Origin of the sequence: Variovorax sp. M-6, assembly GCF_052114385.1 — a bacterium.
Taxonomy (GTDB): domain Bacteria; phylum Pseudomonadota; class Gammaproteobacteria; order Burkholderiales; family Burkholderiaceae_C; genus Variovorax.
Genome location: NZ_JBFREQ010000040.1, coordinates 1 through 53,977 on the forward strand (window position 1 = coordinate 1; position 53,977 = coordinate 53,977).

Below are 53,977 nucleotides of genomic sequence, written 5' to 3' on the forward strand. Positions count from 1 at the left end.
AAGCGGGTGGCCAACGAGCTGCGTTCCACCGGCTTCGCCGAGGGCGAGAAGATCCGCGCCGACGCCGACCGCCAGCGCGAGGTGATCGTTGCCAATGCCTACCGCGACGCCCAGAAGATCAAGGGCGAGGGYGACGGCCGCGCCGCCGGGATCTATGCCGAGGCCTTCGGCCGCGATCCGCAGTTCGCGCTGTTCTACCGCAGCCTGGACGCCTACAAGCAGAGCTTCAACAAGAAGAGCGACGTGATGGTGCTGGACCCCTCGTCGGAGTTCTTCCGGGCCATGCAGGGCTCCGGCTCGACCAGCAACGCGCCGCGTCGCTGAGCACGGCTGCAGGCGCGGGCGGCGGTTCGCGGCGCCTGCCGCCTCACCGCCGCGGAGCCGTCGCGGTGCGCGATGACGGACGGCGGCCCGATGCCTTGGGCGGTCGGGATCGGCTCTTGATCCGCGCCTTCACAAGTGCGGCGAGATCGACCGAGGCGGCCGGGGGATGTTCGGCGATTCGCAGCCGCGTCTCGATCAGCGACAGGTGCACGGTGCCCATCTGCGCAGCCAGCGGCCCGTTGCGCTGCCGCAGCGCGTTGACGATGTCCCGGTGCTCGCTCAGGCCGCAGGTCGGCGCGGCGTCCTCGAACAGGGCGACCAGCATCGAAGTGCGACTCACCATCTCCTGCACGTAGCGGACCATGAACGGGTTGCCCGACATCTCGGCCAGCTTGAGATGGAAGTCACCCGAGAGCTGCACCGCGCGCGCGCGGTCGCCCTGGTGGGACGCTTCGTGTTCCTGCGCCAGGTGGGCCTCGAGCTCGTCGATCTGGGCGCTGCTCAGGGTGTTGGCCAGCATGAGCAGAAGGCCGCTTTCCAGCATGCGCCGCGCATCGTAGATCTCCCGTGCGGTCGACAGCGTCGGGTTCGCGACGAAGGCGCCCCGGTTGGGGACCAGCTCGATGAGCCGCTCGGTGCCCAGCCGTTGCAACACCTTGCGGATGCGCTCTCTCGACACGCCGAAGGCCCCGGCCAGTTCCATCTCCCCGAGCCGCAGACCCGGCGGCAGCGCGCTCGACAGCAGCATCTCGCTCAGGACATCGTGGATTTCGGCTTCCGGGGAAAGGGCGGTCATGAGTTGGGTTTCACGCGTCGACGGGGAGTGCCCATGATAGTGGGCGCTGCCGACCGGACGCGCGGCCCGCCGGCCGTCTCACCCGCCGGCAAGCCGCTGCGCCAGCGCGGGATCGAGACCCTGGCTTGGCACCGGGAGCGCCGCCGCGTCGCCCGATGCGGGCTGCAGTTCCCGCCGCTCCACGGCTTCCAGCGTCGACTGCAGGCAGTCCAGCAGGCGCGCCGGCGTCCTGTACTCGCCCGACGCCCCGGCCAGCGCCGCGCCGCCGAGCACGATGGTGCCCGCGCCCTGCGCGTGTGCCGTGTCGATGGCGGCCTGGAGCAGGCCGCGGAAGCGGGCCGGGTCGGCGCTCGCGCCGAGGCCGGTGGCGTCGATCGCGCAGGTGCCGCGGTAGTTGGCGTTGAAACCCCATGCCGCGACAAGCTCGTCGAGCATCGGTTCCCAGCGCCGCCCGGCCGTCACCACCGCGAAGCCGGTCGGGTCCGCGTTCGCGGCCCGGAGGGTGGATTCGGCGAGTCCGTACACGGGCACGCCGGCGAGCTCGCGCAGCGCCGCGACCCCGGGGTCGCCGAAGCAGGCGACCACGATGGCGTCCACCGGCCCACGCCGCCATGCGGCCCAGGTCTCCAGCACGCTCTGGGCGGCCACGGCGTACGAGGCGCGGGAGGCGACCACGCCGACCCCGCGCGCGGCCGTCAGCGCCTCGAAGGCCATGGCATGGCCAAAGCCCGCGCGCGCGGCCGACAGCACGCGGTCGGTCATTGCGGCCGTGGTGTTCGGATTGATCAGCAGGACTTTCATCGGGCTGTGGTTCGGGCCTGGACTTTGCATTCTTCTCTAGGTAAAAACACTCGCCTCAAATTGTGCACTATGAATGATACTTTGTGCACAAAACGGGTCGGCCGTTCCAAACTCTTCCTTTCAATCCCTAGCGAGAAAGTTCATGAGCCATCACGTCGCGACTCCTCACCGAGCGACCAGCAGTCCCGCCAAGGTCGCCGGTGCGAGCTTGATCGGCACCAGCCTCGAGTTCTACGACCACTTCATCTACGGAACCGCGGCCGCGCTCGTGTTTCCGAAGCTGTTCTTTTCCCAGGAGGATCCGCGCATCGCGCTGCTGCTGTCGCTGATGTCCTACGGCCTTGCGTTCGCGGCGCGACCGATCGGCGCGGCGCTGTTCGGCCACTTCGGCGACCGCGTCGGCCGCAAGCGCATTCTGTTCATCACCTTGCTCATGATGGGCTTGTCGACCTTCCTGATCGGCATGCTGCCGACCTATGCCTCGGTCGGCATCCTCGCGCCGGCGCTGCTGGCCGTGCTGCGCCTCACGCAGGGCCTGGCATTGGGCGGCGAATGGGGCGGCGCCGCGTTGATGGTCAACGAGTCGGGGGGCAAGGCCAAGGGTTTCCTCGGCAGTCTCGTCCAGGTCGCGAGCCCCATCGGCTTTCTGCTGGCGAACCTGGCGTTTGCAGGGGTCACCGCCGCGGTCTCGGAAGAGGCCTTCATGTCCTGGGGCTGGCGCCTGCCCTTCTTCGCGAGCGCCGCGCTGGTCGTCACCGGGCTGTACATCCGCATGTCGCTGACCGAATCGCCGGAGTTCGAGAAGATGCAGGCATCCCACGGCGCGCCACGCCAGGCGCCGATCGTGGAGGTGTTCTCGCGGCACTACGGCAAGCTGGCCATCGCCGTCGGCGCGCGCGCCGGCAGCGACATCGCCTGGTACGTGTTCTCGCTGTTCCTGCAGGTCTATCTCGTTCGCATCGGCGTATCGAGGAGCGTGGCGCTCCAGGCCGGCATGCTGGCGGCAGTGACGCAGGTGTTCGCGATCCCGTTCTTCGGCTACCTGGCCGACCGCTGGGGCAGCCGCACCGTGCTGGCGCTGGGCGCCGTCGCGGGCATGGGCTGGGCGTTCGTCTTCTTCCGGATGGTCGATACCGGAATACCCGCGCAGATCATCGCCGCCTGCATGGTGGGCATGTTCATCCAGGCCGCACTCTGGGCTCCCCTCGCCTCCTTCCTCCCCGAGATGTTCCCGACACACGTGCGCTTCACCGGCGCCGGGCTGGGCTTCCAGCTCGCGGGCATCGCGGGGGGCGCCTTCGCGCCGCTGATCGCGATCGCGCTGCTCAACCAGTACGAAAGCAGCCTGCCGATCGCCGTCTACGTGGCCGGCTCGCTGGTCTTCGTCCTGGTGGCGATCGCATGCGCCGGCCGTCCCTCTGTTCGGCCGGAACTCGCGCTGTCCCGTTAACCACCCATTTTCCTGATCCATGACAGAAAGCAATGCATCGAATTCCCGCGACTTCCTGGGCTACGGCGAGCGGTTGCCGACCATCGCCTGGCCCGACGGCCAGCGCCTGGCGGTGTCCTTCGTCGTCAACTTCGAGGAGGGAGCGGAGTTCTCGGTCGGCGCGGGCGACGCGTTCAACGAAGCGGTCTACGAAGTCATCGACCGCCAGGAGGTGCGCGATCCCTGCATCGAATCGCACTTCGAATACGGCACGCGCGTCGGCTGGCGGCGCATCGCGGCGCTGTTCGACCGCTTCGAAGGCAAATTCACCCTGAGCGCCTGCGGCCGCGCGGTGGAGGTTTCGCCATGGCTCGCGCGCGACGCCCTGGCGCGTGGCCACGAGGTCTCGGCCCACGGCTACCGTTGGGAGTCGCACGCGGGCATGTCGCAGGACATGGAGCGTTCGCGCATTCGGCAGGCCCTCGATGCGATCGAGCAGGCCACGGGTCGGCGTCCGGTCGGCTGGCACACGCGCTCGGTGCGCACCGCCGACACCCGCCGTTTGCTGGTCGAGGAAGGCATGCTCTACGACAGCGATGCCTACAACGACGACACGCCGTACTTCGTGGGGGTGGGCGGCCGGCGCCACCTGGTGTTGCCCTATGCCTTCGATACCAACGACATGCAGTTCCAGCACACGCAGCGCTTCGATACCGCCGGCAGCTTTGCCGAGTACGTGTGCGACGCCTTCGACTGGCTTTGGAGCGAAGGCGAAGATGTGCCGCGAATGCTGTCCATCGGATTGCATCTGCGCATGATCGGCCGCCCCGGACGCATCGTGGCCCTGCAGCGCATCCTCGAACACATGCGCAGACACGGCGGTGCGTGGATCACTTCGCGCGAGGCCATCGCCAGGCACTGGATCGCAGCATCCGGGTCGGCCTGACATACATCTCAATGCGCTTTCAGTGTCTTGCTGAAAAAGCCAACGACCGCCGCATCGAAGCTCGCATGAAATGCCGCCCGGTCGAAGCCGGGGGCACTGGTGCAAATGACGGGCACCATGGTTGCCAGCGCGCTGCTGCACGGCACCAGAAAGTCGAAATGTCCGGCGTTTGGAACGACGTGGTAGTCCGGTGCCTCCGGCAGCGCGAGCCGCACGGCTTCTGCATAGCGCGGGTGCGGAACGAGCACGTCGTTCTCGGCGCGCCAGAGCTGAACGGGCACCTTGACGTCCTTGAGCCCATCCGGCGCGAAGGTGAATCCGAGCGCCGGTGCAGCCACCACTGCGGCCTTGATGCGGGGGTCGGCCACGTCGGCAGTTGCGGACGTGGCGGGGACGGCCGCACTGCCGCCGCTCTTCGCGACGAGCTGGCACGCAAAGTCGTCCGGGTACTGCCTGCACATCGGTCCGATTCTTGAAAAATCAGGAACGCCGCCGATGCTCGCCAGCGTGGTGAAGCCGCCGGCGGAGAAACCGAACATGCCGATGCGCGCCGGGTTGATTGCGGCGTAGCCGTCCCAAGTCGACAGCATGTGGTCGATCACGCGACTGATCTGCCGCGGCCGGTCCATGATGTCGACGCTGCGGCTCCGATCTGCATGGTTGTCGCCCGTATGGGTGACGGCCGCGACGACGAAGCCGGCGTCGGCCAGCGCAATGGCGGTGTCGAAATGGCCGAGGAACGAACCGCCGGTACCGTGCGACATCACGATCAGGGGCAGGGCCTTGCCTTGCACCGGACCGTTGACCGCGACGCTCATCGTCGTCGGTCCCATCGCCACAGGCTGGGCCGTGGCCTGGCTCGGGTACCAGATGCCGATCTCCAGTGGCTTGCCACCCGGATCGGCGGCAAAACCGTGTTGAAAGCCCGCGGCATGAGCACAGGTGCCGGCAAGGGCGATTACCAGGGTGGCGAGAACGGTGAACGATTTCAATGTGAGCGTTTTCATGGCTTCGGGCTTCCGTGCAGACGACAGTCGGCGATTGTCTGAAGGGCCCCGCGGATGGTCTCGTACCTTGCGACGAAGTGCAGATTCGCTTCGCCAAGCGCTTGTGGCGGGCGCGAAAAAATGCGCCCGATGCTTGATCTCGTGTTTTATTTCGACTATTCTCGAATCATGGAATCAAAGGAAGTCGTTCAAGCGCTGGCAGCGCTCGCCCACCCGTTGCGCCTCGAGGTCTTCCGCGCGCTGGTGGTCGCCGGACAAAGCGGCCTCACGCCCGGCGTCATGCAGGAGGCACTGAACGTGCCGCCTGCCACCTTGTCGTTTCACCTGAAGGAGTTGGCGAACGCCAGCCTGGTCACCCAGGAGCGCGCCAGCCGCAACCTCATCTATCGGGCCGCGTACGACAACATGAATGCGCTGCTGGGCTACCTCACCGACAACTGCTGCCAGGGTGCCGCCTGCGCGGTGGACGCCGCGGGCGATGCCTGCAAGTGCTGAGGCGACGAGCCGAGCCATGACCATCCACGTTCTCATTCTCTGCACGCACAACTCGGCGCGCAGCGTGCTCGCCGAAGGCATGCTCAATCACTGGGCGAAGGCGCTCGGCAAGGACGTGCACGCGTACAGCGCCGGCAGCGCGCCCAGCGGGCGCGTCAACCCTCGCGCGCTGGAAGCGCTGCAGGGCGCCGGTGTCGACATCCAGGGCTTGCGCAGCAAGAGCTGGGACGCGTTCACGGGCGACGCCGCGCCCGCGATGCACATCGTCATCACGGTGTGCGACAGCGCGGCCGCCGAGCAGTGCCCCTACTGGCCGGGCAGCCCGGTCAAGGTCCATTGGGGATACCCGGACCCTTCGAATGCGCCCGAGGCCGGGAAGGCCACCGCGTTCGAACTCACGCGCCAGGCCATCGGCTATCGCATGTTGCAGCTCCTGGCCCTCCCGCTGCACGAGCTCGGCCAGGCCGAACTGCAGGCCGCTCTCTCACGCATCTCCCGGAACTAGTCGCCCGATGACCGCTTCCTCACTGGCCTCCGCCCCTGCTGCCCCACCTGCCATCGGCTTTTTCGAGCGCTACCTGACGGTCTGGGTGGCCTTGTGCATCGTTGCGGGCGTCACGCTGGGGCAACTGATGCCGGGCGTCTTCCGCGGCATCGCCAGCCTCGAGGTCGCGAAGGTGAATGTCCCGGTCGGCGTGCTGATCTGGGTGATGATCATCCCGATGCTGCTGAAGATCGACTTCGGCGCGCTCGGCCAGGTGGCTTCGCACTGGCGCGGCATCGGCGTCACGCTCTTCGTCAACTGGGCGGTGAAGCCCTTCTCGATGGCGCTGCTCGGCTGGATCTTCATCCGGCACGTGTTCGCGCCCTACCTTCCCGCCGAACAGCTCGACAGCTACGTGGCCGGGCTCATCCTGCTCGCAGCCGCGCCCTGCACGGCGATGGTTTTCGTGTGGAGCCAGCTCTGCAAGGGCGACCCCTACTTCACGCTGTCCCAGGTGGCCTTGAACGACGCCATCATGGTGGTGGCCTTCGCGCCGGTCGTCGCCTTGCTGCTGGGCCTCTCCTCCATCGCGGTTCCCTGGGACACCCTCCTGGTCTCGGTCGGCCTCTACATCGTGGTGCCGGTCGTCATCGCGCAGCTGTGGCGCAAGGCGCTGCTGCGGCGCGGTGCCGGCCACTTCCAGGCGGTGGCTGCCAGGCTGGGTCCGCTGTCCATCGCCGCGCTGCTGCTGACCCTGGTCCTGCTGTTCGCGTTCCAGGGCGAGGCCATTCTCGACCAACCGCTGGTCATCGCACTCCTCGCGGTGCCCATCCTGGTCCAGGTCATCCTGAATTCCGGCCTGGCCTACCTGCTCAACCGCAAGCTCGGCGTGAAGCACTGTGTCGCCGGCCCCTCGGCCCTGATCGGCGCGAGCAACTTCTTCGAGCTGGCGGTTGCCACGGCCATCAGCCTTTTCGGCTTCCAGTCCGGCGCGGCGCTCGCCACCGTCGTCGGCGTGCTGGTCGAGGTGCCGGTGATGCTTGCGGTCGTGGCCGTCGTCAACCGCACGCAGGGCTGGTACGAAGCCGGCCCGTCTGCCACCTGAATCACCCCCCCATGAGCGAAATCAGTTCCGTCCGAGATCCAAGCTTGTTCCCGGCGCTCGACGCCGACCTTTTCGACGTGCCGACGACCGCCCGCCTTGCCGTCGGCGCGTCATCCCGCCACAGGCCGCGCTTCCTGATGCTCTGCGGCTCGTTGCGCGAGCGCTCCTACAGCCGGCTCTTGAGCTTCGAGGCCGCCCGGCTCCTGGAGGCCATGGGCGGCGAGGTCAGGGTCTTCGACCCCACCGGCCTGCCGCTGCCGGACAGCACGCCGGACACCGACCCCAAGGTCCAGGAACTGCGCGAACTCGCCCGCTGGTCCGAGGGCATGGTCTGGACCTCGCCGGAGCGCCACGGCGCGATGACCGGCATCATGAAGGCGCAGATCGACTGGATTCCGCTTGCCTTGGGCGCGGTGCGACCGACCCAGGGAAAGACCCTGGCCGTGATGCAGGTCTCGGGCGGCTCGCAGTCCTTCAATGCCGTGAACCAGATGCGCGTGCTCGGGCGCTGGATGCGGATGCTGACCATCCCCAACCAGTCGTCGGTCGCGAAGGCCTTCCAGGAGTTCGACGAGGCCGGCCGCATGAGGCCCTCGAGCTACTACGACCGCGTGGTCGACGTGATGGAAGAGCTCTTCAAGTTCACGCTGCTGACCCGCGATGTCAGCGCCTATCTGGTCGACCGCTACAGCGAACGCAAGGAGAGTGCGGCGGCGCTTTCCCTGCGAGTCGATCTCCTTCAGTCCGGATCCCTGGCCGCCAACTCGCCTTGATCGAGGACGCAGCACCGCCCTACCGCAGCGCAGCGCTCGCGGCCGCGCCCCTGAACGCCCGCTCGAGCTGATCGCGGCACTGCGTCATCGCCGTCGAGAAGAATCCCTTGCGGCGCCAGAACAAGCCCAGCTGGATCTCCCAGGTCCGCGCGGGCGGCGGCAAGGACGCGAGACCGGCGCCCATCGACGAATGCAGCATCGCATTGGTCATGACCGTGAGCAGGTCGGTGCTGCGGACCAGCGCGGCGAAGATGGCCGGTGACGCGTCGGCCTGCACGGCCACCTCCGGCGGCACCAGGCCGTTGTCGACGAACATGGCCGTGACCCATTGCCGCAGCAGGATGTCCGACGGCGGCAGCAGCCACTTCTGCCGCGCCAGCTCCGAGAGCGTGAAGCTGCGTCCCAGCATGGCGTGGCCTTCGCGTGCGACCACCGAGCTGCGCAGCGCGGCCAGCGGCGTCACGCTGAGGTCGGCCGGCAGTTCCGGCGGTATCGTCGCCACGGCCAGGTCGAGCTGTCCCGCCTGCAGGCTGCGCAGCAAGCCGCCGCTGAGCCGCACCTGGATGTCGAAGCGCAAGGCGCCGTCGCCATCGACGAAGCGCGTGAGCATCGGCGCCACCACCGGTTCCACGACCGCGGGCACGGCACCGATGCGCACCAGGCCGCTGCCGCCGGTCTTGATGTCGGCCACTTCGGTGCGGATGTCGCCGACCAGCAGCTCCAGCGCCCGGCTGCGTTCGTAGAGCACCTTGCCGATCGGTGTCAGCGCCACCCCGCGCGCGGTGCGCTCGAAGAGCCTGACCTCCAGCGCCGTCTCCAGGCGCCGAATCGACTTGGTCAACGCCGGCTGGGTGATGCCGATGACGGCTGCGGCGGCATGCAGGTTGCCGGCCTCGGCGGCCTTCACGAAAGCGCTGACATCCTTGATCTGCATGGGTCTCCTTCAATGACGCCGGCGGCGTCCGATTCCAGATCGTTATCAATGTAGCCTGGAAACGGCGATGCGCGGGCCGCCGTCCCGCCCCATCATCCGGTGCGGCTGTTCGCCGCGCCCCGCCGCCTCGATGCCGCGCGGGGCTTCCATCACGAGGAGACAAAAACATGTTCTTGCGCAGGCATTGGCGCCGATTCGGCGCGCTGGCGGTGGCGATCGCCTCCGCGCTGGCCGCACCCGCCGCCCCGGCACAGGCGAGCTACCCGGAGCGCCCGGTCCGGATCGTGGTGCCCTACCCCGCGGGCGGCAACACGGACGTCATCACGCGCGCGGTCATGAAGGAAGTCTCGGCCCGGATGGGCCAACCCTTCGTCATCGACAACAAGCCCGGCGGCAACAGCATCCTGGGCACCGACATCGTGGCCAAGGCGGCGCCGGACGGCTACACGCTGCTGGTGGTGATCGGCGCCTACGCCAACAACCAGTGGCTCTACAAGTCTCTGCCCTACGGCCCGAACGACCTGGTGCCGATCACGCAGATCTCGCGCACCTCGCTCGTGCTGGTGTCCACGCCGCAGCTGGCGGTGAGCAGCATGGCCGAGTTCCTCGCCGCCGTGCGACCGACCGGGCAGGCGACCTTTGCCAGCAGCGGCATCGGGTCGGCCGCCCACCTGCTGGGCGAACGCTTCGCAAAGGCCGCCGGCTTCAAGGCGACGCACATTCCCTACAAGGGCACGGCCGACGCGATGAACGACCTGGTCGGCGGCCGGGTCGGCTTCATGTTCGACGCCGTCTCGGCCGTGGGTCCGCAGATCCGCGCCGGCAAGCTCAACGCGCTGGCCGTCACCGGCTCGACGCGATCGGCGCAACTGCCCGGCGTGCCCACCATGACCGAACTGGGCTTTCCGCAACTGGTGTCCTACGCCTGGGGCGGCCTGATGGCACCCGCCCGGACGCCCGACGCGATCCGGCAAAGGCTCGCTTCCGAAATCGCGGCGGCCCTGCAAACGCCCGAGCTCAAGGAGCGGCTGGCCGCCATCAGCACGGACGCCGTCGGCAGCACGCCGGCCGAGTTCGCCCGTTTCCTGGCCGAGGAGAACCGCATCGGCGCGGAGGTGATCAAGAACTCCGGCATCAGCCTGGACTGAGCAGTGGCAATGGCTTCCAACGCTCCCGCGCTGCTCGGCGGCGCCTGCGCCTTCATCGGCGACAGCGTGCTCGGCCCGCGCCAGCTCGTGCAAGTGCCGGGCATGCAATACCTGGTGTTCGACTATCTGTCGGAGATGACGCTGTCGAGCATGGCGCGCGCCAAGACGCGCGATCCTTCGCAGGGCTATGCCAACGATTTCGTCGACGTCACGCTGGCCGAGATTCTTCCGGCCTGCGCCGCGCGCGGCATCCGGCTGATCGCCAATGCGGGCGGGCTCAATCCGCGCGCCTGCGCCGCCGCCATCGATGCCCTGCAACTCAAGCTCGGCACGGCGCTCAAGGTGGCGTTCGTCGAGGGCGACGACTGCCTGGACCTGATGCCATCCCTTCGCGCCGAGGGCGTGGCCGATTTCTACACCGGCGTGCCGATGCCCGAGGGACTGGACAGCGCCAACGCCTACCTCGGCGCATGGCCCATCGCGCGAGCGCTCGATCTGGGCGCCGACATTGTCGTCACCGGCCGGATCGTCGACAGCGCCACGACACTGGGTGCGTTGATCCACCACTTCGGCTGGAGCGCCTCGGACTTCGACCTGCTCGCCGCCGGCTCGCTCGCGGGCCACCTGCTCGAGTGCGGCGCCCAGGCGACCGGCGGCATCCATACCGACTGGGAGGACGTACCCGATTGGGAGAACATCGGCTACCCGGTGATCGCATTCGACCGCGACGGCGCCTTCAGCCTGACCAAGCCGGATGGCACCGGCGGCATCGTGCGTGTCTCCACCGTGGCGGAGCAGGTGCTCTATGAAGTCGGCGACCCCGCTGCCTACATGCTCCCCGACGTCATCTGCGACTTCAGCGAAGTCCGCGTGGCGCAGGAGGGACCGAACCGCGTGCGCGTGACCGGCGCGCGCGGCCGCATGCCCAGCGACAGCTACAAGGTCTCCGCGACCTACCAGGACGGCTTTCGCTGCGTGGCGCAGGTGTCGGTGTTCGGCATCGATGCGGTGCGCAAGGCGCGGCGCACGGGCGAGGCGCTGCTCAATCGCACGCGCACGCTACTGCAGCAATCCGGCCACCGCGACTTCGACAAGGCCGCCGTCACCGTGATCGGCGCGGAGGACAGCTATGGCCCCCATGCCGGCGAACACGCCGAGCTGCGCGAAGCGGTGGCGCGGGTGGCCGTGGTGCATGCGAGCGATGCGGCACTGGACATGTTCTCCCGCGAATCGCGCGCCGCCGGCGTCTCGTGGGCGCCCGGCAGCACCGCGGGCAGCGCGCTGACGCTGAACGGCAAACCCGCCGTGGAACCACGCTACCGGCTCTTCACCTGCCTGCTCGCCAAGACGCGGCTGGCCGCTCCCTGCATCGTGGTGGCCGGCCGCCGCGAGCGCGTCGTGATCCCTGCCGGCTCGGCGCCAGGGCCGGTATCGCCCGTGCACGCGGCGGCCCCTGCCGACCCCATCCCCCGCGACTGGATCGAAGTCCCTCTGATCCGCATCGCCCATGCCCGCTCCGGCGACAAGGGGGACCACTCGAATGTCGCCATTTTCGCGCGCCGGGCCGAACTGCTGCCGTACATCGAGAGGTCCATCGACGAACGAACGCTGGGCGCCTATCTCGCGCATCTGGTGAAGGGCGAGGTCCGCAAGTACGGCGTGCCGGGGCTGCAGGCGTTGAACTTCGTTCTGCAGCACGCACTGGATGGCGGCGGGCCCACGTCGCTGCGCACCGACCCGCTGGGAAAGGGCATGGCGCAGATGGTGCTGGGGATGCCGGTTCGCATTCCGTCGACGCTGGTCGAGCCGGCGGCGTTAATCTCAAGTACGTTCAGATTGCCTTCATGATTGCAATCTAGAGTTACAGCCGGGCCGGTCGCGCGGCCCTTTGAAGCCGGCGGGCTGCTTCCTTGCCGATCTTCGACGCGCGGGTTCGCCTGGAGCTGAGGAGTACGACGAATGCGTCTGTCTTCTGGAACTCGACATCACGCAGGCCATTGGGTGGTGGCAGCCGCCGTTCTCGCAACGGGTGGCCATGTTTGGGCGCAGTGCCTGCCATCGATCTCGCCATCCTGCGCATCCGTGCCGCCCATCCCCGTGGGTGCGCGGCCCGAAACCGGCGCCTACTTCGGCAACCAGCATCAGTCGGGCGTTCTGTTCGTTCACAGCCTGGAGGACCGCCAGGGCGGCTGGGGCTGGCAACCCCGGACGGGCATCGTGGAGCAGCAGCGCGGGGTCTTCGACCTGCGAGTGGGCGGCGGCGGGGATCGAATTCGCGGCGACAACGGCGGTTTTGACATCGACAGCAAGGCCGCATTGGCGCAGGGCACGGCGACCCTTGGCCGCTGGTCGCCATTCGGAGGCTCCGACAGCATGTACTTCGGCGCCATGTTCGGCTATGGGGCCACGCGAAGCGATTCGCAGGCCGTCCCGGCCTCCTTCCAATCGCAAGGCAACACCAGCGGCTACAGCGTCGGCGCCTTCGGCACCTGGTATCAGGATGACCTCACCCGCGCGGGTTGGTACGGCGACCTCTGGGGCCAGTACGCGGGGTTCTCCGACCGCGTCCAGACCGTGTTTCGGGAACAGGTCGACTACAACTCGCACGCCGGCATCCTGTCGGCCGAAGGCGGCTACGTCGTCCGCCTGCAAGACAGCAGCTGGTCGCTCGTGCCGCAGGGCCAGTTCGTCTACGTCCACAACCACACCTACAACGTGACGCAGCTGGATGGACTGCGGGTCGACGGTGCGCATCGAGGCGGCTGGCTGTCCAGGGTTGGCGTGCGCGCGGAACGCGAGCCCTTCAGATGGGCAGGCGCCGCCGTTCGCCCGTTCGTGACACTGAACTGGTGGCACGACGCGCTGGGCGACGAGGTGGTGGTCAACAACCTGTCGACGCGCTACCTCTACCCCTCCGATCGCTTCGAGTTCAAGGCCGGCGTCGACGCCAGGTTCCAGGGGGGCTGGATGGCCTGGGGCAACGTGGGCCTGCAAACGGGCAGCCAGGCGTACCAGGCCTGGACCGTCCAGGCCGGAACAAGATTCGTCTGGCAATGATGACGCGGGGACGGCCCTCCTCGTGCGCTCAAGAGGCCGCGCCGGCGCGACATTTCGCCAGCGCATCGAGCGGCGCCGCGTAGGTCGGCGACACCACGTCCATCACACCCAGAACGGTGTGGTACAGATTGTCGTGCGTGAGCGGTGCGTCCAGACCCGCCTCCATGCAGTCCAGCGAAAGCTTCCGGCGCGAGCGCATTCCGTCGCCGAACCAGGTGACCATCGGCACGTGCTTCTGGACCTCGGGTGCGAAGCTGTAAGGCACGCCATGCAGGAACAATCCGTACTCGCCCAGCGACTCGCCGTGATCGCTGACGTACAGCAGCGCCGGGTCGAAGTTCTTCGCTTCGCCCTCGAGCCAGGTGATGAGCTGCCCGAGAAACCTGTCCGTGTAGACGATCGAGTTGTCGTAGGCGTTCACCAGTTCGCCATGGCTGCACTCCGCCAGCGCATTGGTCGTGCATTCGGGCAAGAAGGTCTTCGCGTCGGCCGAAGAGCGCTTGTAGTAGGCCGGCCCATGGCTTCCCATCTGGTGCATCACCAGCACCACGCCGTTGCTGCGCCGCTCGGTCGGGAGAGCGGCAATTCGCGCGTCCAGGTTCGCCAGCATGAGGTCGTCGAGGCACTCGTCGCCGTCGCACAGCGCGCTTCTCACGGCCGGGTCGGAGGACTCGAACACCGAGGCATGCGGCACCCGATCGCAGACGCCCTTGCAGCCGCCTGGCTGATTGTCGAGCCAGAGGACCGCGAGGCCGGCGGCGTGGAGGACGTCCATCAGGTTCTCGAAATCGTCCTTGCGGGATTCGAACGCCTGCTTCCCCAACGGAGAGAACATGCAAGGCACCGAGGCCAGGGTATTGGTGCCGCACGAATGGACATTTCGATAGCTGAGCACGCCGTGCGCCGCGAGTTTGGGGGTGGTGTCCCGGGCGTATCCGTTCAGGCCGAAGTGGTCGGAGCGCGCGGTTTCCCCCACCACCAGCACCAGCAAGGGCGGGCGCGACTGCCCCGCGTAGCTGGCACCCAGGGCCGTCCCGGCGGTCACCGGAATCAGCTTTCGGTTGCGCTGGAGCAGAGGTCGCACGATGGCGGTCGACCCCGAGTACAGGCTGGCCAGGGGGTTGATCATGTAGCGCAGATGGACGTTGTTGCGCATGAGGGGTGCCAGCTGGCGGCTCATCGCCAACGCGCCGGCTGCGGCGATCGCCACCGCGGCGAAGAGCAGCAGCGCATTGCGCCAGACCTGCGATGCCAGTCGCATGGGAAGGACCTGCACCCGCCACAGCACCCACGCAGGCACGGCGCAGACCAGCAGCACGTTCATCAACAGGCGAAGGCTCAGCAGGTCGCGCACCTCGTGGGTGTCGGTCTGCAGCGCGTTGGCCAGCATGCTGGGATCCATCACCACGCGGTAGGCCAGCATGTAGTGCTGGGCCACGGCGGCGATCACGACCACGGCGAACCAGAGCGGCTTCATCCAGCGCGACCAGGCCATGAACGACAGCAGGGCGATCGAGCCGCAGATGGTCAGGAGCGCCATCAGGAGCACGGTGGGAACGTAGACGCTCGGAGCGCCCCCGAGGCGCGCCAACTCGATCCACAACGGCCAGTTGGCCGCGATGGCCAGGTACACGCTCAGTGCGATGACGATGCCGCGCGCGGAACGCGGCCGCGGCTGCCACCACCGCGAAGGCCGGGACTCCGGGGCCGAATCGCCCGTTGCGTTGGAAGGTGCCGACGGAAGCCCGTGCTCGGAGTGCATCCTGCGAGGATAGGCACTGGCAGTGAAACGCCCCTGAACTGCAGAGTCAGGATCCGTTCAGATTGCGAGCGACGACGCGGCGTCCATCGGGCCTCGCGCCGCGATGCGGTTCAGCTTGCCTTCAGAACCGCGGCCTAGAGTTGACCGCCATGCTCAACCGGCTGCGTCATCTCATTGCAAGGCAGTGCCTCTGGTGGTGCCTGGCCGGCGTGCTGCTGATCGTCCTGCAGCCCTTCCTCTGTGCGGACTCCCGCCAAGGCCGCATGGACGACGAGGGCGAGCTCAACGTCCGCAGTGCCGCCGCGTCCTGGGCCATCGAGGCCGACGATCGAAGCGGTCCCGATTCGGGCGTGGAGACCACGCTCTTCGTCCCCGCGACCGCGGGCATCGACACGCCGCATGCACTCAAGCACGGCATCGACTGCCTGCTGGCGCTGATCTTCCTGCTCGTGCCTCTGACGGTGGCTTCGCGACGCCTCGCCGGGGCCTACGACGACATGGCGCCTCCACCCGTTCCTCCCCGCAGCGGGGCACCTCCTCCCCCAACCGCATGCCGCTGGCACCGATTGCCGCCGAAAACGGCTCCTCCCCTCAGCTGCTAGGAACCGGCGCGCCTCGCGCGTCGAGCCCCGTGGTGCGCCGCACCTCGGGATCCGGCAAACAGATTCGGAGGTTCGACATGAACAGATTGATCCGGTGCCCGCGCGGCGCCCACGATGCTTCGGCATGCAGCGCTCGGGGGCTTCGATGAAGGAACTCGACCTGACCCTTTTCACCTGGATGGCCGCAGGCCACCAGCCCAACGCATGGGTCCTGCCGGCCGCGGCCCTGATCGCGGTCTGGGGTCCGTGGATCGGCGCGGTGCTTGTGGCCTGGGTGTTCGCGCGCAAGCCCGCTCAGCGCGGCTACATGCTGGCCACCTTGTGCGCGCTGGCGGTGGCCGCACTGCTGGCGCATTGGATCGCGTCCGCGCTCGGTTTCCCACGGCCGTTCATGGCGGGTCTCAGCCCCGCCTATGTTCCCCACGGGGCGCGAGGGTCGCTGCCAAGTGCGCACGCTTCGGTGATGTTCACGCTCGCGCTCGCGCTGCTCGTGCGCCCCGGTCTCCGGCGCATCGGACTGCTGGCGACCGTTGCGGCATGCGCCACTTGCTGGGCCCGCATCTACGTGGGCATCCACTTTCCGCTGGACATCGCCGCAGGCGTCCTGCTGGCGATGGCGATCGTGTCGATCATGAGCGTCTTCTTCGTCGTCGGGCGCTACCTGGCCACGGTCGTCGCCCGGCACGAGATTCCCGCACTTGCACCGAAGGCGGCCGACAAGTCGGCCGGATGAAGGAGGCCTCCCATGACATACGCACTTCATTCCACTGACGACGAGATCCTCATGAGGGATCTCATCGAGAGCGCCACGGCCGCCTCGGTCGTGGCGGCACCACCGGTCGTTGCGAGCAACCGAAGCATTTCCTGCGTCATCCCGTGCTTCAACGAAGCGCGGAATCTGACCGCGCTGCTTTCGCAGCTGGAGGAAATCCTCTGGGAAACGAAACTGGCCTGGGAGATCATCGTGGTCGACGATGGCAGCACCGACGACACGGTCACCGTGGTCGCGGAGTGGTGCAGGCTGTCGGGCTTCCGATGCGTCTCGCTGTCCCGCAACTTCGGCAAGGAGGCAGCGATCACGGCGGGCCTGAGCGCTGCGCACGGCGACGCGGTCATCGTTCTCGATGGCGATCTCCAGCACTCGCCGACGCTCATTCGCACCATGGTCGGCCATTGGCTCGGGGGCGCCGAGGTGGTCTATGCGGTCCGCCAGGAGCGCGACGACGAAAGCGCCCTGAAACGCGCCGGCACGCGCCTTTTCTACAAGCTCGTGAACGCGTCCGATCGCTTCGCCCTTCCGGAGGATGCCGGCGACTTCAGGCTGATGGATCGCAAGGTCGTCAATGCATTGCTGAGCCTGCCGGAGCGCAGTCGATTCATGAAAGGCCTCTATGCCTGGGTCGGTTTCAAGGCGGTCGCAATGCCCTACACCCCCGCCCCGCGGCTGCAGGGCAAGAGCAAGTTCAACGGCATGCGCCTCTTCAATCTCGCCATCGAAGGCCTGACCTCGTTCACCACCTGGCCGCTGCGAATGGTCACGGTCGCGGGGCTGCTGCTGTCGGTGCCGGCCTTTGGCTATGGCGCCTACCTCATCGTCGAGCACCTCTTCGTCGGCAACGACGTCTCTGGGTGGACGACGATCGTCGTCAGCCTGATGTTCTTCATCGGCATTCAGATGATCTCCACCGGCATCCTGGGCGAGTACGTCGCCCGCATCTTCGAGGAGGTCAAGGGGCGGCCTCTCTATGTGGTGAAGCAGGAGCTCGGCCACGACATGAGTCAGCCGCAACCATGAGGCACGCCGACATCCGGGGTCCGTCGGGATGGCGGACCGCGTGGGTCTTTGTGGGGATCTTCGTCTGGCTCGCCGCGGTCGCATGGTTCAGGCCCTTCATGGCCCCCGACGAAGGCCGCTATGTCGGCGTCGCCTACGAGATGCTGCACAGCGGCGACTGGCTGGTTCCGAGACTCGACAGCCTGCCCTTCTTCCACAAGCCTCCCTTGTTCTACTGGCTCAGTGCGGCGTTCATGTCGGTGTTCGGCATCTCCGAATGGGCCGCGCGGCTGCCGTCGGTCCTCGGTGCGTCCGTGGCGGCGGGCGCACTGTTTCTGTTCCTGCGGCGCTGGGTCGACGTCCGCCACGCAACCGCTTCGACCGTGGTGCTGGCCACCATGCCGTTCTTCTACGCCGGCGCGCAGTTTGCCAACCTGGACATGCTGGTCGCGGGCTGCATCTCGGCCACCGTGCTGCTGGCGATCCACGCCACCCTCGCGAGAGAGCAGCAGGAGCCCTGGCGCGCAGCCCTGGCGGGCGCCTTCGCGTTTGCGGCGCTCGGTATCCTGTCGAAGGGACTGATCGGCCTCCTGCTGCCGGGCGGGGTGTTCCTGCTGTGGTGCGCGGCGACACGCCGCCTGCGGGCCGTTGGCTGGTCGATCGCATGGCTGCCCGGCTGGTGCATCTTCGTTGCCATCGCGGCGCCCTGGATGGTCGCCATGCAGCTGCGCTACCCGGACTTCTTCGACTACTTCATCATCACCCAGCATTTCCGGCGCTTTTCCGGTTCCGGGTTCAACAACGAACAGCCGCTGTGGTTCTACCTCCCGATCGTCGCCGGGCTCGCGCTGCCATGGTCGGCCTGGTTCGTCGTGGCCTGGTACAAGGCGCGTCCGTTGCGCAAGCCCGTGCTGTCCGAGGTGGACTGGCTCATGCTGATCTGGTTCGCCTGCATCATCGGGTTCTTCTCCTTGCCCCGTTCCAAGCTGATCGGCTATGCGCTGCCCGCCCTGCCCCCGTTGGCCTACCTGATCGCGCGCGCCGCACTCGCCGTCACGAAGGCACAGGGGCCTTGGCCACGATCGCTGCGCGCCACCGCGGCACTGGCCGCCGCGATCTGCGTGGCGACCGTCGTCGCCGTGGGCCTCGGGGTGTCGCAGCCGAGCACTCGTCTGCGACTGCCCGCCAATCTTCAGGTGGCGCCGGCCGACCAGTTGCTGATGCTCGACGCCTACTACTACGAGCTGCCGATTCACTGGAAGCTTCGCAGGCCCGTGATGATCTCGGGCAACTGGACCGCGGACGCCATCAACCAACGCGACGATTGGCGCAAGGAGGTGTTCGACGGCGGGCGGTTCGAGCCGCAGCGCAGTTCGAAGCTGCTGGTCGACGGCTCGCGGCTCTCGGACGTGCTGTGTGTCCCCGCGACCACCTGGGTGATCGGCCCTTCGAACTCGCAGCTTCAGAATCCCTGGCTGGCGCATGTCGAATTGGTGGCGCTCGCCCAGACCGCGGCGGTCTGGCGCTTCCCCGGCAGCGCCACGCGGGATCCCCAGTGCCTCCAGGCCGCGGGGAGCGAGGCGCCGCCGGCGTCGGCCCGGCCATGACAGGTGTCGCACCGCTCCCGGATCGCTACCTGTGCGTGTGTGCCGACGACTTCGGCATCAGCGAGGGCGTGAATTCCGCGGTGCTCGCACTTTCCGAACGGCGAAGCATCTCGGCGACCGGCTGCATGGTCGAGCGCCCGGCATGGCGCCTCGGCGCCCTCGGGCTCCGCGCGCTCCGGCCCGGGCACCTGGAAGTGGGGCTTCACCTGGACCTGACCATGGTGCCGCAGGCCGCGTTTTCGGAGGCGAGCCTGGCCAGCCTCGTGCTCCGAAGCCACGTGGGACTGCTTCGACCCGCGCGCATTCGTGAGCAGATCCGCAACCAGCTGTCTCGTTTCGAGGACGACCTCGGCAGGCGCCCTTGCTTCATCGACGGCCACCGGCATGTGCACCAGTTGCCCGTGGTGAGGGATGCACTCGTCGAGGAGCTCGCGTTGCGCTACCAGGCGCCGCTGCCGTGGGTTCGCAGCACCGCCGCCTCGCGGCGACGCGCGGCGGGCGACACGTCCAAGGCCGAGGTGATCTTCGCCCTGGGTGGCGAGAAGCTGCTCGAGGCTGCGCGCCTGCGAGCGGTACCGACCAGTTCCGCCCTGCTCGGCGTCTACGACTTCGCGGGCGGCGCCGACGGCTATCGAAGCCGGCTGCTGCGCTGGCTCGAGGCCTGCCGTACGGGCGACGTGCTGATGTGCCACCCCTCTCGCGGCACGGCTTCGGACCCGCTCGACCTGGCAAGGCGTGCCGAGTACGAGGTGCTGCGAGAGATCGAGTTTCCGTTCGAGTCCACAAATGGCGTGGTGCGGCTTGCCTGCAAGTCGCTGACATGAGGCCTCAGGGAAGTGAGGGTTTGGCGAGCGATTCGAGGACGGACGGCATGGCATCGTCCGACACGTCGAGCACCTGTTCGACGCCGGCCGAGTACTGGACGTGAAGGCGATAGCTGAGACGATCCGCGCCGGGCGCAGGGCCGGCCGGCGCGCCGCGGACCCTCGCCGGCCCATGGGACGCAGCCGCCTCGATCACCTGCGCCAGCGCTTGCTGCTGGGCAGCGCTGAGCGCCACATAGTCGTGCGTGGCACTCACGGCCAACCCGGCCAGCCCGCCACGACGCTCGATGCGCACGCTGCGCACCGTGGGTCGAGATGGACCCGCAGGCTGCGTCATGGGTTCGGGAGGACGACTCCCACCTCGTTCCAGGCGCTCCTGCACTGGGCCTGAAGCGTCGCGCCGCCGAATTTCAGCGCCGAGGCGATGGTCAGCCCGGCGAACTCGCTGAACGTCGCATCGCTACGCAACGCACGGTTGATGCAGGTGTCGTACCAGACCTTGATGGCGTTTCCCCATGCCTGCCCGCCTGCCGCGCGCGCGAAGGTGGCAAACGCCTTGTTCGGCACTCCGCTGTTCTCGTGCACGTCTGCGGTCGGATCGAGTTGGCTGTAGAGCTCGGGCTGCGGCGACAGGCAATGCTTGGCGGAAGGCTGGACCATGTCGCGCAGGCAAGTGAAGCCCTTGGCCTGAGCAGGGGGCGCCATGATGCCCGCGCCGACCAGCCAGCCGCGCGGCTCGGTCACGGGCCAGTTGTTCAGCCATTGGTTGAACACGGTGCCGAAGACATCGCTGATGCTTTCATTCAGCGCGCCCGACTCGCCCTCGTAGCGCAGCGCGCTGAGGTTCTGCGTCACGCCGTGGGTGAGCTCATGTCCGATCACGTCGGGCGACAGGTACATCTCGCCGAACAACTTGCCGTCCCCGTCGCCATAGACCATCTGCGAGCCGCTCCAGAACGCGTTGTCGTAGCTTTTGGAGTAGTGCAGGCTGGACGCCAAGTCGAAGCCCTTGTTGTCGACCGAATTGCGGCCGAGCACCGTCTTGTAGAACTCCACCACCTTGGCGGTGGTGTCGAACACGGTCTTGAAGCCGCCGGCAGGCGCCGCCACCGCCTTTCCCGGCAGTCCCTTGCGATGCATGCAGTCGAACAGATGCTGCTGCGGGACGTGGACCGCCGCGCCGGCCAGGAAGCGCTCCGGGTCGCGCAGCGTGGCGATGCGGTGCGCTTCGCGCAGGCCGCGCAGGCGTTCGGTTTCCAGATAGGTGTCCTGCAGGGACTTGCGCGTTGCGGCGTCGACCCCCGGGTCGCGCGAGTATTTCTTCAGCACACCGGGCGGGACGATGAAGCAGCACATCGATCGAAAGTGCAGCGCCCGCTCATCGGAAAGATGGCCAGAAGTGTCGGGAAATGACATGGCGTTCTCCTTGCTAATCCCCGGACTCTCGGCATTCAAGGCTGGCGCCGGGCCGGAAGGCCATTGGGAACCTGAACACTGCAGTTTGCGACCTCCGCGCGAAGGAGCCACGGCGCGGGCAAGGTCAGTGTCGGGTCAGCCTATCTGTCGTCATCCTTTCTGTCGTCATCCCAAAGCGAATTCGGGTCAGCGTGTCCCGGCTGCAACGGTCGCTCAGCGTCTGTTCCGTGCGCTGCTTCGAAACGCAGCGTGCGGAGATTGGCATTTCAGCGCGCGTGTTCGACAATCACCCGCGCCCTTCATCGAGATGCCACGTGATCGCCGCTGTCACCACCACTGTCGCCACCGCCGAGCAGGCGAGCGCGCTCGCCACCGCCATGGTCGAGCGCCGCCTCGCCGCTTGCGCGCAGCTCACGCCGATCGACAGCGTCTATCCTTGGCAGGGAGAACTGCACCGCGAACTCGAAGTCCGCGTGCTGTTCAAGACCACGGTGCGGCTGCAGGCCGCGCTGATGGCGGCGATTGCAGAGTGCCATCCCTACGAGGTTCCGGATATTCACGCGGAAACGCTGGCAGCCGTGCATCCGCCCTTTGCGGACTGGGTGGCCGCGAACGTGGTGAGCGGGTAGCGCTTCATGCCTTCGATGACCCGATGAACCCGACCCTTGTCCGATGATCATTCGCCCCCGACCGCACTGGCTGCGCATGCTGTTTGTCTGGCGGGGTTCGGTCCTGCCCGACATTGCCCCCCAATTGCTGGCGACGACCGCTTTCGCCATCGTGGTCACCGCGCTCCATGGCCGCCTGTTCGCGTGGAAGATTCCGCTCAACTTCGTGCCGTTCTCGCTCATCGGCCTGACGCTGGCGATCTTCCTTGGATTTCGCAACAGCACGAGCTATGCGCGCTACTGGGAGGCGCGCACGCTCTGGGGTGCGCTGCTCAACGAGACGCGCGCGCTGGTGCGGCAGGCGCTGACGCTGGCCGATCCGCCCGCGGAGGTCCCTGCGCTGACAGCGCGCCTGATCGCGTTCATCCACGCCCTGCGCCATCAGTTGCGCATGACGGATCCGGCGTCCGATTTCGAGCGATTGCTTTCGGCCGAGGAGTGTTCTCGCTTGCAGGCCGCGCGCTACAAGCCGGCGATGCTGCTGCTCATGGCGGGCGAATGGCTGCGAGACCGCCGCCAGGCCGGACAGCTGTCACCGGCTCTCGTACAAGCCATGGAAGGGCCGCTCGGCCGCCTGACTGAAGCCCTGGGCGGTTGCGAACGCATCGCCGGCACGCCGATCCCCTTCACGTACGCCGTCATCATCCATCGCACGATCTACCTGTACTGCGTGTTGCTGCCCTTCGGGCTGGTCGACGCGATCGGGCCCATGACCCCGGTGATCGTCGCCTTCATTGCATACACCTTCTTCGCGCTCGAGGCGCTGGGCGCGGAGATCGAGGAGCCCTTCGGCACCGCGCCCAACGACCTCGCCCTCGATGCGATGTCGGCAATGATCGAGGCGACGCTATGCGAAATGATCGGCGCCGCGCAGCCGCCGCTGCGGGACGTCGGCCAGACGGGATTCATCCAAACCTGAGCCCGCCTCACAAGGGCACCGGGCTGCAAGCGGTGGCACGCGGGCCGTCTCCGGCTTCAGAGGGCACGCCATGCGTCGAGACAGTGAGCCGCCAGTGCGGTGACCCAGAAGGGTTCATCGGGATCGAAGGCAAGCCCGAACCTGGGCGTGATGAGAAATCCTGCCTTCTCAAATGCAGATGGATCTGCGGTTCGAACGAACGAAGCAAGCGCGTCGAATGGCACGGACAGATTCCCGATACTGACGACCGGCGCCTGCATGGTGATCTCTTCCAGCCTGCCGCCATCCTGAAAGCGGAAGACGACCGACTCGTAGTCGAGTTCATTGAGCCCGACGTCGTTTCGGCAGGTGCGCGCGGGATCGCCTCGCAGCTTCAAGATCTCTGCCCGCGAGGCCGAGAACGACACGTCATCGACGCGAACGAACGGGTCCAGCTTCATTGAATCCTCCGGAGCCCCTTCGGCCACGGCGGGACGCTCGCTAGTCGCCTGAATTCCGCCACACTTGTTACTCCCCATGTTCGCGTTGCCGGTGCCAAACTATCTCACGGCCAACGACGAGCGATAAGCAGCGAAATGGAATCCACGAGGCCGGGAACTCACTCTGCCAGGAGATTTCAGCCATGACCACGTCAACCGAGAACGGACGAAGAAGCGAACAGCCTGCCATGCACACACCTCCGGTCGTGTCGGCGCAAGCCTGGGAGGCGGCCCGCGAGCAGTTGCTCGTGAAGGAAAAGGCCCAGACGCGCGCCCGCGACGCACTGGCCGCCGAGCGCCGGCGAATGCCGTGGATGGCCGTGGAAGCGGCGTATGCCTTCGAGGGGCCTGCAGGCAAGGCCAGCCTGCTCGACCTGTTCGACGGCCGGCGCCAGTTGATCGTCTACCGCGCCTTCTTCGAGCCGGGCGTGTTCGGCTGGCCCGACCAGGCCTGCCGGGGCTGCTCCATGGTGGCCGACCAGGTCGCGCACCTCGCCCACCTGAACGCCCGCGACACCACCCTTGTCTTCGTCTCGCGTGCGCCCCAGCCGGACATCGCGCGGCTGAAGGCGCGGATGGGCTGGGAGATACCGTGGTTCACCCTCACCGACCGCTTCGACGCCGACTTCGGCGTGGACGAATGGCATGGCACGAACGTGTTCTACCGCGACGGCGACCGCGTGTTCCGCACCTACTTCATCAACAGCCGCGGTGACGAGCAGATGGGGAGCACCTGGAACTACCTCGACATCACGCCGCTGGGCCGGCAGGAGGTCTGGGAAGACTCGCCCGAAGGCTATCCTCAGACTCCGGCCTACAAGTGGTGGAACTGGCACGACAACTACCTCGCAGACGCAGCGCCCGACAAGAAGTGGGTCGAGGTGTCGGACGCCGGAGAAGCGGCGTTCCGCAATGAGCACCCGAACACGAAGCCATGAGGCCGGAGCGCCGCATCGACCGCCACCCGCGATCCATCAAAGAGCCTGCGGGGCACTTTTCGGGTTCACAAGCAACGACACGCGCGCCATCGCAAGTGCATTCACAATGGCACCATGCGCATGGAATGGAGCGACCTTCGGATCTTTCTCGCCATTGCGAAGGAAGGCTCGCTCGGCGCCGCTGCGCGCCATCTCGGACAGAGCCAGGCCACGGTGGGGCGAAGGCTCCGTGCGCTCGAGGAGGCCATTGGACACCCGCTCTTTCTCAGAACGGATGATGGATACACACTGACCGATGAAGGCGCCGCGGTCCTGCCCCGGGCCGAGCGAATCGAGGGAGAAACGCTCGCACTCCAGCGTGAACTGTCGGGCAGAGATCCAGAGCTCGAAGGCGTGATCCGCCTCTCGTCCTCTCACTGGTTCGGCGAGCACCTTCTCACGCCGGTGCTGGCCGAGCATGCGGCGCGTCGACCCGGCGTGGTGATCGAACTGATCACGAGCGCGCGGGCCTACAGCCTCCTGCGGCGGGAGGCGGACGTGGTGTTCCGGGTCTACCCTTTCGACGATGCGGAGATCGTGTCCCGTCGACTGATGAGCATCTCCTACGCGGCCTACATCAAGTCAGGCGCCAGACACCCGGCTGCAGGCGACGGCGCCGGGACGACCCTCGTCACGATGGACACGGTCTTTGGCGCCATGTCCGATGCGGTCTGGCTGAAAGGGATCCTTCCGAACGCCACGGTGATCGCACGCAGCAACAATCGCGACGTCCAGGCGAGGATGTGCGCACTGGGCGCGGGCCTGGCCGTGCTGCCTTGCCCGCTCGGCGACTCGATCGCCCAGCTGGAGCGGGTCGACCTCGGTGACGAGCCGCCACACCGCGACACCTGGTTGGGCTATCACCGCGACCTTCGGCGTCAGGCAAGACTGCAGGCGCTGCTCGATCTGCTGATCGCACGCCTGGCCAACTGAGCGTCGGATGCGCACTGGGTGCCGGCGCGGCATGAGGTTCGCTAGCGCGTGCGAGGCACGGCCTCCGTCAGCAGCGCAAGTGCCTTGTTGAGGCTGGCCACTCCGGATCGCTCTCCCTTGTCATGGCCCAGGCGCACGACCACCAGATCGTGCGATGGAACAACGAAGACGAACTGGCCGCCCGCGCCCAGCATGTAGTACGCGGTCTGCGGCACGGCATAGGTCGCCGCACCATTGATCCAGAAGAAGCCCCCGTAGATCATGCGCTTGTCCGCCGCCCAGGCAGGGGCGATGGTGCTCACGAAGTTCACGAACCCCTCCGGCAGGATCCGCTCGCCGTTCCATACGCCGTCCTGCAGGTAAAGATTGCCCAGGCGCGCCCAATCGCGCCCCGACATCGCCTCGTAGCCTTGGGTGAGAAAGTTGCCGTAGGGATCGGTCTCCATCACCATGCTGCGGATACCGATCTTGTCGAACAGATTGCGCTGCGGGAACGAAAGGTATTCCTCGCCGCGCTTTTCCACGGCGAGACGAATCAGATAGCTCGCAAGGACCGGATCGGTGTTGCGGTAGCGGCCCACCGTGTTGGGTGGCCACTGCTGAGGCCGGGTCGCCGCGTAGCTGAACGCGTTGTTCCGTCCGGTGTAGAAGTAGAGATGATCGGGGTAGGGGCCGTTGGGGTCGAAGTCCGGATCGTCCGGCGCCTTGATGCGCAGCCCGCTGGACATGTGAAGAATGTCCGAGATCCGGATCTTCTGCCGGCCGTCGCCGTCGCCTTGCCACTCGGGAATCGGCGCGGGCTGGTCGAGCTGATAGACGCCTTGCTGGATCAGAACGCCCATCATTGTCGCCACCACGCTCTTGCCCATTGACCAGGACTGGAGCGGCGTTGCAATCCCGATGCCGCTCGTGTAGCGCTCGCCAATGAGCCGCCCCTTGTGCGTGACAACGAATGCCTCGGTGTAGGCGTCGGGCGCAGCAAACGCGGCATCCACCGCCTGGGCGATCTTTGCCATGTTGACGCCGGCCGGTGGCGGGTCGGCCGGCAGCACATCCCCCATCGGCCAGGGTACTGCCGCCGGATCCGGCAACGCGCTCTTGATCTCCAGCGGCTTGAAGAAGACGTCGTCCTGGCCAGGCGAAAGGGTGACGCAACCCTGCGAGCCAAAATGGCGCGCGGTCAGGGTCGGACCGTTCGGGATCGTGATGCGGACTTCCTTCCGGGCACGGTCGATCACCGGCTTTTCTACCTTCTTGCGTTGTTCGTACGGTGCCGTGAAGTAGCCGACGCTTTCGGCCGCGAAGTCGGGATCCAGCCCGGTGATGAACACCGCCGAACACATCGTCTTGGCGAAGCCGGCGGTGTGGTGCTCCAGTGGATCGCCGGGCGGCGGCACGTAGGCCGTGTCCAGTTCCAGGGCTCGCGCTCGAGCGATGAGCGCTTCCTTGGCCGGCAGTTGGGCGGAAGTTTGTGCTGCGGCAGTCGTGGCGCCGCCGCCGCCGCCAACGACGACGCCACCGCCACCACCACCTCCTCCACCACAGGCGGCGAGCAACGCCGTCACTGCCAGCGTCAAACCGTTTGCGACAGGATGCTTGAAATAGCGAGTCAGGATTTTCATTTGCGATGGAAGTTGTGGTTGGTCTTGGACGATGGTGTCCGGACGGGTGGTCGGTGCGCGCGCGTCGGCACGCTGCGGTCGAACGACCGCTTCTCAATGGGCGTCGAAGTGCCTAGATGGACTCCTCTCGTCGCGAGGGTCGCGCCGGTCCTGCCGGCCGTTCCGGCCGGTCGGGCAGCGTCTCGAACAGCGCATTTCTCAATCGCTCCGTCTCCGACGTATCGGGCTCTCTGCCCGAGGTGCCAACGATCACGACGCGCCAGGCCTGGTCGCCGTTCTTCACCAAGGTGGTGTGAATGCGTCGAGACGCGTTGCCGACCATGACTCCGCGCATCTGGAGTCCGAAGCGACCCTTGACGTTCATCGGCGTGCCCCGCGCGTCCATGGCCATCTGAGGACGCACGGCGGCGACCCACATGCGCTGGTACTGGTCCAGGCTGATGGAATCGAGACCTTCCTCCATGGCGAAAAATGCGATGACACCCGACGCGTGCGAACTGAAGGTGAATATGGGGTCACCCGTCTCGTTGACCTGTTCGGTGTAGACCCACCCCCGGGGAATCGAAACGCTGCGATCCGAGATGGGATTGCGCCAATCGAAGCCGGCGAAGTAGCTGTTCTTCGCTTCGCGGTCGAGGTGCTGCAGGTAGCCGAAGCCTCCGAACAGGCCGATCATCGCCGCGGCCGCGACCGAACGGCGAAGCGCCCCCATGGGAACAGCATGCACCTGGAAGCGCGCGGCGTCGTAGCTGGCGGGCCGTCCCGCCTTCACCAAACCGTACTGGCGCCACATCGTGAAGAGCGAGATCAAGGGAATGCCGAGCGCAAGGCCGGACGCGTACAGGCGCGTCAGGCGACCGAGGTACGCCATGAAGGTAGGCCGGCCGCCCCCGAGCAGCGTGACCTCGACGCCGAGTATCAGTTTGCCCGGCGTGGTGCCAAACAGGCCGAAGATGACAGCCTGCACGACGAGTGCGAGCGGAACCAAGATGAAACCGAGACCGGCTTCCGAACCGGGACTCGACATCCACAGCGCGAACGCAGGCCAGGTCCTGCCCAAGACGTTGCCGAGCAGGAATCCGACAGGGACGCAAAGCGTCCAGATGTCGAACAACTGCGCGAAAAAGCGCCGCCACGGACCCGCCAACGGCAAGCGGAGGACGTGACGTGGCGCGCCGAGCGCCTGGTGATCGGGCCTCGCCCAACTGGGCCAGTCCGGGACGAATTCCGGCGAAGGGGGCGTCTTCGCTAGCTCCACAAGCTCGAAGCCAGGCTCGCGCGTCTCCCCGCCGACCGCCGGTGGCGGAAGCAGCACGGGCTCCTGCCTGTCTTCGGCCAGCTCTGCAACCTCCAGAAGAGGCTTCCACGCGAGGCGACCAGGCCTCCATACCAAGGTCCTCGGACCGAGGGTGCCGGCTTGGAACAGTTCCCGCACTTGCATCGTCGACAAGGGGCCGCGCCGGTCCTCGCCCTGCGCATACCACCAACCGTCTTCCATGGCCCCTCCGCCACTCGTTGTGGTGGTCGACTGTATCCAACCGTAATCAAAACGCAAAGCGCTGTATTCAGCTTTGGTCCCCCGCGGTTCTGGCCGGGGATTGGGGCTCCGGGCTCAACCGACCCGGATCCAAACCGCGTTGGCTATCCGAAAATCTTCGCCCATGCCGCCCGAATGCGTCGGGCGCGGTCTTCGAAGAGGTATGAGCCAGCCAGCGTCAGCAGACCCGAAACCACACCCGTCACGATGGCCTCGGCAAAGGGGATGCCGTAGTGATTCGCGTGCGAGTAGGCGTCGCCCAACATGGTCAGGACGCCAACGACCAGCGCATTGCCGAAACGGTTCGCGTAGAGCTTGGCCGCCGGGGTGAACGTCAGCAGCACGGCCAGGATGCCGGTGGCAAGCCCTGTCTGCAGTGCGACCGTCCAGTGGGCAAGGCTCAAGAGATTGCCCCAGCTGCCCGGCATGCAGGTCATGCACGCGCTGGTCGGCTGCCACAAGCGCTGGACAAACAGCCTGGCGCGGCGCTTCCAATCGCTTGACATCATTCGTTCCCCATCGGTGCTCTCGCAGAATACCGCACCTCCCGGCGCCGCGAAGGCCGGCTTCGGCAATGTCGGCGCTTGATGCACGACGGCCTGCGGGCGCCCCGGGAGGTGCAGTGCCCGCCCGGCGACTGAGGGAGCTTATTCGCGGAGTCCGTTGCCGAAGCGGTGCAACATCCAGGGAGGCCATGGGTTCACTGCCGGCAAAGCCGAAGGCGGCAAGGGTGGGTTCATCCACAGGTCCCTCGTCAGCATCGGTGCGGCGAAACTGGTTCCCACGAGCCGCGTGACGGCGCCGCTTCGATTGCCAGCGGCCAGCACACCCTGGAGCACAACGCTCTGGTCGGCGGGATAGGCCCAACTCGGGCCATCGCGGCCTCCCGGCCTCGAGGGCCCGCCACTGCTGTACAGGGAGGGCATGGATGTCGTGGCGCAGTAGCTTGCTGCGACGTAGGTCAACGTCCCCGCCGCGATGCCGCTCATGCTCCCGCGCGCGAGGACGGCAGCAGAAGGGACCGGCTGGTCGTCGATGAGCTGAATCGATGCGCGCCGGTAGCGCTTGGGGTCGTAGCCCTTGCTATCGAGGTAGCCGCTGCGGCCGCGCCGCTCGCGGCCCAGGTTGGGATCGCTGCGCGCCAGATAGGCATGAGCCTTGCCGCTCACGCCGGGCTTGGCCCTCAGGCGGACCTTCCAGCGCCCCACGGGCGCCAGCGAAAACCCGTTGGGGGTTGCGCCCGGTACCCTGGCCGTGGGCATGATCGCCATCAGGATGACCTTGCGGTCCGCGTACTGGCAGGTCGGCAATGCGATGGTTCCGGCGGTCTTGTCGTCGGTCTCAGTGATCGTGCAGTACTTGACGCGAACCACCTCCCCCCTCGGCGATATCAGTGCGGCTCTCAGATGGCTGAAGGGCACGCCACTCGGAAGCCAGATCTCGAGGTAGGCAGGCACCTGCGAATCCGGGGCGACGCACCATTGGATTTCGCCGCCTCCCTTGTCCAGGTCAAATTCGGCATGCGTCCTCTGCAGATGGTTGTTGCCCGTCGGGAGCACGATCTGAAGCTCGTAGGGGTCGATGTCGGTCGGCGCTTTCTCGATGATCTCCTTCATCGCCGTCTCGAGGATCGAGCTCCCGTCGTGGGGGCCGGTCTGGGGGCCGTAGCTCAGGTTGACGATCACCTTGCGCGCCTTCCCATTCTTGTAGACATCACGCGCATAGGAACGAATCGCCTGGATGCCGTCCAGCGCATAGTGGTCGAGCCACATGCCCGACGGATCGTCGAGCGCCAGCGTGGGCAACTGCACGAAGGCCATGTCCTTGCGTCCGGCCGGCACGCTGGCCGCCGGGAGCGGCGCCGCGGCGAAGGCACGTGGCCGCGGCGTCGTGCGACTCTTCCATCCCGCTGCCAGGCTCATCACCTGTGCGCCATGGCTCGTGACCGAGCGCAGGCTCGGCAGTTCACTCTGGCGGTAGGCCGAGTCCTCGTTGACCGTGCCATTGACCGTCGCGCTCGCGACGATCGCCTTCAGCTCGTCGTTCACAAAGAAGCGGCCATAGCTGAACGGCGCGGGCTGCGGGGGCGGGACGGCCTTGCCGCCCTGGTCCCAGATGAACCGGACAGCCAGCGCGTTGGGTGCGGAATCGAAATGACGGCGGTGCTTGTGCGCAAACGGGCAGCCATCGTCAACGACGCCCACCACAATCTTGGGACCCGGTCCGTCCAGTTGGATGTTCAATCGGTCGTCCAGCGGGATGCCCTGCGGCGTTCCGAGTTCGAAGCAAGTGGCGCCGAGCTGGGTCTGCAATGCGGACAGCTGCATCTGCAAGGTCTCCCGCTGGCTCGAAACGGTGACGGTGGCGTGCTTGTAGCCCTGATAGGTGGCACTGATCGATGCGCCTTGAAGCCGCCGAAGTGTCTCGACACCGAGACTCAACGGTTTCTTGAATCGCGCCAGCAGGACCAGCGTCTGGTTCTTGTCGCTGGTGAGGTGTCGGAAGTCGGTGTGAAGTGCCCATTGCAGATAGACATCGGCCCGCAGGTTCCTCATCAATGGCAGTTCAGCAGTACGCATGGCGCAATCCCTCAGAGTTTTGAAAGATGGCTCAGAATTTCAGTGCCAAGGCCTTGCGCTCGTCAACGGTCATGTCGTAGAGCTTCGCCAGTACGGGCGTGCTGGTTGCCGCGATGGTCTGCGCGGGCCCTACGGAATAGCCGTTGGCGTTGGCGCCCGGGCCGATGGGATCGTCCATGTCAAGGTCGAATGCCGTCCCATCGATCGGCGCGCCGCCGCCCAATGCGATCCCATTGAAAGTGCGGGGGCACACCTGAATGGCAGCATCGAGGCGCGACAGGATGTACTCCGCAATGCTGTGGCCGAGCAGGCGTCCTGCCACGCCGTCGGCCGGAAAGTGCACGCCCGCTACCACCCTGTTGGTCGCAATGCGCGCTGCCTGGAGGTACAGCTGCTCTCGCATGGCGGCGTATCCTGCTGTCGTCGGCAGAATGCCATCGAGCATCCGTGCGAGTACGAACGCCTGGGTGGAGTGACCGCTCGGAAAACTGCCGTGGCCCGGCGTGGTGATCATCGGCTGAACCTGCTCGGAGTATTGAACCGGCCGCCAGCCTGCAAGCGCGTGTTTGAACTGCATCTCGACCAGCACAGTGAACTGGATCGCGTTGACAAGCAATTCCACCGTGCACCTATGGCGTTCCGGGTGCAGACCCGTGACGGCGGAAACGAACGCAAACTGATTGTCGATCTGCGCGAGGATCTCGGGCGTTCGCTCCATGCGGAGGTCCGCGTAAGCCAGAACCATGCTGATCTGGTCCTTGAAGAAGGCCCGCAGGGGCAGCTTCAGGCTGGCGATCGCCACGCCCCCGGCCTTGAGCTCGGCGGCGTTCCCGTTCTTCACCACTTCAAGATTGCGGCAGAGCTCCCACTGCACGAGATGGGAGCGCACCCATGGTTCCCAGCGCGGAAAATTCTTTGCATCGAACAGGCTGGGCTCTGCGGGCGGCGTGATCGTCGCGGGCGAACCGGTCCCTGTCCCGTCCCGGCTCGCGATCAGCGCAGTGCAGACCAGCGGATTGGCGAATGCATCGGCCAGTGTGGTCGCGCCGGCGGCGGCGCTATAGCCGCCGCTTCCGCCATACCCTCCGTAGCCGCCATACCCTCCATATCCACCGTAGCCGCCGTAGCCGCCGTAGCCGCCGTAGCCTCCGAGTTGCGTCATCGTCTTCTCCTTGGTGATTGTTCGCTCGACGTTCTAGCGTTCCTTCACGCCCGCAGCGCGAAGCGCGTCTTTCAACCGTTCCAGGTAGGCCGGCACGCGGTCGCGCGAGGGGTAGCCCTGCGCGAAGCGCGATACGGTGAACTTCGGATCCCGCTGAATCAACCGCGCGAGGGTCCGGCTCGCGGCGTCTACCTGCCCGGCCAGAGACTGCGCGATGATCAATGAACGGTAGCTCGACAGATGCGACGCGTTGACCCGCAGCGACTGCTCGGCGTGGCTGATCGCGAGGTCGTAGCGCTCAGCGGAGATCGCGATCGAGGCCATCAAGGAGTTGTAGTAGTACTTCAACGGGTCGAGCGGCGACAGTTCGAGCGCCCTCATCCCCGCGGGAAGCGCTTCGGATCCGTTGCCGTCGAACGCGTGCACCATGGCCTTGAAGAGCCAGGCCAGAGATTCGTTCGAATTCCATTCGAGTGCCCGGCTGCAACTCTGCAACGCCCGGTCCACATCCTTCATCAGGTGGCAGTACACGAAGCCCTGCATGGCCCACGCGAGCGGATTGCCGGGCTCGACGTCCAGTGCGCGACGCGTTTCCTGCAAGGCGAAGTTCGCTTGTGCCTTGGCGTCGTCGGTCAGGCCGCGCGTCGAGCAAAGCACATACCACTTGGCAAGCCACACGCGAGGCAATGCACACTGGCCATGTCGTTGGATCAATGCGTCCAGCACCTCGCGCGTGCGCAGGAACTCCGACGGTGCGCTTCGGTGCATCAGTCCGATACCGCCGAGAAGCAAGCTGTAGCTCTGCAGACTCGGCAGCGGACGCACGAGGGCCTCGCGCGCTTCCCTGTCCAGGAGCGCCCGATGACAGCCGTTGGCGATCGCGGTGCAGATCTCACTGTGCATCTGCACGAGGTCCTCGACGTCGCCCGTCAGGCGCTCGGTCCACACAATCTCGTTGCGCTCGACGTCGGTGAACTCCGACAACACGAGCAGCGTCTTTCCAGTGATCACGTAGCTGCCGGACAGCACGAAATGGGCACCAAGGAATGCCTTCGCATCGTCCAGGATTCCCGCGCGGCCTCGGAACGCCGACGTCGAGAGGTGCGAGATAACCTTGAGTTCCTGCGTCCGGCTGAGTTGCCCGATCACGCCCTCGGCGACGAGATGCCCGAGCGAGTACTGCTCGGGCTGGACCGTGCGCGACACGAACGGCATGACCGCGACGGTCGGAACCGGCGGCGTCGCATTGGCGCGGGGTGTCCATGTCGGCGCGACCTGATCCGGCGACCGGATGTCGTAGACGTGCAAGGGCCCGTCGACATGCTTGAGATACCAGTCGCCCAGGTCCTCGATGACGCCGTCGAGGCCATCGACCAGCCCATCGCGGGCAGACGCCGTGGCGACTGTCTGCCCGGGCCGCGCGAGCGCGGCCACGCGGGCGGCCAGATTCACGCCCGTGCCGTAAATGTCGTGCTCGCCCTCGTAGACGTGGGTGGCATGCAGCCCGATCCGCAACTGCATGCGACCGCGATCCGTCTCGCGTTGCTGCTCGTCAAGCCACCGGTGCATGGCCAGGGCAGAAGCGACGGCGCGTGGGGCGCCGTCGAATTCCACCATGAGACCGTCGCCGAGACTTTTCACCAACTGTCCCTCGTTTGCCGGCAGGACGAACTGCATCACATGCACAAGGAACGCTTGCCATCGTTGAATGATGCCGAGTTCGTCCGTTTGCATTAGGCTCACCGACTCGACAAGGTCAACAACCAGAACAACCTTCTCCTGGCGCTGGAAGCTGAACCCGACCGATGCAGCAAGTGGGATGCTGGAGGCGCCAGGAGACAAAGTCATCCCTCCGTTTAGCGAGAAAGGCGGCAAGAGGGTGCCTGCGATTGCTTTGCGCGCAAGACAACCCACACGTTTGCACATTTTGATTACATCCGACTCGATGCCAATCGTCAAAGGCCGTGGGCTTCGCATTCGCCCATCGTGTCGGAAAACAAGCACTCATTCCGTACCAAGCGTGTGACTTCGCCGCAAGCAAAAAAGGTAGTCCCAGATACATTTTGCGACCCACGATACAGAACACCTCACCCCCGAACGCCAGCGTGCCCCCTCGCTTCAGGCTGTTTGGGTCAGGGGACCTCGCGAAGGCGTGCCCTGCGGCGACGGGGCGGCTGTCCGACTTGCAATCCACGTGAGAAACGGAGCGTGCGATGGAGAAGAGAAAGGCCGAGGTGGTGGGCGCATGCATCGTGTCCGCCGCGAGCTCCTTCCCCCTGCACTTGATGTCGCTCTTGGTTGCCCTGGTGGCCCTCGATGGACGTCTACCGATTGAGCGAGCGGGATGGATCAGCTCCAGCTTCATGTTGGGGTTGCTCGCAGGCACAGTCGGGCTGCCTCTCAGCGGCGTCACTCGCGTAACACCATTTTGGGCAGCCGCAGCGCCAGTGATTGTCGGTTCTGGCCTGGGGCTTGGCGCCTTCGTGGGCGGGGCCTACCTACTGGCGGGCTGGGTGATCGTGGGTGCTGCCGCAGGCATGTTGAGCCTGCTTGGGTCGACTGCAGCCGCAACCTACCGCGACGCGCATTTTGTGTTCTCACTGCGACTTGCGCTCGTTCTTTTCTCCTCTGCGGTTGCCATCGCGATGGGGGCGGCGCTCGGTGGATTCAGGTCCTACGGGAACGCAGTGAGCGTCCTCGGAATTGCCTTCGCGGGCGCATGCGCCGCAGGCCTGGTTTGGTACCGAGCGCCTGAGCCCAGAGCCAGGTCGAGAGAGCCGCGGCAAGACACGAGGCGGCGGCTGTACGACCTGCTGATCGTGGCGCTCTTCTTCTGTGGACAAACAGGATTTTCGTCGTATGCTGCGCACTTGGCGATCGCCAACGGGATCGACGCAGGGTCGCTTCCCCCTGTGTATGCGTTTTGCAAGACGGCCGCTGCGGCCATCCTATTGAGACTGGGGTTGTCGGGGCGTTCAGTTGCGCCCTCCCTTTGGCTTGGGGCGCTGCTTGGAATGGCAGTCGTTTCGATGGCGCTATCAACGGGCTTTGCGCAATTTGCGGTAGGACTCCTTTGTTGGGAAATCGCGCTGAACCTGCAGTCGACCCGCATGCAGGCCACCATCGTTTCTCGACATCCTGCGTTTGCTGGCGCGTGGATTCCGGCTGCAGTGGCATTTGGCGCAGCTCTTGGACCGGTTGCTCACGGGCTTTTGCTGAGCGTGACCGGCGGAATGTGGTTTGTTCTGTACACCGTTGCGTCAGGCATGTTGCCCGCCATAGCGCTCAAGCCATACGCGAAGCGGTGAGGACTCAAAAGACCTGAACCCATCAGGCACCCCGGTCTCGGGTTGAGGCCAAACTGACAATCCGATAGGAGCACGTATGAACACGAGCGATCCAACACGGGTCTGGTTCGGAGAAGGCGTCATTTCGCCATCTGTAGCAGCTCATCTGGCGAAGCACGCAGCGATTGCCAAGCCGCAGGCTCAGGCCGGCACGACGCGAGCTGCGGATGGGCAGGCGTCGAAGAAGGAGGTTGTGCGCGTGATGGTCGGTGAGGGTGTGATCTCTCCCGCCGTGCAACGGCACATTCGGCGCTCATAGAACCATCGCCCGCACAACAGCTGGACGCGAGGCGAGAATTGGCGTCAGACACCACAACCACCTTCACAAGGGTGTTCCCCGGGGCGATCCCGCCAATGCGGGCCGACAAGTCGGCATTGGGATTCATGCCGACTTCCGCGTTCCAGTATTGCGAGGCGATGAGGGTCGCCTCGAGTCACGGGTGGTACATGTTTCCGCCCGTCGACATTCGCCTTCGCTTCAATGGTGCCGACGTTTTTCACGAGACGGATGCGGGGTGGGAATTGCTGTCCTTCGCATACCTGACGGGATTCGTTGACTTCTGGAATGAGCATTGCCCGCCTGGTTTCGAGGGGCTCGTCCCGCCACATCTGCGCGCGCTACCCGCTCGCGGTGTTGTCCAGGTATGGAGTGGTTGGCTGATCGGAACGGCGTCAGGCTGGAGTTCTCTGATCCGCCCGATCGTCAATGTGACGCGCAGCCACCTTTTCCACTGCTATGAAGGAGTCATCGAGACGGATGAATTCCAACCCATCCCCCTCTTCGTGAACCTGCAGATCACGGCGACGGAGGTGCCAATCATGTTGCGGCGCGACACGCCACTGTTCCAAGTCCAGCCGGTTCGGAGAGAGAGCTTCTCGGACCTCGCACATGCTTGCCGATGGGCGGAGGCATTGGCCCCTGTTGATGATGACTCAGCGATGATGAGCGACACCGAGTGGGCCAGCTACCGCAAGACAATTCGTACCGATCAGAGTTTTGAGACGCATCGGCTCGGCGACTATGGAGCTGGCGTTCGCAAGCGCGCGAAGAGTGGTGGCGACGACGAGGCGAGCGCCTCTGGATGAGCGAGTTGACGGCATGCCTCGGCCCATTGGGGCGCGCCAATCATCTTGGCCGGTCGGTCAAAGTGAATGTCATTGCGCCGCAAGCCTTCGAGGATCTGGCGCAGGGACGCAACGCGCGCGGCGCCGTCGTTTTCGAATGAGCGACTTCGCGCGGCGAAGCCGGCAGCACGCGCCAGGCCGATGCCGTCAGCGCAACGATGCGCAGCGCCGCGTGCAGCGGCAGCGCCAGAGGATCAGGATTGCGAAGGGACATGGTCGGTGCGTCGGGAGGATGTCGATGCGGCCGATTCTGCGGACGCTGCGCGCGCGGACCAACGAAGGAATGCGAGTTTTCAGATGCGCTTTGTGTTGCCGGCGCCAGGCCCGAACAGCAGACAGACTGCGCCGTTTCGATCTCGACACGCGGCCGCCCGGCCACGGAGCGGCCAGAATGAGCCCCCATGACTCTCCCGTTGCACACGCTGCAAGGCACCCTGAAGCGAGCCGGCCACGGCCCGATCGCACCGAGGGTGCGGCGTTGAAGCCTGGTCCCGGACGGTCCTCCCCGCTCGTGCGCGGCCTGCTGTACGCCTTCGCCGTGCTGTGCCTGATCCTGGGGCTGATCGGCGTCGTCCTGCCCGGGATGCCGACGACGGTGTTCATCCTCATGGCCGCCTGGGCGGCCGCGCGCAGTTCGCCGCGGCTGCACGGCTGGCTGCTCGACCACCGCCTGTTCGGCCCCCTGCTGCGCAACTGGCAGAACGGCCGCTGCGTGAGTCGCCGCGCCAAATGGAGCGCCACCGCCACCATGGCGATCTGCGCCGTGATCGTGTCGCTGACGGCCCACAAGCCATGGCTCGCCGCGCTGGCCGTCGGCTGCATGGCCACGGTGCTGGCCTGGCTGTGGTCGCGCCCGCTGCCGCCGTCCTGAGGCCCGGCGACCGGGCACGGCTACGGTGCCGGAGAAGCCGCCTGCCCGAACGCGAGCTCTTCCGAACGCCACGAAGAGCGGGCGACCAGCCACAGCCAGCCGGCCAGCCCCGCCGAGGCCCAGGCCACCATCGCGCGACCGGCCTGCCCCTGCTGGTCCGTCAGGTACACGCTGCACAGCTGCTGCGGCGCCTCCTGGTACACCAGGCCCGCGGCGAGGGTCATCCAGAACCAGTTCATGACGATGAACGCCTGCAGCACGGTTCCGGCGGAAGCCCAGGATGCGCGCAGCAGCAGGCCCGCGGCGACCAGGCTCGCGACCTTGGCGACGGCCACGTCCGCGCGCAGCACCGCCAGGTCCAGCGCCGCCGGCACCATCCAGAACCCGGTCACGCACAGCGCGAACAGCAGGCCCGGCAGCCCGTTGGCATTCCAGCGGCCGATGGCGCGACTCAAACTGTCGCCGGCCCGGGCGGCCGCGAGCCAGCCGAGCAGGAACAAGGCCGGCAGCTCGAGGCCCATGTGGCGCGCCATCGTGTGTTCGAGCCAGGGATGTGCGGCGGCCATGGCGGCCAGCAGCAGGCCGGGAGCGAAGTCGCGCAGATGCCGCCTCCACACCGGCGCCATGCTCAGGCGCCTCCGACGCTGCGCAGGTAGTCGGCCAGGGCGATGTCCGGGCGATCGATGTCGTAGGCGCGGCTCAGGCGACCGTCCTCGCCGATCAGGAACAGCGCGGCGTTGTGCGAGTAGCCGCCCAGCCCGTCCGGCAACACGACGACGCCGAACAGGTCGAGCATGGCCTTGAGCTGGGCCGGATCGCTGACGCCGGCAAAGCGCCAGACCGCAGGGTCGGCATCCAGCCGCCGCGCATGCTCGGCCAGCACCTGCGGCGTGTCGTTGGCCGGATCGAAGCTGAGCGTGAGCAGCCTCACGTGGCCGGCGAGCCCGCGCGCCTGGATCTCCCCCTGCAGCCAGGATTGCCCCGCGACGCTGGTGAGGCACACGGACTGGCAGCGCACATAGGCCAGCGTGACGAAGGTGGCTTGCCGCGCGGGACGGCCGTAGTCGCTCAACGCCAGCCGCCGGCCGCCGGCGTCGATCAAACCGATCGCGGGCAGCGGGCGCGGCGCGCTCGCGATCTCGGCCCGTCGGACGCCGTCCGACGTCACCGCGGCAAAGCCATGGGTCACGGCCGCGAACGCAGACAGCGCCGCGACGGCCACCCCGGCCGTCGCGGCCAGCGTGYGCCAGCCGCGAATCACGGCGGGGTCCCGCCGGCAGACGCCACGAATTTCTCCAGCTCGGCAATGGCCGGCCAGGGCTGCGTGCGCTCCGCGCTGGCCTTGCGCGCGGCCTGCACGGCCGCCACGTCCACCGCGGCACCGGCATTGCCCCATTCGGCGCGGATGAAAGTCAGCACCGCGGCCAGTTCGGCGTCGTTCATCTGCTCCCCGAAGGCGGGCATCGAACCGTTGTAGGTGGTGCCGGCGACTTCGATGGGACCATTCAGTCCGTGCAGCACGATCTGGATCGGGATCTCGGCCGGTCCCTTGACCCACGACGCATTCGCCAGCGGCGGAAAGACGCCCGGCAGCCCCTGTCCGGCCGCCTGGTGGCAGGCCTGGCACTTGGCGACGAACAGCTGGCGCCCATCGACCGTGCCGCCCTGCGCCGGCGCCGTCCCCTGGGCCAGGGTGGCCGGCGCGCGCTGGTCGCCCAGTCCCGCGAGGCCATCGGGCCGGGCCAGCAGGATGTAGCCGACGGCCCACACCACGAGCGCCAGCGCCAGGCCCAGCACCACGCGCGGCACCGGGTTGTACTGCTCGTGCGGATCGGCGTGCTCGCTGCTACGGCTTTGCTGGGGCTGCTTCATCGTTGTTCTTTCCTGTGGGGACTTCGGGCGACGCATCGGCGGCGGCCGGCACTTCGAGCCCGCGGCGCGCCGGCAGCATGCGCGTGACGGCCTCCGCCTGGGCCGGCGTGAGCACGGGGTACTCGCGCTGCAGGCTCTGCAGGTAGGCCACCAGATCCAGTGCCGCCGGCGTGGCGACCACCGTCTTGCCGAACGGCACGGTGCCGGGCGGCAGCGCCACGATGCGCTCGCCCTTGGCGGCGGTGCCTTCGTTCTTCACTTCGAACAGGAAGGGATACGACGGCATGATGCTGCCCGGCACGTAGGCGCGCGGCTGGAACAGGTGGCCCAGGTGCCAGTCCGCGCTGGGCTGGCGGACGCCGATGTTGAAGAGGTCCGGCCCGGTGCGCATCGTCCCCAGCAGCGGCGGTTCGTCGTAGTGGTAGTCGCCGGCCACCGAGGCGCGGCCCCAGCCGCGCTGCGCGTCGGCGATGCCGGCGCCGGTGGTGCTGGGCTGCTGCGTGTGGCAGGCGATGCAGCCGTTGGCCATGTAGACCGTGCGGCCGCGCAGCTCCTGGCTGGTGTAGGGCTTGAGGGCCGGCGGCGCCGGCTCGTCCTTGAGCTGCAGGAAGGGCACGATGATCATCGCGGCGGTGGCGAGCGAGAGCGTCACCATCGCGCCGCTGACGAGCTTGAGTTCGTTTTCCATGGTGTCAGACCGCCGAGGTGTGGAGTGCGATGCGGTCGGTCTGCGTGAACACGCCCGAACGCGCGGTGATCAGCGCGACATGCCACGCGAACACCAGGTGGCCGAGCGTCATCAGCGCACCGCCGATGGAGCGGCCCTGGAGCCAGGGCAGCGTGACCGCGACCGAGTCCATGAAGGGGCGCGCCGGGTCGAGCAGGATCAGGCCCTGCAGGATGCCGCCGATGCTCAGCGTGATCATGTAGACCGCGAAGCCGGCCACCACCAGCCAGAAGTGCAGGCTGATCAGGGCGGGCTTCGGCCAGCGGGTGTCGAGGATGCGCGGCAGCGCGAAATACACGCCGCCGAAGATCACCATCGACACGAAGCCGTACATGCCCAGGTGCGCGTGGGCCACCGTGAAGTGCGTGAAGTGCGTGACCGCGTTGAGCGAGCGCAGCGCTTCCAGCGAGCCCTGCAGCGAGGCCAGCGTGTACATCACGGCGCCGAAGAAGATGAAGCGCAGCACGTGCGAGTGCTTGAGCGCGCTGAAGTGGCCCTGCAGCGTCAGGTGCTGGTTGAGCGAGAAGGCCACCACCGGGATGATCATCATCACGCTCTGCACGATCGACAGCGTGATCAGCCACTCGGGGATCGGGCCGCCGATCAGGTGATGGGCGCCGACCTGGCCGTAGAAGAAGGCCAGGGTCCAGAAGCCGAGCAGCGAGAGGTTGTACGAGCGCACCGGCCGGCCGATGACCTTGGGCAGGAAGTAGTAGACGCAGGCGATCGACAGCGGCGTGTAGAACAGGCCCAGCACGTTGTGGCCGAACCACCAGTTCATCGTCGCCTGCTCGACCCCGAAGTGCACGCCGGGGATCTTGGCCACGATGTAGAGCGTGGGGAACCAGAACAGCGCCGCGCCCATGTACCAGACCGACACGTAGAGATGCTGGACCTGGCGACGCTGCAGCATCAGCGCCATCGGCAGTCCGATCAGCATGCCGCCGACGGCGAACAGGCCGCCGATCTGCCAGGGAATCTCGAGCCACTCCATGCCGGCGCTCAGGCCGATGGCGATCGCGCCCAGGCCGGCGATCAGGCCCGCGTTCCAGAGCACGGCGCCGACGATCACCAGGCGCCCGCCCATCAGCTGGGTCTTGAGCAGGCGCGGCAGCATCCAGATCGCCAGGCCGAGCAGGCCCAGCGGCGCCCAGCCATAGGCCACCGCGTTGAGGTGCAACGTGCGCAGGCGGCCCATCGTGAGCCAGGCCTGCTCGGTCAGCAGGTCGGGCCAGTGGAGCTTGAGCGAGGTCAGCAGGCCGGCGGCCGAAGCCACCAGCAGCCAGACCACGGCCGAGCCGATCAGCACGAAGGCCGGGAACGCGCTGGAGCGGTCGGCCGCCTCGCGGACCGCCGCCTCGCTGGGCGCCATGCCCCGGGCCGGCGATGCCTGGGCCGCGGTCACGGCCGCCAACTGGCGCTGCTGCTCCGCGCTGGCCGAGGGCTCCTCGGGATGGCCGATCTCGCCGGCCGAGAAAATGGTGCGCGCGCCGGTCGATTCGGCATCGAACAGGCCCTTGCGCAGCGACCAGATGAATGCGAACAGGCCGGTGATCGACAGCAGGAAGGTGGCCAGCAGCAAGGCGGTGGGGTTCATGTCCTCTTTCTGTCTTCCCGAGGGTCAGGCACGGGGCCGGGGAAGAACGTGGCTGTGATCCTAGGTCGCCTGGATCAGATCGTGAATCACCAGTTGTTCTCTCAATAAGCAGATCAGATGGTGAACTGCTCTACTCCTCTCCCTCTCGAATCGTCCCAACAAGCTCACATTCATGCCTTTCACTACAATTCACGAAATTGCATATCAGCGCACGCCGGGGCTAGCCTGTCGCGGGCTGCATTCGAGAGGCATTTGATGAAGCTCTATGAAGCGCTGGCCGCCGACATCGAGGCGTCGATCCGCACCGGCGTGCTGCATGCCGGCGACCGCCTGGCGTCCGTGCGCCACACCAGCCAGAGCCGGGGTGTCAGCGCGTCCACGGTCTTCCAGGCCTACTACCTGCTCGAGGCCCGCGGCCTGATCCGGGCCCGGGAACGGTCGGGCTACTACGTCTCGGCCGGCGTCAGGCAGGTCCCGCCCGAACTGGACCTGACTTCGCAGCCCAAGGACGAATCGATCGCGGTCGACGTCAGCGAACAGGTGTTCGAGATCCTCGAATCCAGCATGACGCGCGACGTGGTTCCCTTCGGTTCGGCGTTTCCGAGTCCGTTGCTGTTCCCGCTCGGGCGGCTCGGCCAGGCCATGGCCTCGAGCGCGCAGTCGCTGGACCCCTGGAGCACGGTGGACGACCTGAGTCCGGGCAACGAGGCCCTGCGCCGCCAGATCGCGCTGCGCTATCTGGCCGACGGCATGCCCGTGCACACGGACGAGATCGTCATCACCAACGGCGCGCTCGAAGCCCTGAACCTGTGCCTGTCCGCGGTGACGCGTCCCGGCGATTCGGTGGTGGTCGAATCGCCCACCTTCTACGCGGCGCTGCAGGCGCTCGAGCGCATGGGGCTGCAAGCCATCGAGGTGCCGACCCATCCCCGCGAAGGCATCGACCTCGCGGCTCTGGAGCATGCGATCTCGCGCCACAAGCCGAAGGCCTGCTGGCTCATGACGACCTTCCAGAACCCGCTCGGGAGCTCGATGCCGGAGGCCAAGAAGAAGGCGCTGGTGGAGCTGCTCGCGCGCCACCAGTTGCCGCTGATCGAAGACGACGTGTATGCCGAACTCTATTTCGGCGACAAGCGCCCGGCGCCCGCGAAGGCCTTCGACACGCAGGGCCTGGTCATGCACTGCTCCTCATTCTCCAAATGCCTGGCGCCCGGCTACCGCATCGGCTGGGCAGCGCCCGGGCGCTTCGTGAAGTCCGTCGCGCGGCAGAAGCTGACGACCACGCTGAGCGCCTCCGCGCCGGCGCAACGCGCGATGGCGCTCTACCTGGAACGCGGCGGCTTCGACAAGCACCTGCGCAAACTGCGCCAGACGCTGGCGGCCCAGCAGGCCACCTTCGCCGAAGCGGTCGGACACCATTTCCCGAGCGGTACGCGGGCGACCCGGCCCGCGGGCGGCTACTTCCTGTGGGTCGAGCTCCCCGAGGGCATCGATGCGCTGAAGGTCCACCGCCACGCGCTGTCCCTCGGCATCAGCGTGGCGCCAGGACCGATCTTCTCCGCCAGCCGTGCGTTCACGAACTGCCTGCGGCTGAACTACGGCCACACCTGGGATGCGCGCAGCGAACAGGCTCTGGCGAGCCTGGGACGGCTGGTTTCGTCGCTGTAGCGAAAGCCGCGCGAACCTTCTTCAGGCAAGACCTCAACCCCAGACATTTCCGCCGCCAGTTTCTGAATCGACGGGGTTCGCGCAGGCGCCGCATCGCGGTGAAATGGCCAGTTGCTGCATGCGCCAACTGCTTCCTTTGTTCGGCCAGCCGCAAGACCGCTCAGGGATTCCCTCTGAGTAAAAAGGCGAGCCCCGAAGGTGCACGAACACCGACGAGGCTCTAACCACAACGTGCAACCATCTAAGGAACCGCACATCATGGCTACCTCGAATGATAGTGACCTCCCCGGCATCGCCATTTCCGTCCGCGGCGGATCGGTGCAGGTCTTCGTGAACACTTGCAATGACCCGGCACACCGTGTCCCACGCGACGCACCCGGCTTGAACGGCGAGCGGCCATTCGCCCAAAGTCGCAGCCTCGCCCGTCTCGCGCGGGCCCGGCGGCTCTCCGCCATGCTCGATGTCGACGTACCGCGCGCTGCGGCCTTCGCAGGCGCAGCGCCACGTGATGCATTCATCGCCACGCGCTCGCCCTTCGACGTGTTCGCCGAACTGGCGAAAGTGGTGCGCGCGGCCAAGCGCGAGGTGCTGATCGTCGATCCCTATGTGAACGCCACCGCGCTGACGGACATCGCCATCGCCGCACAGGAAGGCGTGCGCATCCTCATCCTGGGTGATCGCGCCGGATCCAAGTCCAGCCTCGCGCCGGCGGCCAGTCGCTGGCAGGCGCAGTACAGATCCGCGCGTCCGCTCGAAGTCCGCCTTGCACGCGACAGGTCCTTGCACGACCGCTTGCTGTTGATCGACCGCACGGAGGTCTGGAACCTGTCCCAGTCGATCGCGGACTTCGCCAAGAAATCGCCGGCGTCGATCGAGCGAAGCGGCGCGGCGATCGAGAAGGAGAAGGCGGTGGCGTACCTGGGCTTGTGGATCGGCGCCACGCCGCTTGCCTGAGGGGCCAGTCTCAGCAGGCCACCGTGGGGTGGCTTGCTTCGTCTAGTGAGCCCTCCGTCATCTTTCGGACCCCTCCATGGCCATGTGGGCAACAAGCATCGCCGGCCCGCGCCCCTCTTGCAGGGGCTCACTCTCCGTTCACCAGAGACACCCCGTCCATCGGCTTGAGCATCCATTTCGCAACGTCCGCGCCCAACCCGTGAATCACTGCATCCATTGAGCTGCATTCGGTGGTCTCCGCCGTGATATCGGAGGGCTGGGTGTGCATCTGGCGCAGGCCTTTGAACTGCGCAGTGGGCAGTCCCGGTCGTTCGAGCACCGCATGGATGACCACGATCGTGGGGCCGCCGGCGCTGACGGTCACCATGTCCATGATTTCGATCTTCAGCAAAGGGGCGGCATCCCTGCCGGTACCCAGCACGGGGAGCACAACCTCATACCGCGCCTTCAACTGATCTTGCACCGCCTGACGCAACGGGTCCGGCACGCCGCACGCGTCATCGGATTCAGAGATCTGGCGCCCCTGGTAATTCCCGTACACGACTGGCGGCAGTATCACCGTGTTGTAGGCAGCAGGCGCCGGTGGCATTCGCTCAGGCGACTGGGGATCGTGTGAACTGCAAGCAGCCAGAACCAAGCTCACCGCCATCGCGATGCACGCATTGCGCACGGATTGTCTTGCTGTCATGGAAGAACAGGGGAGACGTGAAGAATTCGACCACTGTACGGCTCTACGCCGGCATGAGTCTTGGCAAAGGCAATGCTGCCAATGGATGGCTTTCTCATCGTGGGTGTTCCTGGTGTCTCGCGCTCGACACGAGCGGCTCGCGGAGGCGGACGAAACCTGACGGCGCCCTGACGCAATTTGTTACATTAGTCTGCGGACTTGGATGAATTTTGCAGGACCGACTACCTATCTATCGGGCCAATCACCCAGTCAAACCAAAGCTACAAGGAAATATATCGCATGCAGACCATTAATTACAAAATGGAATACTCAATTCTTGAGTACGTTTTCGGTCTTATTGGCCCGGCGATCATCATTGCTGCAATTTTTTATCCGATTGCCGATCTGAAAATAGGAACCCTGCGGCTTCATCTCCCGACAGGCGTGGCCAATGGCCTCCTCATGCTAGTCGGGGCTTATGTCACGTATCTTACAGTTGGAACACTTTTTAAGAAGCGCGCGGCCAACAGCCAAGGAGCCAGCATTGTTCTCGACGAGAAGAGCATGTCTTTCACGACCGTCAAGAAATTCGCTGGCGTACTGACCACTGTGAACTATGATGCAATCGATAAAATCACCATCACGGATATTCCGGAAACCTCGACATCGAGCGCAGAGAAAACAATAGAAATTAGTGCGCCATCAACAGCATTTAAAAAATTCGAGTTCGATGCCATTCACATGGCGAAAGATTCGGACTTTGATGCTCTCGCGGGCGCACTCAAGCATCGCGCCATGAATGCGGCCTTCAAGCAAATCTAATTTATGGGTTTCTTGCATAAATTATTCCAGATAGTTTCTGGAAAAAAATACAGAAATTGCCCCGGTGGCGCCGCAGAGGATCCTGCAGTGCAGCGAGCACTCAAAGCTGGGCTCATCAACTCCGAGCAGATCTTGGCGTATTGCGACAGTTGCACAACTGGACTGTCTCACGATACTCTCGCCGAGGGGCTCGGCTCACACTGGGGTATCAGCTCGCCTCGGGAGGCTGCTGAGACTCTGGAGTGGCTCAGCCGCTATGGCCATCGCTTTTTTTACGACATCGTTTTTCGGGTATACAGCGATGGTGCTTCAGGAGAGGAGCGCCAAGAGGTTCTCGAGGCATTGCTAGCCAGTGGTCGATACGGTGCCCCGGAAACCGTGCGTCAACAGATTGCCGCGCAGGGGCCATGCGAGGAAAAAGATCTCGTTTTCTCGGCGTTGGAGCAGGCCATGGAGATGCTGGGGAATCTGCGATCCGTTTTTCGCCTTCTCGAAGACGAAGTCAATGGCTCGTATCCCCCCAAGGATTACAGCGCTGGAATACTTGCCTGGGATCTTGGCCGCCTCGTCACTGTTGCAAGGATGTCATTGGACTGCAAATACATTGGACTGGATGAATTCAGTCGCATTCTTACGCACGTTGATAGCGAGTTGCGTTCGAATTTTTCATCCTGGCCACAGTTTGCAAAGAGCTACATCATCGGTCGAGCCAGTTGGGGAGGTCAGAACATGACGCTAGGCGGAATTATCGGCATTGCCGAAGATCTCATGACTGATGCAAAGAGCCCTTGGGTGCTGTCTCCCCTGTGAGTTATTGGACTGCCGCGGCGGGCATTGCGGATCTTCAGCGCCACAACCGCAGCAGAAACTCAACTCATGACTTTTAGCTGACCTCTCCTAACTAAGGTCTTGTCCGCGTGGGGCATCGCCACGTTGTCCGCGTGCGGTGCCTACCGCCTGACGACCTGTTGATGGCCAACACACTCGGCTTCCAGGTCCAGGTCATGACGAGCCTTTTGATCGGCGCTACCGAGTGTGTTTTGTCTCTTCATTTTCTTGGGTGCGGGTGCGCTGATTAGAGGATGGCTTACCGCGTTCGCCCCGGTTTCCGAGGTAAATGCCGCTGACGGCCACAACCAGGCATTCGAACTCTGCCTCCAAATCTGATGAAGCCCGCACTTTCCGTCAATGCCGCGCTTGAGAACTAGCGACTTTGATAGGCTAGGACATCGCTATGGAAGGCGTCCCGCGCTTCGAATTCGAGGAACGGCCCTGGGCCGCTTCCCAAAGTCAGAGCGCCGCAACGCGCAAGGTGACGGCCCTCGCGAGCCCTTACTTGCCGGAAACGACTGCTTCGAAGCAACCATTACAACCGGCTTTTGCCTAACTGGGGCTACCGAAGCGATGCTTCAATTCGGTCAGAAGGCGCCCTTTACTTCAGTCAAAAAATGATAATTATGAAAAAAATTCTCATCGCCGCGGCCCTCGGTATTTCCGTTCCTGCAATTTCGCAGACAAGCTTTTTGGGAATAGCTTTCGACTCCCCGTTTCCAGGTGAAATGAAAGAGTGTCCGAAGTCTAAAATTTTGAACATGGTCGACCATGAACTCGTCAAAGGGGCTGGTACGTGCTATTTTATTAAACAGCATGGCACTTATCAAGTTTATAACAGCCCAGACTTAGGCTTGGGTCATATGCTGACAGTTGAGACTTCCGATGACAAACCCATTATTTTTTCATTCTCTTTCAATAAGACCAAGTACGACCAAGCCATCGACATTTTCACTGCGCGCTACGGCAGACCGCAAAAGACAAACAGCGAAAAAGTGCAGACTCGCGCTGGTGAATATTTCAATTCTCGAGCGAATATTTGGGAAGGAAAAATCCTTCGAATCCAACTTGATGAAATCGGCAAAGACGTCCGCTGGAGTGATGCTGTAATAGTTAATCTTTCCGCCATGAACAGTATCAATAAGAAGAATAGAGAGGCTGCAGAGGCGGCGGCCAGAAAACTTTGAACCGCGTCTTTTAGTCCATTATCGCGACGATCCGCTACGGGGTAAGTCGGAAGACCGCCGTGGGCCCGGTGGCGCCGGCAGAGGTGTGGCAGGATGCGGCCAATTGCAGACCTTCGTGGACGCCTCGCAACGAACCAAATTGTTGACGCGTGCACACTGACATAGGTGTCGACAACAATCGGCCGAGGACCAACGTCAAATTCGACACTGGTGCTCAGTGATGGTGAACAGTGGAGCGCGCCCGCGCATTCAACGCGGCCCCGATGAAGACGACCAAGGATGGCCGATTCGCATTCCAAAAACCAAAATGGGCTGCGGCCCCAGTTCTCACCCGAGGTCCGTGAGCGGGCGGTGAGGATGGTGCAGGAGCACCATGGGGAGTACCCGTCGCTGTGGGCGGCAATTGAGTCCATCGCGCCGAAGATTCGCTGCGTGCCGCAGACGCTGCACGAATGGGTCAAGCGCGTCGAGGTCGACACGCGTGCGCGAAGGCGTTACGACCAGCCAGGCCCAGCGGACGAAGGAGCTAAAGCGCGAGGTCAAAGAGCTGCGCCGGGCCAACGAGATTTTGAAGCTGGGGTGATCGTACTTTCGGTGCAGATTGATACGGTTACGGGAAAAATCAGCAAGCAAAACAATGGCTTGCGCGTCCCGGGGTCTGGTATGGAACTTGTTTTTCCATTGAACCGTATCAATCTGCACCGAAAGTACGATCACCCCTATTCGCGTCACCAACTGGAAGTCGAGCGCCCGCGCTCGCGAAAATAGCCCGGCGTCTGCCCCGTCCACTTCTTGAACGCCTTGCGGAAGTTCGACACGTCCGAGAAACCGCTGCGCTCGGCGATCTCCTCGACCGACAGGTCGGTGCGCTCAAGGAACTCGATCGCCAGCCGCTCGCGAATGCCGTCGAGGATCGCCTGATAGCTGGTGCCGGCCTCGACCAGGCGCCGATGCAGCGTGCGCGCCGACAGATGCAGCCGCTCGGCCATCTGGTCGACGCGCGGCAGCTCTCCGATGCTTTTCAGGCAGGCCTGCCTGATGGTGGCCACCAGCGCGTGCTCGGCGCCGACGTCTTCCAGCATGCGGCCGCAGAACCTCGCGCAGACCTCGGCCGTGACCGGGTTGGCATTCGGCAGCGGCAGGCTCAGCATGGCCGCATCGAACTGCCACTGCAGCACGCCGGCGTCGAACTCCACCGGGCAGCGCAGCACCTGCTGGTAGCGCTGCGCATAGGCCGGCGCCGGATACGGCAGCAGCAGCCGGCGGCCTTCGGCGGGGTGCTCCAGCACGCGGTTCGTCAATGCATAGATGGAACTGAACCAGAACTCCGTCGCCAAGGGCAGCAGCGGCCCGAGGTCGATCACGTCGTGGCCCTCGAAGATCGCCACCTCGCCCTCGACCCGAAAGCTCTTCTCGAGCACCGGCCCGGCGAGGCGCACGTGCTTGATGCCGAAGGCCACCGCATCGCCCAGCGTGGCACTGGTCAGCACGGCATAGCCGAAGACGCCGAAATCCGAGATCCGCTGGCGCTGTCCAGCCAGCAGCCCGATCGCCGGTTCCGGACTCAGCCGCAGCACGTTGCCGAGCAAGGCCAGCTTCTGTCGGTGAGAGATATGCAGCTCGGGGTCGGACATCGCCTGCGCGGCGATCCCTGTGCCCTCGAGCAGTGCATCAACGCCGACGCCGAGTTCGGCCAACGCACCGATCAGCGCCGCCAGCCCCTGCATGCTGTGGGTCAGCGCGCCCAGCTCGCCTTCCCGGCGGCGCAGGGTGGGAAACGGAGCCGGCATGCCGGCGAAGACTGGGTGGGGCACAGGAAGGGGATGGAAGCTGGCGGTTTGGCAGATTTTCACCCGAATGTGTCGAAGTTGAACCTAGGCGCGACCCCGACGAAGGCCTAAATTCGCAGGCAGTCGTTGCTACGCGCACAGGCGCGGGCGCCAACGACCAGGAGACACAGATGAACGACACCACCGACCTGCAACATGTCGCCGCGGCGGCCGCCAACGCGCGCGTGCTGCGCCTGTTCCACGACCAGCGGGCCGCCTTCCTGGCCGACCCCGGACCGGCCGCGGCGGTGCGGCGCGGCCGCCTCAAGGCCTTGAAGCGCCAGGTCCAGCGCTACCAGGACCTGCTGGCCGAGGCCATGAGCAGCGACTTCGGCTACCGCTCACCGGCCGAGTCGAAGATGCTCGACCTGCTGGGCTCGATGCTCGAGATCAACCACGCCATCTCGCACGTGCGACGCTGGATGCAGCCGAGCCGGCGCTCGACCGAGCTGCTGTTCCTGAGCAACAGCGTCGAGGTCCGCTACCAGCCCAAGGGCGTGGTCGGCGTGATCGTGCCGTGGAATTTCCCGATCTACCTCGCGCTCGGTCCGCTGATCGCGGCGCTGACCGCCGGCAACCGCGTGATGATCAAGATGCCGGAGGTCACGCCGGCCACCAACGCGGTGCTCAAGAGGCTGCTCGGCGAGATCTTCGCCGAAGACCTGGTGGCACTGGTCGGCGAGGAATTGCAGGACCCGAACGTCTTCACCGCCCTGCCCTTCAACCACATCGTGTTCACCGGTTCGCCGGCGGTCGGCAAGATCGTGATGCGCACCGCGGCCGAGAACCTCACGCCGGTGACCCTCGAACTCGGCGGCAAGTCGCCGGCCCTGGTGACCCGCAACTACGCCATCGCCGATGCGGCCACGCGCATCACACATGGCAAGTCGGCCAATGCCGGGCAGATCTGCGTCTCGCCCGACTACGCGCTGGTGCCGCGCGAGCGCACCGACGAATTCGTGGCCGGCGTGCGGCGCACCTTCCAGCGCTTCTACGACAACCGCACCGAAGGCAACGCCGACTACACCGCCATCGTGAACGACCGGCAGTTCGACCGGATCCAGGCCTTGCTCGACGACGCGCGCGCCAAGGGAGCGAAGGTCGAAGCCTGCGCGCCGGTCGGCGCCGGCCGCCAGTTGCCGCTGCACATCGTGACCGGGCTCCGGCCCGACATGCGCGTGATGAACGAGGAGTTGTTCGGCCCGATCCTGCCGGTCGTGCCCTACGACACGATGGACGAAGCGATCGCCTTCATCAACGCCCGCCCGCGCCCGCTGGCGCTCTACTGTTTCAGCCACGACGACGCCGAACGCGACCGGCTGCTGCATCGCACCCACTCGGGCGGCGTGGCGGTCAACGACTGGGGCTGGCAGGTGGTCAACCACGACGCGCCGTTCGGCGGCATCGGCAATTCGGGCATGGGCACCTACCACGGCGAGGAAGGCTTTCGCGAGCTGTCGCACGCGCGGACCGTGTTCCAGCGCCAGCGCTTCTTCCCGGTCGGCCTGTTCTACCCACCTTACGGGGGATTCGTCCAGCGGCTCGCCATGAAGTTCTTCCTGGGCTCTGCGGACCCCGCGCTGACGGCGCAAGCCTCCGAGGAGAAGCCATGAGCGTCGAGGAATTCGACTACGTCGTCGTCGGCGGCGGCTCGGCCGGCTGCGTCGTCGCAGCGCGGCTCAGCGAGGACCGCAACGTCTCGGTCTGCCTGCTGGAAGCCGGCGGCACCGACGCCAGCGTCTTCATCCATGCGCCCGCGGGTGTCGCGGCCACGCTGCCCGGACCGTTCAAGAACTGGGCCTTCAAGACCGTGCCGCAGAAGGGCCTCAACGGCCGGCGTGGCTACCAGCCGCGCGGCAAGGTGCTCGGCGGTTCGAGCTCGACCAACGCCATGCTCTACGTGCGCGGCCACCGCTGGGACTACGACCACTGGGCCGCGCTCGGCAATCCGGGCTGGTCCTACGACGAGGTGCTGCCGTACTTCAAGCGCGCCGAGCACAACGAGACGCACGCTGCCGGCGACTATCACGGCGCCGGCGGCCCGCTGAACGTGGCCGAGCTGCGCAGCCCGAGCGCGCTGAACCAGGCCTTCCTCGCTGCGGCCGCGATGAACGGTGTTCCCGCGGTGTCGGACTACAACGGCGCCGAGCAGTTCGGCGCCTTCATGTACCAGGTGACGCAGAAGAACGGCGAGCGCTGCAGCGCCGCCAAGGGCTATCTCACGCCGAACCTGGCGCGACCGAACCTCGCGGTGCGGACCGGCGCGCTGTCATCGCGCATCGTGTTCGAGAGCAAGCGCGCACGTGGCGTCGACTACGTCGCGGGCGGACAGCAACTTCAGGTGCGCGCACGGCGCGAAGTCATCGTGTCGTCAGGGGCGTTCGGCTCGCCGCAACTGCTGATGCTGTCGGGCATCGGTGCCGGCGCGGCGCTGCAGGCGCTCGGCATCCCGGTGCTGCACGACCTGCCCGGCGTGGGCGAGAACCTGCACGACCACATCGACCACGTGCAGGGATGGCGGGCACGCAGCGACTCGCCCACCTTCGGCCTGTCGCTGCGCGGCGGACTGCGGGTCACCCAGGCGATGTTCGAATGGAAGCACCATCGCACCGGCCTGATCACCTCCAACTTCGCCGAGTCCGGCGCCTTCGTGCGCTCGTCGCCCGAGGTGGCCGTGCCCGACCTGCAGATGGTCTTCGTCATCGCGCTGGTCAACGACCACAACCGCAAGCTGCCCCTGGGCCACGGCTACTCGTGCCACATCGAGGTGCTGCGCCCGCACAGCCGCGGCAACGTCCGGCTGGCCAGCCCCGACCCGCGCGCGGCGCCGCTGATCGATCCGCGCTTTCTCGACGACGAGCGCGACCTCGCCCTGTTGGTCAAGGGCGTGCAGAAGCAGATGGACATCATGCTGAGCAGCCCCTTCGACCCCTACCGCGGCAAGATGCTCTTCCCGGTCGACCGCAACGACCCGGCCGCCATCGCCGAAGACATCCGCAACCGCGCCGATACGCAATACCACCCGGTCGGCACCTGCAAGATGGGACCGGACGGCGACCCGATGGCGGTGGTCGACGCCCGGCTTCGCGTGCGTGGCATCGATGGCCTGCGTGTCGTCGACGCGTCGATCATGCCGATGCTGTGCGGTGGCAACACCAACGCGCCGACGATCATGATCGGCGAGAAGGCGGCGGACATGATCCGCGCCGACCTGCCGGCCTGAGCCATTCGGACATCCTTTCTGACAACCCCCGAGACTCCTTCATGAAGACCAGCACCCGCGGCGTTCTCGCCGCTCTCGTCGCGTCCGCACTGGCCTCCGGCTGCGCCGGCGTCGCGCCCGCCACCGGCGCTGCCGGCAACGGGCCCAAGCCCGCGACACCCACCACCGAGCGCGCCAACCAGGCGGTCAGCCGCAGCCTGGCCCTGAACGACCCGCGCGACTTCGAGGATGCGACGCGTGGCCTGATCGCCACCCTTGTTATCGGCAGTTGGCCACAATTTTGAAGGCGGATCGCATGGAGTTCGGCAGATTTCATCTGCGCACTCCCCCTTGGGTGGCAGAACTGACTTGGCCACCAGGTGCGGCGAGAAGCATCGTCAACGCCGCTCCATCACCGCCGCAGCGGGTCAGCTACTCGATCGCCCGCTCCACCGTCGATGCCGAGTCCTCGATGACGATGCACCTTGGTTGGCAGCACCACGCGACGGGAATCAACTAGATCAGCGAAAGTCTCGGCTCGGAGCCCTCAGCGCTCCGAGCAGCTTGGAGTGATCCACCAGCGTCACGGCCACGAGCGACTGGGCGCCCTTCTTGCTTTGCCAAGCCCATCCGACGTTCAGGAGCTTGGCACCGAGCAGCACGGCGCGCTGCGCTTCGGCCGTCTACCTCGGCGCCGCCGCCCCTCCGCAATGAGTGACCGAGCAGGTCTTCAGAACACTACGGCTTGTAGGCGACGTGCACTTTGTCGATGCGTCCATTGAACCTGAAGGGGGCACGGTCGAAGTAGTCGAGGGCGACCGGAGACCCCAGGTCGACGCCGACGTCAAAGGTCTCGGTCGCGGTGAACGCAAGCGGCAACGTGTACGGCACGTTGGTGCGGCCGACCTCGGCGCCGTCGACCCGCAAGACGATCTGCGCGGCTGACCCGGGCTTGGGCGAGTCCACCAACGTCTCGACTTCGATGCGGGCCTTGCCTTTCGGCAATGCAGCCGCCGAGCGGACCACGCTCCGCTTGAGCGCGAGCGCGTTGTACTCGTAGACCAGCTGCCCGCGATCGAGGTACAGGGTCACGCCCCCGGCCACACCGCCCAGGGCGT

The 53,977-nt window shown here is 65.9% G+C and carries 54 protein-coding genes and 3 pseudogenes; 34 read left to right on the forward strand and 23 right to left on the reverse strand.

Annotation, left to right across the window (positions count from 1 at the left end):
* Window positions 1–324: pseudogene (locus tag AB4Z46_RS30490) on the forward strand (protease modulator HflC); the annotation flags it as partial.
* A 43-nt stretch (window positions 325–367) separates the two neighbouring features.
* Here AB4Z46_RS30490 and AB4Z46_RS30495 read toward each other — a convergent pair.
* Together AB4Z46_RS30495 and AB4Z46_RS30500 are read right to left on the reverse strand one after the other, a co-directional pair.
* A complete protein-coding gene (locus AB4Z46_RS30495) occupies window positions 368–1,120 on the reverse strand; it encodes a GntR family transcriptional regulator (protein WP_442287305.1) in 753 nt (250 codons plus the stop codon).
* Window positions 1,121–1,198: 78 nt separating this feature from the next.
* On the reverse strand, window positions 1,199–1,921 hold the full coding sequence (locus tag AB4Z46_RS30500; RefSeq protein ID WP_442287306.1) for an aspartate/glutamate racemase family protein: 723 nt from the start codon (window positions 1,919–1,921) through the stop codon (window positions 1,199–1,201).
* Between the two features lie 142 nt (window positions 1,922–2,063).
* Between AB4Z46_RS30500 and AB4Z46_RS30505 the strand changes: the two genes are divergently transcribed.
* A complete protein-coding gene (locus AB4Z46_RS30505) occupies window positions 2,064–3,371 on the forward strand; it encodes an MFS transporter (RefSeq protein ID WP_442287307.1) in 1,308 nt (435 codons plus the stop codon).
* 19 nt (window positions 3,372–3,390) lie between these two features.
* A complete protein-coding gene (locus AB4Z46_RS30510) occupies window positions 3,391–4,296 on the forward strand; it encodes a polysaccharide deacetylase family protein (protein WP_442287308.1) in 906 nt (301 codons plus the stop codon).
* A gap of 8 nt (window positions 4,297–4,304) precedes the next feature.
* On the opposite strand, the gene AB4Z46_RS30515 is transcribed toward AB4Z46_RS30510, so the two are convergent.
* Window positions 4,305–5,303: an alpha/beta hydrolase family protein gene (locus AB4Z46_RS30515; protein ID WP_442287309.1), complete on the reverse strand. Its 999-nt coding sequence runs from the start codon at window positions 5,301–5,303 to the stop codon at window positions 4,305–4,307.
* Between the two features lie 168 nt (window positions 5,304–5,471).
* Between AB4Z46_RS30515 and AB4Z46_RS30520 the strand changes: the two genes are divergently transcribed.
* The 4 genes from AB4Z46_RS30520 to arsH are packed head-to-tail and all read left to right on the forward strand — an operon-like array spanning window position 5,472 to window position 8,160.
* Window positions 5,472–5,798: an ArsR/SmtB family transcription factor gene (locus tag AB4Z46_RS30520; RefSeq protein ID WP_442287356.1), complete on the forward strand. Its 327-nt coding sequence runs from the start codon at window positions 5,472–5,474 to the stop codon at window positions 5,796–5,798.
* Between the two features lie 16 nt (window positions 5,799–5,814).
* Window positions 5,815–6,303 carry an arsenate reductase ArsC gene (locus tag AB4Z46_RS30525; protein ID WP_442287310.1) on the forward strand — a complete coding sequence of 163 codons (489 nt, stop codon included), beginning with the start codon at window positions 5,815–5,817 and terminating at the stop codon, window positions 6,301–6,303.
* A gap of 7 nt (window positions 6,304–6,310) precedes the next feature.
* A complete protein-coding gene (arsB, locus tag AB4Z46_RS30530) occupies window positions 6,311–7,387 on the forward strand; it encodes an ACR3 family arsenite efflux transporter (protein WP_442287311.1) in 1,077 nt (358 codons plus the stop codon).
* Between the two features lie 11 nt (window positions 7,388–7,398).
* Complete coding sequence (arsH, locus tag AB4Z46_RS30535; RefSeq protein WP_442287312.1) at window positions 7,399–8,160, forward strand: arsenical resistance protein ArsH; 762 nt, start codon at window positions 7,399–7,401, stop codon at window positions 8,158–8,160.
* A gap of 19 nt (window positions 8,161–8,179) precedes the next feature.
* Here arsH and AB4Z46_RS30540 read toward each other — a convergent pair whose 3' ends face one another.
* Window positions 8,180–9,094 (reverse strand): LysR family transcriptional regulator, encoded by a 915-nt coding sequence (locus AB4Z46_RS30540; protein ID WP_442287313.1) that lies wholly within the window; start codon window positions 9,092–9,094, stop codon window positions 8,180–8,182.
* A 167-nt stretch (window positions 9,095–9,261) separates the two neighbouring features.
* Here AB4Z46_RS30540 and AB4Z46_RS30545 point away from each other — a divergent pair, with 167 nt between their 5' ends.
* The 3 genes from AB4Z46_RS30545 (at window position 9,262) to AB4Z46_RS30555 (ending at window position 13,299) form a co-directional block, all read left to right on the forward strand.
* Window positions 9,262–10,242 (forward strand): Bug family tripartite tricarboxylate transporter substrate binding protein, encoded by a 981-nt coding sequence (locus tag AB4Z46_RS30545; protein WP_442287314.1) that lies wholly within the window; start codon window positions 9,262–9,264, stop codon window positions 10,240–10,242.
* Between the two features lie 9 nt (window positions 10,243–10,251).
* Window positions 10,252–12,090: an acyclic terpene utilization AtuA family protein gene (locus tag AB4Z46_RS30550; RefSeq protein ID WP_442287315.1), complete on the forward strand. Its 1,839-nt coding sequence runs from the start codon at window positions 10,252–10,254 to the stop codon at window positions 12,088–12,090.
* Window positions 12,091–12,324: 234 nt separating this feature from the next.
* Entirely contained in the window at window positions 12,325–13,299 is a 975-nt protein-coding gene (locus AB4Z46_RS30555; protein ID WP_442287316.1) for an autotransporter outer membrane beta-barrel domain-containing protein, read from the forward strand.
* A 28-nt stretch (window positions 13,300–13,327) separates the two neighbouring features.
* Here the strand turns inward: AB4Z46_RS30555 and AB4Z46_RS30560 are convergent, their stop codons facing one another.
* Window positions 13,328–15,061, reverse strand: a complete 1,734-nt coding sequence (locus AB4Z46_RS30560) for a phosphoethanolamine transferase (RefSeq protein ID WP_442287317.1) — start codon at window positions 15,059–15,061, stop codon at window positions 13,328–13,330.
* A gap of 149 nt (window positions 15,062–15,210) precedes the next feature.
* On the opposite strand from AB4Z46_RS30560, the gene AB4Z46_RS30565 reads away from it, so the two are divergent.
* The 5 genes from AB4Z46_RS30565 (at window position 15,211) to AB4Z46_RS30585 (ending at window position 19,868) form a co-directional block, all read left to right on the forward strand.
* Window positions 15,211–15,663, forward strand: a complete 453-nt coding sequence (locus AB4Z46_RS30565; RefSeq protein WP_442287318.1) for a hypothetical protein — start codon at window positions 15,211–15,213, stop codon at window positions 15,661–15,663.
* A gap of 124 nt (window positions 15,664–15,787) precedes the next feature.
* Window positions 15,788–16,396 carry a phosphatase PAP2 family protein gene (locus AB4Z46_RS30570; protein ID WP_442287319.1) on the forward strand — a complete coding sequence of 203 codons (609 nt, stop codon included), beginning with the start codon at window positions 15,788–15,790 and terminating at the stop codon, window positions 16,394–16,396.
* Between the two features lie 12 nt (window positions 16,397–16,408).
* Window positions 16,409–17,458 carry a glycosyltransferase family 2 protein gene (locus AB4Z46_RS30575; protein ID WP_442287320.1) on the forward strand — a complete coding sequence of 350 codons (1,050 nt, stop codon included), beginning with the start codon at window positions 16,409–16,411 and terminating at the stop codon, window positions 17,456–17,458.
* A complete protein-coding gene (locus tag AB4Z46_RS30580) occupies window positions 17,455–19,044 on the forward strand; it encodes an ArnT family glycosyltransferase (protein ID WP_442287321.1) in 1,590 nt (529 codons plus the stop codon). The genes AB4Z46_RS30575 and AB4Z46_RS30580 overlap by 4 nt, the downstream gene beginning before the upstream one ends.
* On the forward strand, window positions 19,041–19,868 hold the full coding sequence (locus AB4Z46_RS30585) for a ChbG/HpnK family deacetylase (protein ID WP_442287322.1): 828 nt from the start codon (window positions 19,041–19,043) through the stop codon (window positions 19,866–19,868). Before AB4Z46_RS30580 ends, AB4Z46_RS30585 begins: the two co-directional genes overlap by 4 nt.
* Before the next feature lie 4 nt (window positions 19,869–19,872).
* Here the strand turns inward: AB4Z46_RS30585 and AB4Z46_RS30590 are convergent, their stop codons facing one another.
* Entirely contained in the window at window positions 19,873–20,205 is a 333-nt protein-coding gene (locus AB4Z46_RS30590) for a protealysin inhibitor emfourin (protein ID WP_442287323.1), read from the reverse strand.
* On the reverse strand, window positions 20,202–21,284 hold the full coding sequence (locus AB4Z46_RS30595; RefSeq protein WP_442287324.1) for a M4 family metallopeptidase: 1,083 nt from the start codon (window positions 21,282–21,284) through the stop codon (window positions 20,202–20,204). The genes AB4Z46_RS30590 and AB4Z46_RS30595 overlap by 4 nt, the downstream gene beginning before the upstream one ends.
* A 314-nt stretch (window positions 21,285–21,598) precedes the next feature.
* On the opposite strand from AB4Z46_RS30595, the gene cutA reads away from it, so the two are divergent.
* Entirely contained in the window at window positions 21,599–21,913 is a 315-nt protein-coding gene (cutA, locus tag AB4Z46_RS30600; RefSeq protein ID WP_442287325.1) for a divalent-cation tolerance protein CutA, read from the forward strand.
* Window positions 21,914–21,956: 43 nt separating this feature from the next.
* Window positions 21,957–22,871 (forward strand): bestrophin family protein, encoded by a 915-nt coding sequence (locus AB4Z46_RS30605; RefSeq protein WP_442287326.1) that lies wholly within the window; start codon window positions 21,957–21,959, stop codon window positions 22,869–22,871.
* Window positions 22,872–22,927: 56 nt separating this feature from the next.
* Here the strand turns inward: AB4Z46_RS30605 and AB4Z46_RS30610 are convergent, their stop codons facing one another.
* Window positions 22,928–23,311: a hypothetical protein gene (locus tag AB4Z46_RS30610; protein ID WP_442287327.1), complete on the reverse strand. Its 384-nt coding sequence runs from the start codon at window positions 23,309–23,311 to the stop codon at window positions 22,928–22,930.
* Window positions 23,312–23,538: 227 nt separating this feature from the next.
* Between AB4Z46_RS30610 and AB4Z46_RS30615 the strand changes: the two genes are divergently transcribed.
* Both AB4Z46_RS30615 and AB4Z46_RS30620 read left to right on the forward strand, forming a co-directional pair.
* Window positions 23,539–24,288 carry a DUF899 domain-containing protein gene (locus tag AB4Z46_RS30615; RefSeq protein ID WP_442287328.1) on the forward strand — a complete coding sequence of 250 codons (750 nt, stop codon included), beginning with the start codon at window positions 23,539–23,541 and terminating at the stop codon, window positions 24,286–24,288.
* 120 nt (window positions 24,289–24,408) lie between these two features.
* Window positions 24,409–25,260 carry a LysR family transcriptional regulator gene (locus tag AB4Z46_RS30620; RefSeq protein ID WP_442287329.1) on the forward strand — a complete coding sequence of 284 codons (852 nt, stop codon included), beginning with the start codon at window positions 24,409–24,411 and terminating at the stop codon, window positions 25,258–25,260.
* A gap of 41 nt (window positions 25,261–25,301) precedes the next feature.
* Here the strand turns inward: AB4Z46_RS30620 and AB4Z46_RS30625 are convergent, their stop codons facing one another.
* The 3 genes from AB4Z46_RS30625 to AB4Z46_RS30635 form a co-directional block, all read right to left on the reverse strand.
* Complete coding sequence (locus tag AB4Z46_RS30625) at window positions 25,302–26,882, reverse strand: serine hydrolase domain-containing protein (RefSeq protein ID WP_442287330.1); 1,581 nt, start codon at window positions 26,880–26,882, stop codon at window positions 25,302–25,304.
* A 112-nt stretch (window positions 26,883–26,994) separates the two neighbouring features.
* The gene (locus AB4Z46_RS30630; protein ID WP_442287331.1) at window positions 26,995–28,380 is read right to left on the reverse strand and encodes an RDD family protein; all 1,386 of its coding nucleotides are present in this window, start codon (window positions 28,378–28,380) and stop codon (window positions 26,995–26,997) included.
* Window positions 28,381–28,523: 143 nt separating this feature from the next.
* Window positions 28,524–28,925, reverse strand: a complete 402-nt coding sequence (locus AB4Z46_RS30635) for a hypothetical protein (RefSeq protein ID WP_442287357.1) — start codon at window positions 28,923–28,925, stop codon at window positions 28,524–28,526.
* On the opposite strand from AB4Z46_RS30635, the gene AB4Z46_RS30640 reads away from it, so the two are divergent.
* Window positions 28,855–29,007 carry a hypothetical protein gene (locus AB4Z46_RS30640; protein WP_442287358.1) on the forward strand — a complete coding sequence of 51 codons (153 nt, stop codon included), beginning with the start codon at window positions 28,855–28,857 and terminating at the stop codon, window positions 29,005–29,007. The two genes, AB4Z46_RS30635 and AB4Z46_RS30640, sit on opposite strands and share 71 nt — an antisense overlap.
* Before the next feature lie 59 nt (window positions 29,008–29,066).
* Here AB4Z46_RS30640 and AB4Z46_RS30645 read toward each other — a convergent pair whose 3' ends face one another.
* From AB4Z46_RS30645 to AB4Z46_RS30655, 3 genes are all read right to left on the reverse strand, one after another.
* Window positions 29,067–30,860: a hypothetical protein gene (locus tag AB4Z46_RS30645; RefSeq protein ID WP_442287332.1), complete on the reverse strand. Its 1,794-nt coding sequence runs from the start codon at window positions 30,858–30,860 to the stop codon at window positions 29,067–29,069.
* A gap of 169 nt (window positions 30,861–31,029) precedes the next feature.
* Window positions 31,030–32,160 (reverse strand): phosphatase PAP2 family protein, encoded by a 1,131-nt coding sequence (locus tag AB4Z46_RS30650; protein WP_442287333.1) that lies wholly within the window; start codon window positions 32,158–32,160, stop codon window positions 31,030–31,032.
* Between the two features lie 33 nt (window positions 32,161–32,193).
* On the reverse strand, window positions 32,194–34,008 hold the full coding sequence (locus AB4Z46_RS30655) for an adenylate/guanylate cyclase domain-containing protein (RefSeq protein WP_442287334.1): 1,815 nt from the start codon (window positions 34,006–34,008) through the stop codon (window positions 32,194–32,196).
* A 365-nt stretch (window positions 34,009–34,373) separates the two neighbouring features.
* Here AB4Z46_RS30655 and AB4Z46_RS30660 point away from each other — a divergent pair, with 365 nt between their 5' ends.
* The 3 genes from AB4Z46_RS30660 (at window position 34,374) to AB4Z46_RS30670 (ending at window position 36,593) form a co-directional block, all read left to right on the forward strand.
* Window positions 34,374–35,468, forward strand: a complete 1,095-nt coding sequence (locus AB4Z46_RS30660) for a hypothetical protein (protein WP_442287335.1) — start codon at window positions 34,374–34,376, stop codon at window positions 35,466–35,468.
* A gap of 76 nt (window positions 35,469–35,544) precedes the next feature.
* Window positions 35,545–35,766 (forward strand): hypothetical protein, encoded by a 222-nt coding sequence (locus AB4Z46_RS30665; protein WP_442287336.1) that lies wholly within the window; start codon window positions 35,545–35,547, stop codon window positions 35,764–35,766.
* A 188-nt stretch (window positions 35,767–35,954) separates the two neighbouring features.
* Window positions 35,955–36,593, forward strand: a complete 639-nt coding sequence (locus tag AB4Z46_RS30670; protein WP_442287337.1) for a DUF6065 family protein — start codon at window positions 35,955–35,957, stop codon at window positions 36,591–36,593.
* 40 nt (window positions 36,594–36,633) lie between these two features.
* On the opposite strand, the gene AB4Z46_RS30675 is transcribed toward AB4Z46_RS30670, so the two are convergent.
* On the reverse strand, window positions 36,634–36,846 hold the full coding sequence (locus AB4Z46_RS30675) for a hypothetical protein (protein ID WP_442287338.1): 213 nt from the start codon (window positions 36,844–36,846) through the stop codon (window positions 36,634–36,636).
* Between the two features lie 264 nt (window positions 36,847–37,110).
* Between AB4Z46_RS30675 and AB4Z46_RS30680 the strand changes: the two genes are divergently transcribed.
* Window positions 37,111–37,503, forward strand: a complete 393-nt coding sequence (locus tag AB4Z46_RS30680) for a YbaN family protein (protein WP_442287339.1) — start codon at window positions 37,111–37,113, stop codon at window positions 37,501–37,503.
* Between the two features lie 20 nt (window positions 37,504–37,523).
* Here AB4Z46_RS30680 and AB4Z46_RS30685 read toward each other — a convergent pair whose 3' ends face one another.
* Genes AB4Z46_RS30685 through AB4Z46_RS30705 form a run of 5 tightly spaced genes read right to left on the reverse strand, consistent with a single transcriptional unit; the run spans window position 37,524 to window position 41,699 of the window.
* Entirely contained in the window at window positions 37,524–38,129 is a 606-nt protein-coding gene (locus AB4Z46_RS30685; protein WP_442287340.1) for a hypothetical protein, read from the reverse strand.
* 2 nt (window positions 38,130–38,131) lie between these two features.
* Window positions 38,132–38,764, reverse strand: coding sequence for an SCO family protein (locus tag AB4Z46_RS30690; RefSeq protein ID WP_442287341.1), 633 nt, complete (start codon window positions 38,762–38,764; stop codon window positions 38,132–38,134).
* Entirely contained in the window at window positions 38,761–39,375 is a 615-nt protein-coding gene (locus AB4Z46_RS30695; RefSeq protein ID WP_442287342.1) for a c-type cytochrome, read from the reverse strand. The genes AB4Z46_RS30690 and AB4Z46_RS30695 overlap by 4 nt, the downstream gene beginning before the upstream one ends.
* Window positions 39,350–40,063 carry a cbb3-type cytochrome c oxidase subunit II gene (locus AB4Z46_RS30700; protein WP_442287343.1) on the reverse strand — a complete coding sequence of 238 codons (714 nt, stop codon included), beginning with the start codon at window positions 40,061–40,063 and terminating at the stop codon, window positions 39,350–39,352. Before AB4Z46_RS30700 ends, AB4Z46_RS30695 begins: the two co-directional genes overlap by 26 nt.
* A gap of 4 nt (window positions 40,064–40,067) precedes the next feature.
* Window positions 40,068–41,699, reverse strand: a complete 1,632-nt coding sequence (locus AB4Z46_RS30705; protein WP_442287344.1) for a cbb3-type cytochrome c oxidase subunit I — start codon at window positions 41,697–41,699, stop codon at window positions 40,068–40,070.
* Between the two features lie 255 nt (window positions 41,700–41,954).
* Between AB4Z46_RS30705 and AB4Z46_RS30710 the strand changes: the two genes are divergently transcribed.
* Window positions 41,955–43,367: an aminotransferase-like domain-containing protein gene (locus tag AB4Z46_RS30710; protein ID WP_442287345.1), complete on the forward strand. Its 1,413-nt coding sequence runs from the start codon at window positions 41,955–41,957 to the stop codon at window positions 43,365–43,367.
* A gap of 381 nt (window positions 43,368–43,748) precedes the next feature.
* Window positions 43,749–44,321, forward strand: a complete 573-nt coding sequence (locus AB4Z46_RS30715; RefSeq protein WP_442287346.1) for a hypothetical protein — start codon at window positions 43,749–43,751, stop codon at window positions 44,319–44,321.
* Between the two features lie 127 nt (window positions 44,322–44,448).
* On the opposite strand, the gene AB4Z46_RS30720 is transcribed toward AB4Z46_RS30715, so the two are convergent.
* Complete coding sequence (locus tag AB4Z46_RS30720) at window positions 44,449–45,009, reverse strand: hypothetical protein (protein WP_442287347.1); 561 nt, start codon at window positions 45,007–45,009, stop codon at window positions 44,449–44,451.
* Between the two features lie 279 nt (window positions 45,010–45,288).
* Between AB4Z46_RS30720 and AB4Z46_RS30725 the strand changes: the two genes are divergently transcribed.
* The 4 genes and pseudogenes from AB4Z46_RS30725 to AB4Z46_RS30740 form a co-directional block, all read left to right on the forward strand.
* Window positions 45,289–45,810, forward strand: a complete 522-nt coding sequence (locus AB4Z46_RS30725) for a hypothetical protein (RefSeq protein WP_442287348.1) — start codon at window positions 45,289–45,291, stop codon at window positions 45,808–45,810.
* Window positions 45,811–45,813: 3 nt separating this feature from the next.
* A complete protein-coding gene (locus AB4Z46_RS30730) occupies window positions 45,814–46,620 on the forward strand; it encodes a DUF1266 domain-containing protein (protein ID WP_442287349.1) in 807 nt (268 codons plus the stop codon).
* 647 nt (window positions 46,621–47,267) lie between these two features.
* Window positions 47,268–47,828: a hypothetical protein gene (locus AB4Z46_RS30735; RefSeq protein ID WP_442287350.1), complete on the forward strand. Its 561-nt coding sequence runs from the start codon at window positions 47,268–47,270 to the stop codon at window positions 47,826–47,828.
* Window positions 47,829–48,107: 279 nt separating this feature from the next.
* Window positions 48,108–48,405, forward strand: a pseudogene (locus tag AB4Z46_RS30740) (transposase); the annotation flags it as partial.
* A 151-nt stretch (window positions 48,406–48,556) separates the two neighbouring features.
* Here the strand turns inward: AB4Z46_RS30740 and AB4Z46_RS30745 are convergent.
* Window positions 48,557–49,642 (reverse strand): AraC family transcriptional regulator, encoded by a 1,086-nt coding sequence (locus AB4Z46_RS30745; RefSeq protein WP_442287351.1) that lies wholly within the window; start codon window positions 49,640–49,642, stop codon window positions 48,557–48,559.
* Between the two features lie 146 nt (window positions 49,643–49,788).
* Here AB4Z46_RS30745 and AB4Z46_RS30750 point away from each other — a divergent pair, with 146 nt between their 5' ends.
* Genes AB4Z46_RS30750 through AB4Z46_RS30765 form a run of 4 tightly spaced genes read left to right on the forward strand, consistent with a single transcriptional unit; the run spans window position 49,789 to window position 53,379 of the window.
* Window positions 49,789–51,270 carry a coniferyl aldehyde dehydrogenase gene (locus AB4Z46_RS30750; protein ID WP_442287352.1) on the forward strand — a complete coding sequence of 494 codons (1,482 nt, stop codon included), beginning with the start codon at window positions 49,789–49,791 and terminating at the stop codon, window positions 51,268–51,270.
* Window positions 51,267–52,880 carry a GMC family oxidoreductase gene (locus tag AB4Z46_RS30755; protein ID WP_442287353.1) on the forward strand — a complete coding sequence of 538 codons (1,614 nt, stop codon included), beginning with the start codon at window positions 51,267–51,269 and terminating at the stop codon, window positions 52,878–52,880. The genes AB4Z46_RS30750 and AB4Z46_RS30755 overlap by 4 nt, the downstream gene beginning before the upstream one ends.
* A 41-nt stretch (window positions 52,881–52,921) precedes the next feature.
* On the forward strand, window positions 52,922–53,164 hold the full coding sequence (locus AB4Z46_RS30760) for a hypothetical protein (protein ID WP_442287354.1): 243 nt from the start codon (window positions 52,922–52,924) through the stop codon (window positions 53,162–53,164).
* Window positions 53,165–53,175: 11 nt separating this feature from the next.
* The gene (locus tag AB4Z46_RS30765) at window positions 53,176–53,379 is read left to right on the forward strand and encodes a hypothetical protein (RefSeq protein WP_442287355.1); all 204 of its coding nucleotides are present in this window, start codon (window positions 53,176–53,178) and stop codon (window positions 53,377–53,379) included.
* 218 nt (window positions 53,380–53,597) lie between these two features.
* Here the strand turns inward: AB4Z46_RS30765 and AB4Z46_RS30770 are convergent.
* Window positions 53,598–53,977: pseudogene (locus tag AB4Z46_RS30770) on the reverse strand (hypothetical protein); the annotation flags it as partial.

Excerpts from the sequence above, each read along its gene's own strand:
- AB4Z46_RS30495 (WP_442287305.1), bottom strand. The coding sequence starts at position 1,120 with ATGACCGCCCTTTCCCCGGAAGCCGAAATCCACGATGTCCTGAGCGAG.
- AB4Z46_RS30500 (WP_442287306.1), bottom strand. The coding sequence starts at position 1,921 with ATGAAAGTCCTGCTGATCAATCCGAACACCACGGCCGCAATGACCGAC.
- AB4Z46_RS30505 (WP_442287307.1), top strand. The coding sequence starts at position 2,064 with ATGAGCCATCACGTCGCGACTCCTCACCGAGCGACCAGCAGTCCCGCC.
- AB4Z46_RS30510 (WP_442287308.1), top strand. The coding sequence starts at position 3,391 with ATGACAGAAAGCAATGCATCGAATTCCCGCGACTTCCTGGGCTACGGC.
- AB4Z46_RS30515 (WP_442287309.1), bottom strand. The coding sequence starts at position 5,303 with ATGAAAACGCTCACATTGAAATCGTTCACCGTTCTCGCCACCCTGGTA.
- AB4Z46_RS30520 (WP_442287356.1), top strand. The coding sequence starts at position 5,472 with ATGGAATCAAAGGAAGTCGTTCAAGCGCTGGCAGCGCTCGCCCACCCG.
- AB4Z46_RS30525 (WP_442287310.1), top strand. The coding sequence starts at position 5,815 with ATGACCATCCACGTTCTCATTCTCTGCACGCACAACTCGGCGCGCAGC.
- arsB (WP_442287311.1), top strand. The coding sequence starts at position 6,311 with ATGACCGCTTCCTCACTGGCCTCCGCCCCTGCTGCCCCACCTGCCATC.
- arsH (WP_442287312.1), top strand. The coding sequence starts at position 7,399 with ATGAGCGAAATCAGTTCCGTCCGAGATCCAAGCTTGTTCCCGGCGCTC.
- AB4Z46_RS30540 (WP_442287313.1), bottom strand. The coding sequence starts at position 9,094 with ATGCAGATCAAGGATGTCAGCGCTTTCGTGAAGGCCGCCGAGGCCGGC.
- AB4Z46_RS30545 (WP_442287314.1), top strand. The coding sequence starts at position 9,262 with ATGTTCTTGCGCAGGCATTGGCGCCGATTCGGCGCGCTGGCGGTGGCG.
- AB4Z46_RS30550 (WP_442287315.1), top strand. The coding sequence starts at position 10,252 with ATGGCTTCCAACGCTCCCGCGCTGCTCGGCGGCGCCTGCGCCTTCATC.
- AB4Z46_RS30560 (WP_442287317.1), bottom strand. The coding sequence starts at position 15,061 with ATGCACTCCGAGCACGGGCTTCCGTCGGCACCTTCCAACGCAACGGGC.
- AB4Z46_RS30565 (WP_442287318.1), top strand. The coding sequence starts at position 15,211 with ATGCTCAACCGGCTGCGTCATCTCATTGCAAGGCAGTGCCTCTGGTGG.
- AB4Z46_RS30570 (WP_442287319.1), top strand. The coding sequence starts at position 15,788 with ATGCAGCGCTCGGGGGCTTCGATGAAGGAACTCGACCTGACCCTTTTC.
- AB4Z46_RS30575 (WP_442287320.1), top strand. The coding sequence starts at position 16,409 with ATGACATACGCACTTCATTCCACTGACGACGAGATCCTCATGAGGGAT.
- AB4Z46_RS30580 (WP_442287321.1), top strand. The coding sequence starts at position 17,455 with ATGAGGCACGCCGACATCCGGGGTCCGTCGGGATGGCGGACCGCGTGG.
- AB4Z46_RS30585 (WP_442287322.1), top strand. The coding sequence starts at position 19,041 with ATGACAGGTGTCGCACCGCTCCCGGATCGCTACCTGTGCGTGTGTGCC.
- AB4Z46_RS30590 (WP_442287323.1), bottom strand. The coding sequence starts at position 20,205 with ATGACGCAGCCTGCGGGTCCATCTCGACCCACGGTGCGCAGCGTGCGC.
- AB4Z46_RS30595 (WP_442287324.1), bottom strand. The coding sequence starts at position 21,284 with ATGTCATTTCCCGACACTTCTGGCCATCTTTCCGATGAGCGGGCGCTG.
- AB4Z46_RS30605 (WP_442287326.1), top strand. The coding sequence starts at position 21,957 with ATGATCATTCGCCCCCGACCGCACTGGCTGCGCATGCTGTTTGTCTGG.
- AB4Z46_RS30610 (WP_442287327.1), bottom strand. The coding sequence starts at position 23,311 with ATGAAGCTGGACCCGTTCGTTCGCGTCGATGACGTGTCGTTCTCGGCC.
- AB4Z46_RS30615 (WP_442287328.1), top strand. The coding sequence starts at position 23,539 with ATGCACACACCTCCGGTCGTGTCGGCGCAAGCCTGGGAGGCGGCCCGC.
- AB4Z46_RS30620 (WP_442287329.1), top strand. The coding sequence starts at position 24,409 with ATGGAATGGAGCGACCTTCGGATCTTTCTCGCCATTGCGAAGGAAGGC.
- AB4Z46_RS30625 (WP_442287330.1), bottom strand. The coding sequence starts at position 26,882 with ATGAAAATCCTGACTCGCTATTTCAAGCATCCTGTCGCAAACGGTTTG.
- AB4Z46_RS30630 (WP_442287331.1), bottom strand. The coding sequence starts at position 28,380 with ATGGAAGACGGTTGGTGGTATGCGCAGGGCGAGGACCGGCGCGGCCCC.
- AB4Z46_RS30640 (WP_442287358.1), top strand. The coding sequence starts at position 28,855 with ATGCACGCGCTGGTCGGCTGCCACAAGCGCTGGACAAACAGCCTGGCG.
- AB4Z46_RS30635 (WP_442287357.1), bottom strand. The coding sequence starts at position 28,925 with ATGTCAAGCGATTGGAAGCGCCGCGCCAGGCTGTTTGTCCAGCGCTTG.
- AB4Z46_RS30650 (WP_442287333.1), bottom strand. The coding sequence starts at position 32,160 with ATGACGCAACTCGGAGGCTACGGCGGCTACGGCGGCTACGGCGGCTAC.
- AB4Z46_RS30655 (WP_442287334.1), bottom strand. The coding sequence starts at position 34,008 with ATGACTTTGTCTCCTGGCGCCTCCAGCATCCCACTTGCTGCATCGGTC.
- AB4Z46_RS30660 (WP_442287335.1), top strand. The coding sequence starts at position 34,374 with ATGGAGAAGAGAAAGGCCGAGGTGGTGGGCGCATGCATCGTGTCCGCC.
- AB4Z46_RS30665 (WP_442287336.1), top strand. The coding sequence starts at position 35,545 with ATGAACACGAGCGATCCAACACGGGTCTGGTTCGGAGAAGGCGTCATT.
- AB4Z46_RS30670 (WP_442287337.1), top strand. The coding sequence starts at position 35,955 with ATGTTTCCGCCCGTCGACATTCGCCTTCGCTTCAATGGTGCCGACGTT.
- AB4Z46_RS30675 (WP_442287338.1), bottom strand. The coding sequence starts at position 36,846 with ATGTCCCTTCGCAATCCTGATCCTCTGGCGCTGCCGCTGCACGCGGCG.
- AB4Z46_RS30685 (WP_442287340.1), bottom strand. The coding sequence starts at position 38,129 with ATGGCGCCGGTGTGGAGGCGGCATCTGCGCGACTTCGCTCCCGGCCTG.
- AB4Z46_RS30695 (WP_442287342.1), bottom strand. The coding sequence starts at position 39,375 with ATGAAGCAGCCCCAGCAAAGCCGTAGCAGCGAGCACGCCGATCCGCAC.
- AB4Z46_RS30700 (WP_442287343.1), bottom strand. The coding sequence starts at position 40,063 with ATGGAAAACGAACTCAAGCTCGTCAGCGGCGCGATGGTGACGCTCTCG.
- AB4Z46_RS30705 (WP_442287344.1), bottom strand. The coding sequence starts at position 41,699 with ATGAACCCCACCGCCTTGCTGCTGGCCACCTTCCTGCTGTCGATCACC.
- AB4Z46_RS30710 (WP_442287345.1), top strand. The coding sequence starts at position 41,955 with ATGAAGCTCTATGAAGCGCTGGCCGCCGACATCGAGGCGTCGATCCGC.
- AB4Z46_RS30720 (WP_442287347.1), bottom strand. The coding sequence starts at position 45,009 with ATGACAGCAAGACAATCCGTGCGCAATGCGTGCATCGCGATGGCGGTG.
- AB4Z46_RS30725 (WP_442287348.1), top strand. The coding sequence starts at position 45,289 with ATGCAGACCATTAATTACAAAATGGAATACTCAATTCTTGAGTACGTT.
- AB4Z46_RS30730 (WP_442287349.1), top strand. The coding sequence starts at position 45,814 with ATGGGTTTCTTGCATAAATTATTCCAGATAGTTTCTGGAAAAAAATAC.
- AB4Z46_RS30735 (WP_442287350.1), top strand. The coding sequence starts at position 47,268 with ATGAAAAAAATTCTCATCGCCGCGGCCCTCGGTATTTCCGTTCCTGCA.
- AB4Z46_RS30750 (WP_442287352.1), top strand. The coding sequence starts at position 49,789 with ATGAACGACACCACCGACCTGCAACATGTCGCCGCGGCGGCCGCCAAC.
- AB4Z46_RS30755 (WP_442287353.1), top strand. The coding sequence starts at position 51,267 with ATGAGCGTCGAGGAATTCGACTACGTCGTCGTCGGCGGCGGCTCGGCC.
- AB4Z46_RS30760 (WP_442287354.1), top strand. The coding sequence starts at position 52,922 with ATGAAGACCAGCACCCGCGGCGTTCTCGCCGCTCTCGTCGCGTCCGCA.
- AB4Z46_RS30765 (WP_442287355.1), top strand. The coding sequence starts at position 53,176 with ATGGAGTTCGGCAGATTTCATCTGCGCACTCCCCCTTGGGTGGCAGAA.